The following is a 57,671-nucleotide window of genomic DNA, read 5'->3' as shown; positions in this document are numbered from 1 at the left end:
TTTGAGCTGATCAAACGTGAACGCGTATCGATTGTCGACTGGGTTCCAACCTACTGGCAAAGTTGCGTGGATTGGCTGAAGAGCCTACCGGAAACAACGCGTACCGGCTTGTTGGATAATGAGGTGCGACTTCTTCTTTCTGCCAGCGAGCCTCTGCCGGTTCAATTAGCTGTTGAGTGGCATGAAATCACCGGTGGTCTTTCATCGTTGATTAATATGTATGGTCAAACGGAAACTACAGGGATTGTCACGACTTATCCGTATCATGTTTCCGATCTGCCTGTAGGAAGCAGCCCGGTCGTACCGCTGGGAAAGCCCATTGCTAACACTCAGATTTATATTTGTGATCAAGCTGGTCACCCAACCTCTGTGGGAATGGTCGGCGAAGTGTATGTCGGCGGTCACGGTGTCGGACGGGGGTATCTGAACCGAACCGCTCTCACCGCAGAAACGTTTGTTCATTCTCCCGCATCCCTTGGTGAGCCAGGACGGCTCTATCGAACGGGAGATTTGGCTCGATATCGGAGTGATGGCACGATAGAGATTGTTGGGCGAATGGACCAACAGATTAAAGTGCGAGGATTTCGGGTGGAACCTGGCGAAATTGAGAGGGTGCTACAGTCCCATGAGTGCGTCAAGGAGAGTGCGGCTGTCTGCGTGAGGGACGCTCAGGTAGGGAATCGTCTCATCGCTGCAGTGGTGCCGGTTGAGGTGGCAACGCCTGAAAATTTGTCGGCGACTCTCGTGAGGTTTCTTCGCAGTCAATTGCCGGCCTATATGGTGCCAGACGAAATCAAAATTGTGCCCAAGTTGGCTAGATTGGGAAATGGGAAGCTTGATCGCAGGGAGATCGCCAGGCCGGTTGAGGGAGATGCGCGTCCCCCGATGTCGTTAGCCCAACCCGATAGGATCACCTCCGTTGGATCGATAAAAGTAGCTTTACTGAGAGTCTGGCGGGATGTGCTGCAAGTTGAAAATATCCGGGACGATGACAATTTCTTCGATTTAGGAGGTGATTCGATTCGCAGTGTGCAAATCGTTGCTCGCGCCAATCGATTGGGCTTACCCCTGACGTTAAAACTTCTTTTTGCCAATCAGTCGATCGGCGAACTCACTCGTGTTCTCGAACCATCTTTGGCGGCCAATCATTCAGTGACAGCCAAAAATAATGGCCTAAATGAATCGGAGGTACTCGTAACCTCTGAAAGCTTGAGGCAGTTTGGAATCGAAGCGTTTCGCGAAGCCGGCCTGGATGAAGAAGGAGCTCGTCGGGTTACTGAGATTCAACTGGAAGCCAACCTGCGTGGGCAGCCTACCCACAACATGGTTAGCATTCCACGTTACGCTCGACGTATTGCAGCAGGGGTTCTTAACGCCCGGCCAAATATCCGTGTTGAGAAGGAAACGCCGATGAGCGCGCTCCTGAACGGCGATAATGCGCCGGGGCAATGGGTGGCCGAAGTTGCGATGGAATTTGCGATACGCAAGGCGCAGCAGACTGGGATTGGAATCGTCTCTGCCAAGCATTCCAATCATTTTGGAGCGGCAGGCCATTATGTTTGGAAGGCAGCATGCGAGGGGATGATTGGGCTTTGCACTACGAATGGCCCCGTAATTCTCGCGCCCACGGGAGGGCGGACACCGACGCTTGGAAATAATCCGCTGGGCGTGGGGATTCCCGCCAATAAGTATTTCCCCGTCCTGTTAGATATTGCGATGAGTGTCGCTCCTCGCGGAAAAATTGCCTTGCAGGTGCGAGAAGGTAAATCACTCGAGAATGATTGGATTCTTGACCATCTGGGGCAGCCCTCCATGAAACTGGAGGATCTGGCCGCTGGACTGGGCGTGCCAATTGGTGGGCACAAGGGCTACGGTTTAGCGTTCGTGATGGAAATTCTTTCCGGAGTTTTAAGCGGAGCTGGTTTCGGCCTCGACCATCGTAAGCAGGATGGCAAGAAAACACCTCATGATTTTGGTCAATTCTTTCTCGCTTTTGACCCTGAATTGTTTATGCCGGCGGAGCAATTTCGGAGTCGAGTCGATGAAATGATCAAACAAGCGAAGTCAGCAAAAAAAATGGAGGGAGTCGATGAAATCTTGGTGCCCGGAGAACTCGAAATGACTGCACGTCAACGTAGCTTGCAAGAAGGGGTAAGACTTCGAGCTTCCACATACGACTCGCTCGTCAAATACGCGGATGAAATGGGGTTGGCTACGCGTATTCAAATCATTGCGGCAGGTGCAAACGCCTCGCCTGATTGATTTTGTCAGACAAGGACAGCAGCTGGACGTCTCACGCAGCGCCTACGGGTCGATCCACAAGAAAGAGGGGATGGACAAATGGTTTTGTGCCGTTATCCTCGGATGTCGAATCGGGGCGTTTGCAGCTGGCGTGAACTGCTGTGGATAGGACGCCTGCACCTGTTCTCCTTCTTTCTTTCACTACATCAAGACACTGCCCATCCGAATATGAAAAAGTTAATTCAATCGCTCGTCTTCGCTGTGATCACGGTAATGGTGATTCTTCCTGCTTCGGCATTGATGTCCGCAGAGTGGGTGGTACCGATGGCTGGGAATGGTTTTCGTACGGCACCGCGACCCGGTGGCAATGGGGTTCGCCGCGATGGAGCTGTGTCTTGGGCCAATCCGGAATCTGTATTTACGGTGTTCTTTCATGTGGATCGGCCTTGTGATTTACGACTCGCGTTGCGGGCGAAAATCGAAGACGGTCGTTCCATCTTGCGAATACGAGTGGCCGATGCTTCATTCGAAAGTACGTTGTCAGGCACACAATTGGAAACCGTGGGAATTGGTCGAATCAATGTTCCGAATCCAGGCTACGTGCAGGTCGAACTGCAGGGCCACGAGCGAACGGGCGGCGACTTTGGCGATCTGCGAGATCTGTTGGTTTCTTCGGAGACCGATGGTTTGAAGTTGGACTACGTCAAGACAAACGAGGGAAGCATGTTTTACTGGGGCCGCCGTGGCCCCTCGGTCCATCTGAGTTACCAGGTTCCCAAGGGGCGTCCGTTGCAATACGCTTACAGTGAAATTACGGTCCCGGTTGGGCAAGATCCGATCGGTTCGTATTTTATGGCGAACGGATTTGGTGAAGGTTACTTCGGGATTCAGGTTAACAGTCCCACTGAACGACGAGTCCTGTTTTCCGTTTGGAGTCCATTTAACACGGACAATCCCCGCGACATTCCAGAAGATCAGCGAATTCGCTGCTTGGAACGCGGCCCTGATGTTCACATTGGCGAATTTGGTAACGAGGGTTCCGGGGGCCAGAGTTATCTTGTTTATCCGTGGAAGGCAGGCGCGACTTACCGATTTCTCACGGAGGTCACGCCTGATGGAAAAGGAAATACGGTCTACACATCGTGGTTTGGCAACAAAGCGGTGGGCGAGTGGCGACTCATCGCCAGCTTTCGTCGGCCCCAGACGGATACCCATCTTCGTCGCTTTCACTCGTTTTTGGAAAGTTTCTCACCGGCGTTTGGACACATCGGGCGAAGCGCGTTTTACGGCAATGTTTGGGTGGCTGACACAAACGGTAAGTGGTTCGAATGCACAGATGCTAGGTTTTCGGTCGATGCGACAGGATCCGGTCGGCATCGACTTGACTTCACGGGCGGGAGTGATGCGGGGCGGTTCTACCTCAAGAATTGTGGATTTTTTGACGGATCGGGGCGCCCTGGTGAGCTCTTTTCACGCGATGCCAAGACCGCCGAACAGCCCAAAATCGATTTTGAATCACTGCCTCGCGGTTGAGTTTTGTTTGCTTCGGCAGTCGGAGACGGGGAACACGGTTCGGAAACGTTATCGAGCTGTTTAAAGGGTTACGTGCCCACTATCAATATCGATAAATCTCCGGTTCTTTTTAACGCTGCGTTCCCTGCCGATGTCGACGAATGCCTTTTCAAGGTAGCTGTGATCGAGCTGTCTTTTTCGGAGTCTTTGGTCATGAGAGTCAGGGCCGTGTCTGGGTGTTCTACGTGTGGATGGTGATAGGACCGCTTGGTAGCAGGTCGTCGTCGTCAAAAGCTGCATCGATTAAGTCGCTGAACGAATTGAATGCAGGCGGTGAGTTGATGGACCAGGTTGGCGGGGTAGGTGCCGATAGGATTGTTATCGGTTCGTTCGCTTCGTAGGCCCCTGAACCGAAGGCTAGTACCAAATCCGATGTCGTGAAATCGCCATCACGGTTGAAGTCACCTTCTTCCCAGGACGAATTCCCATCAACATGATCTTCGTATTCGGCCGCCTGCATCATCTGGACAAGGTCTGATGAGTTGAAGTGTCCGTCATGATTGGCATCCCCTAACTTCCACATCCGATCTTCGCTGTAATAATTGGAATGCCTGCTTCGGCCATCGAAAACATTGTAGGTGCCTACGATCAGATCGTTTCCGTCGAAACGCGTCGTAACGAAAGTAGTTTTGGAATCGAATTCGTAGTTGGCAATCGCATATTCAGGACTCTTATCAGAGATCGTGGAGCCGACTCCATGCATCGAAACCTCACCCCAATCGCAGTCCGTCGGTTCGCAGGAAGCATGTGCCTGGGTGATTAAATTTCCGAGGGAGGATTCGGTGACGGTCAGCATCGTCAAATTAGCTGAGTCTGGGTCTGAATTGACCCATTCGCCGGGGAGGACCTGAGCGAGTTCGCTATTCCCCTGGTCGTCGATCTCGTGCATCGATCCTTCGTTTGAAAGCCAGTAACGCTGATGCATGTTTTCACGGTTCGTGTTGTCGGTGTAGACGTTGTAGAAATCAACGATTTTGCCATGGGTTCCACGGAATGCGACGGTGATCGTCGCTTCTTTCCACCCAGGATTCCAGGACCCGACGGCATAGTCGACTGTTGGGCCATTCACAGAACTCCCCAGGAGATCTAAGTCGGTTCGTCCCCAATCACAATCTGCAGGTACGCAGGAGCCCCAGGCTTGAATGTGGTGTCCGTCGGGTCCTTGGCTGATTTGGATTTGAGTAATCCCACGGGTGCCATCGTCCACATTCGTCCACGTCCCAATTACACCGTCGGGGATGATGAAGATCTCGTCGATTGACGGCTCAGCACCGATTTCAAGGTCGGAGGTGCTGCTGTCGTCTTGAATGTGAACTGCAGGACGATCCTCCGTAGGAAAGGGCCCCATTTCATCGATCGGTCCGCTCATGAGATCGGCCGCCATCATTTGACGATCTTCCAGGCATTCAAGCATATCGAATCGACGTGATTTGTTGGGGGTGCGCATCCTTGGGAACTCCTGAATTCATTGTCGGGAAGAAACGATTGCGGTTGAATTTCTCGAGAAATTGGCAAGTTGCGGTGAGATCGAGTGATGCAAGCCGTTTTCTTCGATCGGTAAGAGCTCAACGACATCGGGTGCGTAAGCGGGCGTGAAATCTTTGCGAGTTTTTTGGGAAAAATCAAACAACCAAGGGCGGAAGTCTGGAGCAAGTTTGGAAATAGCGTATTGAGGTAGAAAAAATAGATTGGCTTGCGAATGGCTCCGTCACAGGCCAATCCATCAGTCACCTTCGATCAAGACCGACGTTGGAAGCAGCCAAGCAGGTTGCGTCGGGAGGTGGGGGCTGCTATCTGCATGAACCCTTGCCAAATCACAGCTTAGTGATCGCGAAGAGCAAGGTTTCTTCAATGATCGAATCCGACGGAGGTTAGATCAAAGGAGTCGCGATTAGTTGTCAGGAATTCCTGCCCTTGGGACGGCTGTTGGCGTTTTGAATTCAGCCGTGATCGAAACGGGCAATTGCAAAACGTCGCCTTTTTTGCTGGAAAAGTAAAGCCGCGACGTTGAGGCTTGGTGTCCGTATCCGTCTGCCCAGAACAAGTAGAAATCCGGTTGTGCAGCAACGGACCGTCGAACGTAAGTCTGGTTGTAATCGCTTTGTCCGGTCAACTGTTTTCCTTTCTCTCACGTTCTGCCGCTTTTTCACTGACCCAGTTCGCAACTTCTCCACCTGGGTTGTATCGCTGCGGCTCCGAGTCCGTGGGGTGATTAAACGAAACAGAGGATCGGATTCTAAATAAAGGGATCTTAGGTCGTAATTGCTATCGGAGGTCGTGATCGAGTGGATTTTCCAATCATCTCCCGTCCATCGTGCGATGCGCCACGTTCGTTGGTTATTCTTGGCTTCAGACTCAAATCCTTTTGAGGTGACGAAGAGAATAATGGGGGTCCTTTCGTATCGAATGTGGCGCCCTGCGTCGAAACGAGAAGTCCTTTGGCTTCGAAATCATGGACCAGGGCTGGGTTGTGGATTTCGTTGAAGGGTCACTTGAGAACGGTACCGTCAGCCGCCTGACACACTTTCCCTTCGTTCATCGTTTCCATGTAGTAAAGGTTAGTTCGCCAGTTTAAGTCCTTTGTCTTTGGATGATCATTGAAGCCTGTCGCGGCTTGGTCGGCCTAGGATCCGCTAATTTGATAATGGCCTTGGCCGATATTTGCCAATCGCTTCAAGGCAGGCCAGTTGGCACCTGCTAGGCTTTTCGCTTCCTATTCCTGCTCGCATGAGATCTGCTTGCTTGTGGTAATCGGCCGCAACGTCCCCGTAGCAAAAAAAGCTTTTTGGGCTTGGGGCGAATAAACAGCGAACGGTTTTTGCTTTGCACAATAGGTTCCGAGTCCCCCGCTGTATCTAAACTTGTACTCGTTCTTGAATGGTCGATTTTGGTACCAGATTCCGCGGTATTCGTCAGCCTTGTCCTTAATGGTCACTTCGGTGCCAAGCAGTAGGGAGGGCAGTCGCGTCCAGGCGATCCGCGTGGACTGCAGGTGACTAGGCATGGTTCTGCTCCTTTTCAGCAGACCGAAGTTAATTGGGACGCAGCTCTTCAGGAAAACTCATCCCGAGTTGGGTGGCACTGTGAGCAAATTGATTGAGTTTGATCGAGGGCAAAAATTCATGCTTAGGGTGATAACGCTTTGGTAATTGCCGCCTTTGTTTTGTGGCGGTCGCAGAGGCTCCGCAATTGTTTGCGTGTCAAGACTTGTCCTGCCGGTAATCGCAATTCAGAGAACTCGTCGACCGGAATAATGTAGTCTGTGTCACTAAGATAATAGGGCTCTACGTCCTGCCATTCCGCTTCTGGAGTTTCTCTCATTTTCGGTGCGCGTTCGAACCGTGCGTTCAATTTTACTAAGCGAACACCGAGTGTTGACCATAGCCGAGTCGAATTGTCGGTGACTACATTCATAATTGGAACGGATACCCTTGTATCAACAGCTAGGTCTTCGTGTTTGAAATTGGTTAACCAGTTCTCGGCCCGATAGTAGGCATCTGCAAGATTAGCTGTTTCGGCCTCGGTTAGGTTGGGAACCATGCCGATGTCTTCACAGGTAATCAAATAGAAGCCGTAGAAGAGATGTTTGATTTGGGCTAACTCGGTCTTTAGGTTGAGTTCGCGAGGGCCCTTCTCTCGCAAACCGTGTAACTGTTCGAGCGTTTCTCCGCGAACATGATCGAGTAGAAATGATTCGAGGAAGGCGTAGCTTCTCGCGGTACGCAGGTAGAATGTCGCATTGGGTTCAATCCGTAATCGAGGGCGTATGGCACCCTCGGTTGGCATGGCAACGGCGCTATCGCTAGCGAGCATCATTTGTCGAGCGTGTGTTTCTCGCCGTTTTGTGATGAGGGCCTGGAACGCTTGGAGTAGGCGACGCTTGTATTTGGCTGTATGCATGAGCTTCTGACTCTCGTCACCGCGTTCGGGGAGGATGAGTGGTTCCAAGGCATACACTTGACGGTCATACCAACCGCTGTCTCGGCGTGGCGCGAGGTCAACGGTGCCTGATCGAATCTGTTTCAAGATCGCAATCATGAAGTTCGTTTCTGAAGCGGATCTCGTCGCAAACAGACGGTCGAATAATTCGTTTTCCCGACTGCTGGAAGGAGGCAGGATACTCACGACCGATTGTTGTCGGTCAAGTTGTTTACGCAACGTTGTTAAGTTAGTCGACTCACCTTCCAGGTCGCTCAGGTTTAGGCAGAGGAAAGGGTTCGTGAGTCCCGCGTAAAAGCTCAGTAGCTGCTGATAGACTGTCTTCAGCGAGGGGTCGGACTCCAGAACGGCTGCAAGCGAGATTGGAATGGCTAAGTCTTCTTGCACAAACGTGTGTTGTAAGAAACGATAGAACTTCCAAACGCGGCGCAGGTCATCGTTCCAGGTGTAAAATGAGATCGGTTGAGAACGCGATTGATCTGCTGCAAATTCTTCAATCCAACGCTCGGAAGCCCGCTGATCAGAATCAGTGAGTTCCACGGACTGGTCCGCAAAATGCAAAGCGGCTGCGAGAAATGGACGTGCTCCACTCTCTCGTGGCAGGGCCGCAAATAGACTTTTAATAAAATCGACTGCAGATGGAGACTCGCCTGCGATTCCTTCAAAGTAGGCGAGGTCCAATGCTGCATATAGGCCGTCATCAAATTGTTTGGCGATGCCATCTAGCATGTTAGCGCTGGGGATCAGTTGGAAGTTTCGGCTTTGCGCTGCTTCGATTGCATCCGTATAGCTCGCGTAAAGGATGTCCATTTCCGGTTCGATGTCCGGTTGAATATCTGGGCAGTCCAATCGGATTACGGCGGCGCTTTTATTTAGCTGCCAGCCGTCGTAATCTTGGGGATCGACCAGTTGAGGGTCAAAGTTGGGATTTTTGTCTTCTAATCGATCGTCGATGATCCGGAGATTATCCGCAGGATTTGCGCTGGGTTGAACGTCCCTGCGTAACACACTGTAGTAGAAAGTGTTCCAGTAAATCAGGTAAGCGGTGGCGAATCCCAACGCCAGTAAGCCGACGCCGATCATTGTTTTCCTCATCGCGTGATCTCCGTCAAAGAGGGATGAACGTTCCATGCTTCTGACGCGGACGCGAAGGCAAAAGTTCCGCGGTTATTCTCGGATTGCAAGAATCGTTGTGGTGGATTGGCGTGGGATATTTAAGAATCGCGCAAATGTCTGCGGCTAGGCGGTTTGTGTTGATGATCGGGGTAGCGAATGGATACGAATCGGATGGACCGTTCCAATCGAGGGAGATTTTAAGGTGGAAATATCTGCGCCACGTAGCGTTTCTCTACCCGGTCGCGAAAATCTGATGGTTCGAGAGTGAGCTTGCGGTTGTGGTCGTTGATCGTCGCGACAGGAGAAAAATGTTTGGGTAGGGTTCGGTGGGGGGAAGATGCGGCGTGTCACCTTCGCCAAATTCACCACTTCAATCAAAACGGCTGCTCGTTCTGGGCCGAATCAACGCATCGCTCGAGGCCACAGTCGGGCAGTTCACGACTGGTAGTTCCAGGTCGGTGGCGACGGCTCGTGCCGCATCGAGTACGTTGCCGCCCCCAGACCCGACGATCACTCGTGATCTCTGCGATAGGGCGGATCGACGGATTCGATCAATTCCTGTGCGTGAACAGTCGCACCAAACTTGTGCACCTGGTATTTGATGCCGACTGAGCCGAAAGTCTCCTTCCAGGTATTGGATAAAAGCGCTCGTGCCGTTCAAAATACTCTTCTTGATCCTCGCCAGCCACAGCGATGTGTGGCAACGGACAAACAAGAGCCAGAACCCAACTCTTGCAGGCCGTTGATGCGATGTTACCGAAGGGCGTATCGTTCATGTCACCGTTAAAAGCAAACACCATCAATCGGTCTCATTCGACACGATCCTGACCGGGTCAGCGTCTCAGCAAAATTCACCTGACGTGAATCGGATTTCGCAGGTCCCCTATTCCACCCATTCTTGAGCTCCGTGCCACAATCGCCCAAAAAAACGGCTTCTCGATGATTCGAGAGGCCGTTTAAGTTTCATCCTCGAAGCGAAAGCGGAATTAGCAATGGCGACGGCGACTGATACCGAAGAGGCCAATCAAGCTGATAACAGCCAGAACGATGCCGGACGGCTCGGGCACAGTTGCAACCGCTGCCTTCGGACCAACTTCATAGCCACCATCCGCGAATGCGGCGACCAAGTCACCAGTCAAAAAGCTACCATCTCCATCCCAGTCGCCCTCTTCCCAACCTGCCGAAGCGTCCGTCTCGTACTTGCCAACGGCGAAGACAACTACCAGATCAGTGGTGTCGAACTGACCGCTGAGATCAGCATCGCCCATCCAAGTATTCAGGTGATCACCGACGAGGATCTTTCGGTCAGCAATGTCAACAACACCGTCGCTGTTTTCATCGTAAGTAGCAAGATCAGGAGCAGTATCTGCGATTGCCTCTGCTTGCAAATTGATGTCAGCAACATTAACGACGCCATCACTGTTGTAGTCACCAGAAGTTACAGCAGCAGCGAGTTCAATGGACATTCCAAAATTTGAGTAGTCACAACTAGACAACCACCATTGCCTTTCGTCAATATCACGGCCGTTCGGTTTAACTTTGGATCCGAAACCCGACAAAGCAAGATCAACGAAGTCACCCTCTGCAAGCGATACCGAGACGGAATCGTCGACGCCGGTGCGATCGTAAGAAGTGATCGTGTTCGACCCGAGTACAGTACCATTGTGGTAAAGGATCACCGTTGAACCGTTACCGCACTCCGTTTGAATTTTGGAGTGATTGTACGTGATCGTAGCATTACCGCTCACGTCGGATTCCCAACGACGTATTGCATACTGCAATTTGTGCTCGGGTTCGGATTGACCGTTTGACCAACTGGGAAACTGCGGGTGGCCACCATGCTTCGTGACAAAGGTTTGGGGAGGATGTGGATTCCGCTCACTCTTGTGCCCCCAGACACCGGAAACCACAGTAATTTGTTCATTAGCAGCATGAGTATACACGGTGTCTCCCCAACGCCCTTCGACAAAGGCCTGAAAATCATCAGGATGGTAAACCGCATCAGGGTGAGGAATCTCCGCTCTGATGGTTTTCGTTGGTGGTTCGTAATAACCGTAAGTCCAACCGTTTTCACCTTGGGTGCCTGTTTCCGTCCAATCGGCAACGGAATCAGCAACGACGTTAGCCAAAACGGATGGTGCGAAACACAAAAAAATGCAAAAAACAAGAACTTTGAAATGTGAACCTACGTGCACGCTATTCACGGTGGCTTTCCTTTCCTGATTTTTTGTTAAAATTGTTTTACGTTTCATGGGACCGTCTCACAGAAACCGCCCAAATCCCCCTCGCCTAATGCGACAAACGCATTGATATTGCCCGATGCAAAGCGGAGGATTTCCACAGGAACGGAAGAAACAGGGTAGAGCGCCAAAAAAACGGCCAACCCCAGCTGGGATTGACCGGTTTCCAATCGTTTTCAATCGGACTACTTCTGGCGTCGACGGAATCCGAAGAATGCCATCAGCCCCATGCCGACCAGGACCAGGCTGGTGGGCTCGGGAACGAGGACGGTCGAAACTTCGATGCCGTTAATCCGAGCACGAGGAGGATCGCCCGTGGTCGGCTGACCGCATCGCGTGAAGCTTTCACCACTGATACCGGTGAACACAAGGACTTCGCCTTCGCTACCGAAGACGAAGTCTCTGTTAAACGCGGAAACGTCGACGTGGCTGACCGTCTTGTCGCCGATCGTGTAGTACCACCGCCTCCATTCACCGATCAGAGTTGGCAGGCAGGGTCCCGCATTTTCCCAATAGCGAATCGATTAGTTGCGGTTGCTCAGCTGGTGCGATTGCCACCCTGGGCTTTGCACAGCAAAAAGACATATTGAACCGCGCTTGCGCTGGCAGGCTGACGGTGGGAATTACGGGCTTTAGCTGGGGGCGGTAAAAAAACGGTGAACAGTTGTGCGCCGGACTTCGAGGGGGCCGCCAAAAAATGGAGTGATTTCGCTTTGTTTCGATGGCACACGGTAGTCGGACAGTTGTATACTGTTCGATCGTCTCGTTATTTTAACGCGATAAGCAGCCGATGGCATGCATGCGGTGAATTGAAAAGTTAGTTAGCGAGAGCATTGGGTTAGATGCAAATGGCGCAACGCCGACGTATCGAGAATCATCGAGAGTTGCCATGATTAGAACAATTGAAGCTCCGGACCCGGAGAATCGCAATGCAGACTGTGGTGTAAGTTTTGCCCGGATCGACGACGCATCCAAAGCAGAAGACATTTTGCCTCTCGTTTACGGTCAATTGCGAAAATTAGCCGAGAAAAAACTGGCTCGAGAGTCAGTCGGTCAAACTCTGCAAGCGACCGCGCTCGTTCACGAGGCCTATCTACGACTCACACAAAAGGATCCTGACGCGGATTGGAATGGCTTACCGCATTTCTTTGGGGCAGCGGCCATGGCCATGAGACGCATTTTGGTGGAACGGGCTCGGCAAAAAAAAACTCTCCGACGCGGTGGCCGCTACAAGGCTATGCATGGGATGGACATCGATCAAATTGGCGGTCAGGACGTCAATCAATCGTTTGATGTTCTCGGCCTTAATGAAGCACTGGATCGGCTTGCGGTTGAGCATCCTCGCAAGGTAAAGCTAGTTGAATTGCGATTCTTTCTTGGCTTGACGAATCAAGAAGCCTCCCATTTCCTGGGGATTTCTACATCCACCGCTGATTTGGATTGGAAATACGCGCGTTCCTGGCTGAAACTTGAAATGGATAAATCCGCCAAATGAAGTGAGTTCGGTTTTAAAATCTTTTCTGTTGTTTTTCAAATCAGACTGGGATTTTACGACCGCTTATCGCATTCTTCGGGTCCGTTCTGACCTCTGGTTTTAAAAAGGGTAATTCATGTCTTCGTCGCACAGGTTAAGTGAGGAAGAGATCTTTCGCTGCGCTGTGATGATTGAATCAACAGACGAGCGCAAGGCATATCTCAAGCAGGTGTGCCAAGGTGATAATTCGCTGTACGACCGAGTTATGTCCTTACTCAATGTGCAAGCAGACTGTGACGGTTTTCTGGAAAATCAAGATGATTTGTGGGGGGAACGGCCTAACGCGGTAGAGTTGTTGCAAAATTTGAGAACGAGAGAAGAGCCACCCTTGGAAGAGGTGGGGCCTTACCGAATTGTGAGGAAAATCGGTGAGGGTGGGATGGGGGTTGTGTACCTGGTTAATCAAAATCATCCGATCAAACGTTCTGCGGCGCTCAAGCTTCTCCGTTATGACAAAACTAATCCCGGCACCGTTGCGAGATTTAAGGATGAACAGAAAACTCTGGCGCGAATGGATCATCCCAACATTGCCAAAGTACTGGATGCAGGGACAGCGAAAAATGGCCAGCCTTATTTTGTGATGGATTTGGTTCGCGGTATTCCAATCACCCAGTATTGCGATGACCGACAGTTAACGATATCTGAGCGATTGGAGTTGTTTGTACAAGTTTGCCAAGGGTGCCAACACGCACATTATAAGGGAATTATTCACCGGGATCTGAAGCCGTCAAACATTTTGGTTGCTGACTGTGATCATGAGGCCGTACCGAAAATCATTGACTTTGGAATTGCGAAAAAGACCTGGGATGATTTAAACGATGAAAAGACGGAAACGGATGTTACGGCCCTTTCTATGTTTGGAACATTGGCTTACATGAGTCCTGAGCAGGTTATGCTTGCATCGGATGACTTGGATACTCGGAGTGATATTTATTCTTTAGGCGTGGTGCTCTACGAGCTGCTCTGTGGAAAGCGCCCCTTTTCGAAAGAACTCGAGAAGTCGAAAAGCTTGCAAGAAGTGCTTGAGGTAATCTGCGAGCAGGAACCGCGGAAACCTAGCCAGATGGTTTCGACCGGAAATGACTGTTTGGAACGGGCCGCGGCGCGCGGGGAAAGTATTGCGTTGTTGTCCGGTCGTATACGCCGAGACCTTGATTGGATCACTCTGAAGGTCCTGTCGAAAGATCCAGCCGATCGTTATCAAACGACCTCCGATTTATGTAAGGACATTCAGTTGCATCTTGCGGACCGCCCGATTTTGGCGCGACGACCTTCGCTAAGGGTGAAGGTAAACCGATTTTGTCGACGCAATCGGTCAATCGTCGCGGTCGGGGGTGTTGCAACCTGTTTTTTGCTAGGCTTTCTGTACATGGGCGTTCTGACACGATCGGCGCTCGAGAGTCGCGATCAAGTATCGGCAGCCCAGGCGGCTTTGGATGACCTGCGCGTTCGAGCGGATCGGCAAGAGGTCGCGAGGCGTGTTGTTCAGCCCCAAATCCGATCGCTACGACAAAAACGTTTGCCGGTTCGTGCTTTTCGAGAAGCACGACGGGTCCAGGGCTTACTTGGAACCGATATGGGGTTCCAAGAGCAATGGGCGTCGCTCACCACGACGGTCTCTTGCACCCGTTTGCCACAAGGGACCACCGTCTGGGCACGTGATGCACTCGCCCGCGATGACGAATGGGAGTTTTTGGGAGTTGCTCCGTTCGTGAATTTGGAGGTTCCGATTGGTGACGTTCGACTCCGATTCGAGCACGAAAGTTATGTGCCCAAGGAAACCCAAATGAAGTTTCCCGTCGGGTTGCGTAACTTCTCTACGCGAGACTGGCAATCACTGAGTGAGAGCGTCCCAGGAATGGTGCGGATTACGAGGTCGATAACGAGTGGGGGCGACGCTCACCCAATTCGTAACGATTTTCTCATTGATCAATATGAAGTTACGAATTCGCAGTATCAAGAATTTGTCGATGCTGGTGGTTATGAAAAAGCCGAATACTGGTCGGACATCTCCTATGATCTGGTGGGTGTTGAGATTACTTGGAAGTCAGCCTGTCAGCAGTTTGTTGATACGACGGGCGTGCATGGTCCAGCAACTTGGAAGCATGGTCGCTTTCCTACCGGAAAGGAAAGTTATCCGGTGGAGGGAGTGAGTTGGTACGAAGCGAATGCTTACGCAAAATTTCGTGGCAAGAGTTTACCTACATTTGCCCACTGGAGGCGAGCTTCCTTTTGCGATCAACCCGGTATCGCTGCGAAGTTGTCGAACTATGGCGGAAATGGGACTGCTGAGGTTGGACAGTATAAGGGGATCGGGTGCTTTGACGCGTACGACATGTACGGTAACGTGAGAGAATGGTGTTGGAACGGCGATGCCGAAGGAAATCATGCCTTGCTAGGTGGATCCTACAGTGATCCGGACTACAACTTTTACACGCCAAGAATTGCTTCACCTTGGCAACGCGACGAGGGAGACGGATTTCGATGCGCGATCTACCTTGAAAAACTCGAACGGGATGATTTATCCCGATTGTTGGTTCCCAAGGTCGCGAAAGTTTTAGATCGTGTAGAGCGGATGCCGTTCTCGGATCTGAAGGAATGGTATAACTACGATCGCGAACAACCGCTCAATGTCGTGATCCACGATACGGAAAGCTCCGATGGTGCGAATGACAAATATCGTCACGAAATCGTTGAAGTTGATGGGCCCTTTGGCGAAGAGCGGTTGCCACTTCATCTTCTGGTACCACGCGATTTGAAAACTCCTGGCGAAGTAGTCATTGGGGTGCCGGGAATCGGGTGTTGGAATTCGGGTGGCGCTTTTCAAATGGGAAGGAAACTGCTGTTTAACTATTCCCATGAATTTGCCTCCGCAGGACGGATTGTATGTTTTCCCGTTTATCGAGGTACCTTTGAACGATGGTCGAATGAGATGCTTGCCAGGGCATTTCGTAACTCGCCGATCTCCGCTCGGAATGATTGGATCTATGTGGCTCAAGAAATATCGCGAACCGTTGATTATCTGCTGACTCGCGATGATGTTCACCCACATAAAATTTCGCTATTCGGACTGAGCGCTGGCGCCTTGAGATCGGTTGCTGTCCTTGCGGTTGATCAGCGAGTGGCTACAGGGATATTGCTTGGCGGTGGTTATTCGAAATGGCACGAGAAGCGTCCCGAAATCCACGAGTATCAGTTTGCCCCTCATGTCAAACAACCGGTCCTGATGATCAACGGTTTGCATGACGAAATTTTTTCACATGCGACATCCCAACTGCCTCTTTTTAAAGATCTTGGCAGTAAAGTTAAGCAGCATGAGGTCTTTCCGGCTTATCACCTGCCTGAAAAGGAAAGCGTCGTCAAGTTATTTGATGAATGGTTGGACGATATTTTCGGCTCTTCGAAAAACTGACAGCTGTTTAGATTGAGCCAATGTGGCGGTCGCCAGGTGCAAAGGGAAATGTCTGCGAATCTGCTCTTCATCGCTTGAAGGCTGGTCGGCCGAAGCTGCGGGAAATTGTTGTGTGAAGCTTTTTTCGTTTGCGATCCTGGCGTCGCCATTCGAGTTGAACGCTCTGTTAGGATTTCAGGGAACGATCGCTGGAGCGATCTTTTGCTTCGCGCCAATTCCATTTTTGGGTCTCACCGTATTCCCGCCGGATCTTTCGTGATTTTTCCTGAGAACGGTTTTACGTTTTTTAGAGGGGAAGACGGGAGCGAAGGCGCCTCGAAGCTCCAACGCACGTCAGCGGTTGGGGCGCTTGAGTCACGTTTCAAGGATCTCTTCTTGGGCCTGACCAGATCGAGCAATTGTTCACGAATTTAGCGCGCATTCGCTCGCCTGACAGGGTCACGTCAAAAGGATTGCCACTAGCCAATCTGAGGGAAAGAGGTTCTTGAGTAAAAGTTTCTTGCTGACTCTCAAAATAATCGGATCTTACCACTTGGCTCCTCTGCGAAAGTGAATCATCCTATGATTCTAGCAACATGGTGAGCACGAATACGCTTTTGCCCCGGGTATCCCTAAAGGAACAGTTTCTGATGGCGCGGTTGAATCCTTGGTTTCCACTGATTGTAGTTTTTATCATCGAAGGGTTGTTGGGGAATGCGCAAGCCATGTCACCACTGGCGACAGAGGTGACGATTCATCGCGACGAGTGGGGAGTGCCTCATATTCATGGAAAAACGAATGCTGCCATGACGTACGGGATGGGCTACGCGCAGGCGGAGGACTATTTCTGGCAGGTGGAAGATAACTGTATTCGTGCAGTGGGGCGATACGCTGAAATTGTAGGTGAGTCGGGACTAAGCAATGATGTACTCAACCGTAGTTTCGAGGTTGTCCGGCGGTCGAAAGAAGATCTGAAGCAGTTCCCGCCAGAAATGAAGGCGAATCTGGTCGCGTATGCGGCTGGGATCAATGATTATTTGTCGCAACACCCTGAGGAAAAATCGAGATTAATTCATCGGTTCGAGCCTTGGCATGTGTTGGCGATGGATCGCCATGTGTTGCTGAGCTTTGTCTATGGACGTTCCCATGTCGGTCGCCCCAAGGCGGATACGTTTGCCGAAGCGGCCCATGCTGCCATTGGTTCTAACCAATGGGCAATCGGACCAACGAAGACAGCCAATGGTCAGGCAATGTTGTTAATCAATCCACACCAGCCGTGGTACGGCTGGGGACAGTACTACGAAGCTCATATTTATAGCGATGAAGGGGTGAATTTCTCTGGCGCTGGTTTCTTTGGCAGTCCGATCCCCAACAAGGGGCACAACGGTAGATTGGGTTGGACCTACACAGTCAACGAACCGGATATTGCCGATTCTTATCGAGTGACGTTTCCGGACCCGAAACGCCCGCTGCAGTATGCGTATGGCGATGGAACCCGTGATGCGATTGCCTGGACGGATACCGTGCGAGTTCGGAAAACGGATGGAACGTTTGAGGAGCGTACGTTGCATTTGAGAAAGACCCATCAGGGCCCGCTCGTACGTCGCGAAAATGATTCGACTTGGTTAGCGGTGCGTATCGCGGGACTTTTCGATGTTCGGCGACCATCTCAAGCGTTTGAGATGATCCGGGCGAGGAACTTTGCCGAATGGCGCGAGGCAGCGAGTATTTGTGCGATTCCAATGTTCAACATCGCGTATGCCGATCAGGCCGGTAACATTTTCTACGTTTACAACGGCTCGATTCCGATCCGCGATCCCAGTTTTGATTGGACCCAGCCTGTGGACGGCAGTGATCCACGTACGGAATGGCAGGGGATTCATCGTTTTGATGATCTGCCCCAAGTTTTTAATCCGTCAACCGGATACGTTCAAAATTGTAATTCAACGCCTTACACAACCACCGACGACGGGAATCCTCAACGAGGAGATTTTCCGGATTACATGATGGAGGATGACAATCACGATACGCGTCGTGCCAAGATGTCTCGGTATCTGTTGCGTCAAACCGATAATCTCTCTTTTAAGCGATTGCAGGAATTGGCGTTCGATACCACGATGTATTGGCCGATGACCGAATTGCCAAAATTTCAACGAGATTTGGAGCGGTTGCAAAAAGTTGATCGGCAGCGAGCTGAGCGAGTTCGTCCCTTTTTAAAGCATTTGCTCGATTGGGATTGTCGTTCTGAAGATGACTCGACTGCTACCACTCTATGCGTGGCTTGGTACATGCAACTTTATGGGGAGGGGTATCCTGCAGAAACACTCAAAAAAGAGTATCGGCAGAATCGTTTGAGTCGATTGGACGCCTTAGTTTCAGCAGCGGAAGAATTGAAAAAGATTCATGGCGATTGGCGCGTTCCTTGGGGGGATGTGCACCGAATACAACGAATGACGAAACGGCATGATGTGGTTGGCGCGGCGGCGGGCTTCAATCGTTTCCTGCCCAGCCTGCCATGTAGCGGGGCTCCAGGCCCCTTGGGAATTATTTACACCGTCTACTCAACGCCCAGTATTCGATTTTTGCGGCCACGGCGTTACGCGGTCGTCGGCACCTCTTATGTGGGTGCCGTCACGTTCGGTGAGCGCGTCGAAGCCGTTACGGCAACCCAGTTTGGTCAGAGTTCCGATCGAAAGTCTCCCCACTTTTTCGATCAGGCGAAACTTTTCTCAGAACGGAAAATGAAGCCGGCTTGGTTCTATCCAGAGGATGTGAAGGCTCACGCTGTCCGCAGCTATCAGCCGGGTGAATGAGCGCGTTCTGATTCGTTCCCCAACGAAAAGAAAAGTTGGCTGATCGTTTGGATTGGTGCCACTGGTGGATCCATCGCCAGACATCGAATGCGGCGCATCAAGCTTTCTTTGTGTCGTCTGGAACTTCCGTGGGTTGTCTCGGCGAGGGTTCGAGGAAATCGGTCAACAAGCATCATTGGGCATTTCTGCCTTACGGAAGGCGACAATTCGGACTGGTGACAACGTTCGTGATTGATCTGCCTCATTCGTTTCCAGCTGCCAAGGCAGCTGTCAGTTGGCATCATCAGGCGGAGCGGATTGAACGAGGGACCGTTTTTAGTCGCCAGCATAGCGGCTGGCACCAAATTGGTTTACTCCGCTTAACGCTGCTCTATTTCTCCCAATCCATTCGGTCGCCCCGGGAAATAAAAAAATCCGATTTCTCCGCCCGCCTGTCGGACAGATGTCGTTGATGGTCTGTTCGGCAGCCTCCAAATCGCCGTGGCCGCCATCAATCGCGAGCTAATTATCGGGAGACAAAGCCATGCGTCACGAGAAAAAAAAGAAACGTTCGAAGGCAGGATTAACTGGAATTCAGCGTCGAGGCGCAAGGATCGAGTCTCTTGAAAGTCGTCAAATGATGTTTGGTGCCGATGCTCTGGGCGCAGCAATTGGGCCCGAGTTACCGCTCGGTCCTGGAATTGGTACGGGGATTGACCTGGATCTGCCGGGTGTGTTTCGCCCAGCTGATTGCATCGATTTTGAAGACATGCCCGCAGTCGGCAATTATGTGGTCGGTGACATCTTTATCGCGGATAACACGGGACTCCAGGCGAAGTTTACGGGGCAACCGTTTACCTGGGGCGGCGGGGGAGTAACGGCGGGAGGTTATACGTCGGTGGAACATGCCAACCACGCCGGACATCTTGGCCAAGACATGATGGTCAACAATATCTTGGTCGATATCGATTTTGGCGCCACCGTCAGTGGAGTGACTCTTCAGTTTGGTGAATACGGTGGAAATTTAAATCTCGAAATCAATGGTGATTTTCGCAATTTTGGCAACTTCCGTGACGTTGATGGTCTGAATATTGGCGGCGTTAACGTGAGTATTGGCGGGGGTGGGTATGGAAATGATGTGGGCCAGCTCGTCTTAAATGGCTCGATCAACTCGCTCAAGCTGGGTGGCCAAGAGTTGTGGATTGATCATGTCTGTACGACGGAGGATTATCGTTTTGACTGGGGGGATGCACCGGATCAACCGTATCCCACCTTGGCTGCCAACGGAGGTGCCCATCACCTGATCGATCCCGATGTGTTCCTGGGTAGCAGCGTGGAAGGCGAAGCGGATGGCCAACCTACCTTCGCCTCGGATGGTGACGATATGAACGTCGGCGCCAATATTGACGACGAAGATGGTGTTCGTTTCCTCACTCCCTTGGTTCCAGGCAACATGGCAACGGTCGAAGTGGTTGCTTCAACCCGTGGATGGTTGAATAGTTGGATTGATTTTGATCGGAACGGATCGTGGGATTCGGGAACTGCAGAGCAGATTTTCGCTGCGGAACCGCTTAGCGCAGGAGTGAACATCCTGTCCTTTATGGTGCCTGCTGGCACGACCCCTGGTCCAAACGAACCGACCTACTCACGTTGGCGTTTTAGCAATACCAACCGAATCCTGAAGCCTGAACAAAGTCCGAATCAACCGGCTCCCAATGGAGAGGTGGAAGACCATTTGGTCTTCATCGATACGCCTGAGCAGGATTTCCGATTCGACTTTGGTGATGCACCGGACGAGCCTTATCCGACTCTGTTGGCCTCCAATGGAGCCCAGCATCGAATCAATAAGAAAGTCTACTTGGGGCGACGGGTCGAGGGAGAAGCCGATGGTCAACCTTCCATCAACTCAGATGGTGACGACCAGGTCGTTGGCACTAACGTTGACGACGAAGACGGTGTCCGTTTCCTTACCCCACTCGTTCCGGGCAATTTGGCAACTGTAGAAGTGATCGCCTCCACCCGGGGATGGCTGAACAGTTGGATCGATTTTGATCGGAACGGAAACTGGGACATGGGAGCTCCGGAGCAGATCTTTAGCGCTGAGCCTCTCGCTGCTGGCGTCAATATCTTGACGTTTATGGTTCCCAATACCGCGCAGCCCGGTCCGAATGAACCCACTTATTCACGATGGCGTTTCAGCACGACGGATCCATTGCTCAAGCCTGACCAGGATCCTGCCGCCAGTATTCCGAATGGAGAAGTTGAGGATCATTTGGTGTTCATCAGTGAGCGTGACCAACCGGGTGGCAGGTTCGACTTTGGTGATGCGCCGGATCAGCCGTACCCAACGCTACTGGCTTCAAATGGTGCGCGGCATTTGATTAACCCGAAAGTCTATCTTGGAAATAAGATTGATGCGGATCCAAATGGACAGCCAACAATCAATGCAAAAGGTGATGACATCGCCGATGGATCCGACGATGAGGATGGCGTACATTTTGTGACGGGAATGCACCCAGGGGATTTCGCACTCGTCGATGTCGAAGCATCGGTGGATGGTTTTCTAGACGCATGGGTGGATTTCAATCAGGATGGCACCTGGGACTCGACGGAGCAGATCGCTACCAGTGCGGCGCTCATTCCGGGTGTGAACACGATTGATTTCTTTGTGCCGGGTGATGCGTTTCCCATGCCCTCACGACCTGTCTACTCGCGTTTTCGTTTTAGCACGCACGGTGGTTTGGCACCGCACGGGATTGCAAAGGATGGAGAAGTTGAAGACTATGCCCATCTGCATGGTGATGTTAACGCAGACGGCTCGGTTGGAATTGTCGACATCGATCTACTCGGGTCCCAAATTCGAGCGAACGACAATCTGGGAGACCTGAATGGTGATGGCCAGGTCAATGACGGAGATATGGATTACCTGATCCACGATGTGATGGGGTCAACTTACGGTGATGCCAATCTGGACGGTCGCTTTGACTCGAAGGATGTTGTTCAGGTCTTCGCTTCTGGGGAATACGAAGATGGTATTCAAGGCAACTCGGGTTGGGCCGAAGGGGATTGGAACCACGATGGCGATTTTACAACGGCTGACCTGGTGACAGCGATGCAAGACGGTGGCTACGCATTAGGCGCGACTGCGGCTGTGAGCAACCCGCAAGTTGTGGTGGAGTCTTGGGGGGGAAATCGCCAAAACGATCAGCAAACTGCTGGCGATAATGATTCGGATAAAATGGATCTCAAGCAATTGGCGTCCACACCGAATCAAGTGCCTGATGTTCAAATGGTCGACTCGATTTTTGCTGATGACGATCATTCCACGGCGGATGACGAGGATGATGAGTTGATGCATTTTCTCGCCGAAGAACTGTCGCTCGTTTAAGTCGAAATGCACAATTCGTGCAGTTGATGGAAGGGGCAAGCGCCGAGTTATCCCGTTGGGATGACTCGGCGTTCTTGCATTCGAGAGGAGGATTTGATTGGTAGGTATCTTGCGTTGGTTCGGTGGAATAGGCCGTCTCCGCTGCCTGCTGGGGAAGCTCGAGTCAGCTTTCTGGAACTTCTTTTCCCTTGAATTTAAACTCGTTGCCAAACGCTCTACCATCACTGCTCGCCACTCGGGGAATTCAATGAAACAATGGTCCGTTTGGGTTGGGGCTTGTCGCCCGCGTTCTCGCCGGGGGGCGCCGTCCGGGGATTCCCCGTCCCGACGATCCTCGGTGGGTGGGCTGAGTGGGTGTCCAAACAAGTCAACCTCTGGAGCTGTTGTCAGCTGAAAAGCTAAGCGAAAGTCCGACCTAAGCAATTAGCGCGAAAAAAAGCGCGACCGTTTCCGCGGAAGATGTCGTTTGAGTCTTTGGAAAGGGGAAAAGCGTCGCAAACAGCTTTAGTCGCAGTTAAACTCAAACGAAGCGAGAGAGTATGAGGGAAAGTATGATTGATCCAAACCGACAACGGGAGTTAACACAGAAAGCCATTGCGGGAGATCGTCCCGCACTGGAAGAACTGCTGCTGGCGCACTGTGATGCGGTGGCCGATCATATCCGGCCGAAGTTGGCTGGCCCCTTGCAAAGTCTAATTAGCGTGGAAGACATTTTGCAGGAAACGTTTTTTCGCGCCTTTCAGCAAATAAGTCGTTTCGAACCCAAGTCTGATCGTTCATTTCTGGCTTGGTTAAAGACGATTGCGGAAAGCCGAATTATCGATGCCATCAAGCACCAGAAACGGAAGAAACGTGGCGGCGATATGCGGCGCGTGGATGCCGTTCAAGATATTTATAAGACCTCTGTTGCAGACCTCATGGGAATCCTTGCGGAAGACGATGGGGGAACGCCGAGTCAGAACGTTGCTAATGATGAAGCCGTACAGGCAATGCAAGTGGCAATTGCTTCGCTTCCGGATGAACAAAGGCAGGCCGTGTTGCTGCGGTTCTTTCGACAAAAGACGCTTGAAGAAGCGGGGAATCAAATGGATCGCTCACCGGAAGCCGTTCGTGGTTTGCTCCGGCGCGCAAAATACGCTCTGCGGGAGCGAATGCAGCGTACTAGCATGTGGATCAGTAAACGTTAACCCAACAAACCTGAGGATTTGGACGATGATTGCTTCCCTGAAACGCACCTTCGCTCCGCCACGTCAATGGTTTTGCGTCGCCGGCCTTGCGATTGGTTTCGGACTTGTAGCAGCTCACGGCGTTGGATTTGCATCCTCGTACGGTTACAGTCTGAATCTCAATTTAGCCGGGGGCGATGCTCCCATTCGTGTTCCGGCCGGCTTATTTGGCGAGACCGTTTGGAACAATCTGCCGAACGAGACCGGGGGAGAAAATTTTCCGCTTATCTCGGACACTTTCGGCGACTTCAATCAATCGGCTGCGAGTGTGTCGTGGAATGCAGCGCGAATCGGAAAAAACGATGATATTCAAGTTGAAAATCCTGGTGATGCGCGGCTGATGGAATCCTTCTTTCGTTCTCCATCGGTGATTAAGCTTGATGCTTTGGAATTCGTTCCTCCGCGGCACAGAGGACCACTGAACTACACCGTGCTAATTTACAGTTATGGTGGCCAAGAGGGTGCAAAAGGAGAATTTGTTGTAAACGGGGTGCGACAACCACACATTGATTCGGGTGAATTCGACGGTACGTTTCGCACTGGGGTGCGCGGTAACGTGCTGATTTTTCCGGACTTCAAACAGAATCAGGTAGAAATTTTCAGTGAAGGCGAGACGACGATCAATGCGATCTCATTGATGTATTGTCGACCCGGTGATTTTAATGGGGATGGGCTGGTCGATGTGACCGATTTGGACGCTTTGAGTAAAGCATCCAAAGACGGGTCCGAAGACTGGCAGTACGACATTAACATCGACGGCGAAGTGAATAATAACGATGTACTCGCTTGGATCAAATGGAGCAAAGGGACTTGCATCGGCGACGTTAATCTTGATGGAGTTTTCGATAGTTCTGATCTGGTTCAGTTGTTTCAAGTTGGCATTTACGAGAATGGTGATGAGGCAACCTGGACCACCGGCGATTGGAACGGCGACTGCGTCTTCGACAGTTCCGATTTGATTCTCGCATTTCAGGAAGGGTGTTATGAGTCAGATGACGCGAGGGCCGCGCCGGCTGAATCCGTACCCGAACCGACCAGCGGAATGCTGTTTGGCCTCGGAATCGTGGGCTGGATATTGCGTAATCGGCGAGTTCTAGACAAGCCACGGCAAAAGTGGGGTGAGAGGTAGTCCTTCTGGCGATCTGACCCTTTGGATGAGATGATCCTTAAATTCCTGTCGGATTAAATCGATCGTCCGTTGGCGTTTACGCCCTGTTTGGTTCACAATGAGGTTAGGGTTTACGAACATCTATTCTCTCTTGTGCCGAGGCAATGGGCGATGACGCAGCATCGTGACGACGCAGATTTGCGACGCTCCCAGATTCTTGACGTCGTTTCTGACTATGCCCAACGTCAGGCGAAGGGAGAAAAATTATCTCGAGACACGATTGTCTCGAAGCACGGCGATCTGATGCCGGAGTTAGAAGAAGAGCTTCGGAAGCAAAGATTGGTCGAAAATGCTCGAGATGTGTTCGAACAGGGGGATAATCGTTCCGGGCGCTCTCGGACGACCGAAGGGGCGGAAACGTCAGATACAGCAAAACTGATCGTGCGGTGTCCGCATTGCGCGTCGCCAGTGGAGATCCTGGCCGACCTTCCTTGGTCCGATATTACGTGTATCGCTTGCGGAGAGGCGTTTAGCCTGGTCTCCGACGCGATGGCGACCAAAGAGGCACCGACTCTCAAGCAGATCGCCCATTTTGAGCTGATTGAGCGAATTGGCGTCGGTGGATTTGGCACAGTGTGGAAGGCACGAGATACTGTGCTAGATCGGACGGTGGCCTTGAAGTTGCCGCGACGTGGGCAACTTTCTGAACAAGAAATCGACAAATTTCTGCGCGAAGCGCGTGCTGCTGCTCAACTCAAACATCCCAATATCGTCTCAGTGCACGAAGTAGGGCGCACCGACGAAACCGTCTATATCGTCAGCGATCTGGTCCGCGGGGTGTCGCTCTATGATTGGATGGGGATTCGGTCGCCAAATCCCAATGAAGTTGCAAAGCTTTGTTACCAAATTTCGGAGGCCCTCAATCATGCCCACCGAGTCGGGGTCGTTCATCGCGATTTGAAACCGGGCAACATCATGATGGATGGAGATGACCAGCCTCATATCATGGACTTCGGATTAGCAAAACGGGAAGCGGACGAAGTGACGATGACGGTGGAAGGGCAAGTGCTGGGGACGCCTGCCTACATGTCACCTGAGCAAGCGATGGGACAAGCTCATGACAGTAGCCCTCGCACCGATGTTTATTCGCTGGGGGTGGTGATGTTCGAACTGCTGACCGGAGAGTTGCCGTTCCGCGGGAATACGAGCATGTTGTTGCACCAAGTCATTAACGAAGAGCCACCATCACCTCGCCACCTTAATAATTACGTGCCGATTGATCTGGAGACGATCTGTCTTCGCTGTCTCGAAAAAGATCCTCAGCAACGATTTGCTACAGCCGGGGAATTGGCAGACGAACTGCAACGTTTCCTAAACACCGAACCCATTCTGTCACGTCCGGTCGGACGTATCGCAAGAGCCTATCGCTGGTGTAAAAGGCATACGACGGTGGCGGGCTTGGTGGTTGGGTTCGTCGTGGCTCTGGTCATTGGTTCGTCTGTATCAACCTATTTTGCACTCTCGGCGTCAGGGTTCCAGCGACAAGCCGAAGGCCTGCGGCGTGAATCCAAAATTAAGGATGCTGCACTGCAGGCCAAGGATACGCAGATTGAGGATACACGACGGATTTCAGGAGAAGTCGCAGCGGAGGTCTCTTCATTCCTTGCTTCGGGTACCGATGCAATGCTGCGGGATCCGTACGACCGACAGTTGCAAACGGTGGCTGGAGTCTTTCAGCAAGATCCGCGAAAAGCGCTGGAGTTGTTGGAAGACGAACAGCGATGTCCGAGCAAAATACGTGAACTCGTATGGCGATTTTTGCATGGTCATTGTCTTCGTCCCGAACAGGTGCTTCACGTACCCCACCTATCGGAAACGGGGCAGTATATCTTGCAGTTGACGCCAGACGGAACATCGATCGCCCTATTTGACACGGTGACTTCTCATTTTTGGCGATGGAATGTAAACGCTGCAGGCTATTGGATGGAAGCTGCGAATGGTCTGATTCCCGTTCCGTTTGCCGAAGGTGAAACGGACGAACTCCTAACCGAGTCCTGGGTGCTTCGCCCGCACGACCTGGGGTTGATCGTGGCACGAGGGCGTCAGCTCTGGCGGGTAGATCCCCTGACTGGAAAGTCCAGTTCGTGGTTCGACCCGTTGGTGTTGCCGGGCGACGTAGAAAGCCTGACGCTGTCGCCCACTGGGAATGCCATGGTGATTTCTTGTCAAACAACTGACGATCAGGAAACGGATAGCGAGGAAGGGCTGAATCGCGAATTGAGCCGGACAGTGATCTTGGTTGTCGATCCACAAAGTGGCGAAATCAAAAAACAAATGGATTCGCCGGACGCCAGTGGGGTCGAATCGCGTGTTCTCGAACTGGATTTTCAATCGGCTTTTTCCCATCCAGCTCAGGATTGGCAACTGAGAATAAAAACCGCTCGCAATCAGTGGTGGAAATGGGATGATGGCCAGGAACAATGGGCGATTGATCCAGAACAGGGAACCCGATTAACCCGTCAGAATGGGCAAGCCGAAGTCAGTGTCGGATCCTTGGATCTTTGGGTGCAACAGGAAGGGGATTTGACTCGCCTGCCGCCGACTCACGGTCGCTGGTTGGAGGTGGCACTGGCGGCAAATTCACCTCGGATGGCCGCCGTTTCAGCAAGAGGTGCGCTTTGTATCTGGAGTCTGCGAAAGAACCTTTATGAATGGCGTCTACCCGATCTCGGCGTGGTGGCGTTCGAGTTCTCACCGTCTGGGAAACAAATTGCGGTTGCTGCAGAACCCGGGATTCACTTGATTCAAACGAGAACCGGACAAGTCGAGCCACCGATTGTTACGAATGGGACGATCGTCGATTTGGCGTGGGCACCCGACGGCGAGCGACTTGCTTATGTCCTCGATGATGGGGCCGTCGGTGTGATGGATCTGCGCGGTGAACGCCGGCAGCAATTTTTAATTTCCGAGGAAAAACATTACCAAACGCTTTGTTTTAAAACGGAACAGGAAATTATTATCGGGGATCGAGATGGTGGCGTTGCCATCTGGAATACGTTTACGCAGAAGGCCTCCCCTCTCATTAAGTGTCCAGAGGGTGTGGTCCAAGTGGCGTATGCCGCGGAGGCTGGGCTTCAACACGTTGCCGTCGCTTCCGGAAACACAATTACCCTGGTGGACCCGGATGGCAGTCAGCTTCTCCTGGAAGGCCATACTTCCCCGGTCGCTCATGTTCGGTTTTCACGCAGTGGTCAAATTTTATTTAGCGCGAGTGAAGCGGGTGAAGTCATTCGATGGCAACCTGATTGGCCTCGCAACACTGCCCGACGGTATCAATTTCCTTGTCGAGGAATCGAACCTGGGACTTGTGAGATTTCGCCTGACAATCATACGTTGCTTACGCTGTCAAATAACCAGGTTCAATTTTGGGGCGGCCGTCGTGGACGTTACCGCGGTTCGATTCAAGCGGCGGGGCCGGTTGCACTCGCCCGGATTGCTCCGTTTCCATTTGAGGGGACCTATCAATTTGCCATCGCCGGGCAGGATGGAGCACTTGAACTTTGGCAAGGAGAAATGTGGCAAGGGCCTCGCCAACGTTGGAGAGACACTCTTTACGTTGGGGGAGTGGTGAGAGACATGGCGTGGACCGACGTGAGTAAGCGGCTTGTCTTGGTGGGCGATTTTTCGCATGTCGTCGTGTTGGATCCCGGGAAGAGGGATGATCGCCAATTGGTCGCTAACGCCTTTCCGGCCAGGACCGCGATCGTGACTTCGAAACCTGATACGAGAATTCGCGTGTTGGGATGGCAAGGCCAGGACGCGACCTTTCAAGAAGTCGATGGTGCGCTTGACTATCGCCGAGTTCCCCAGCTCTCCGAAACAAACAACGGAAATCAATCGACGGCTGAGATTCAACAGCAAACGTTCCAATTGAATCAAGGAGCCCATTGGGTTAGGTATCTCGATTCGGGTCGGTTTGTGGAGGCCCCCACCGTACGAGGGCCTTGGACGGAAATCTCCCAAGGGCCGCACGCAACGGCTGTCGAGATACACGCCTTGAAAAATAAGTTGCTCGTTGCAACCGCGGACAAAAAAATAAGAATATGGGAGCGGGGCGATGAGTCCTGGAAACTGATTAACGAATTCGACAACCAGGGCGCTTCTATTCGAGCGGCCAAGATTCTCGATGATCACCGATTTGTCACCCTGGTGGAGGACGGAACGTTGAGCCTTTACTCCCAGGCTGAAGCAGAACCACTTCATCAAATAAAGCTTGTTGATGCTCATCTGCTGGAATGCAGTCAGGATGGGAGTTATCTGGCGGCGGCCACTGGGAGTACAGTGCATGTGTGGAAAGCCAAAGATCAGCGATTTCACCAAGTTGGACAACCGCTGACGGATCACTCAGCTGGGATTACTGCGATCACATTCTCCCCTGGCAACGAAGCGATCATTTCTGCGTCGGAAGATCGGTCGGTCATGTTTTCGCCCTTGCTGCCACGAATGGGCGAAACGAAAAAAACGGTCACTCCTCCCGTGCCTAGCAAAGCCGCCAAATCGGTGATTCCACCGAGTGTGCGGGCTCTCTTTGAAGGTCAAAAAAAACCATAGGACGGGGAATTGCGGTTGTTTTGACTTGGGAGCAGATGGCGTTTCCGATTCACGTTTCTCCCTCTGTCCGGCGCACGGGCGTTCTTTTTCCAAGGAAGGGTGACGGTGTTGCCTGCCTAAAAGGCTTGTGCGGCTCGATCAACGCGACTTAGGAAATGGCGAATTCGAGTACGCGGCAAATCCCATCGTCAAGGAGATCGTGAATCGCCGGGTTTTCTGCGCGAGTGTAAAACTTACGAAGCTTTGGTTTTTCTTAGATAGGTTCGCCTGGTGTGCGAAAGAAACGGAAAAAGCTTTCAATTGCACGGGCGATTTGGCATAAACATAGGCTTGGGTTTGTTCAGAGACTTTCTTGATACGCGGTTGGAGAATTATCATGTTGCGCTGCACGCTGTTGACCTTCGGGTTGTTCTGGATCGCCTGTGGGCATCTGCACGGTGAGTTGGTGAATTATAACGAGTCGATTGATGATGATTTGTCCGACAATCATCTTGGCCCCACGAAGCTACCCGAATCGCTTCAAAACCTTTCGGTTGGGACTCATACGATCACCGGTAAGCTCGTAAACGATCTGGGCCCGAACTCCGAGATTGATTTTTGGACAATTTCGATCGGTCCCGATACGGCACTCACATCGATTACGATCGATCGCTACGACACCACTTACTCGCCGCCTGGAAATGGTGGGTTTTTTGGAGTTCAAACGGGAGCAGAAATCAGTTCGAAAACGGATGCGTCGGCACTTTTGGGAGCCGCCCTGGTTGGCATTAATCCGGGAAGTGGTGTCAATGACGATGTGCTCGATGATTTAGGCGCGCTTTTTGAATTCCCGGTTCCAGGCGCCAATGTGGTCTCGGGTTTTGAGGGTTCGCTTGGCGAAGGCATTTACAGTTTTTGGTTTCAGGAAGGTGACTTCACACCTGACACCGATCCCGTGGGGACGGCCAGTCCAAATGACGAGGTGGAATACCAACTTTCTTTCGAGGTTTCCGTTGTTCCTGAGCCTTCCACGAGTGTCATGATGTTAGGGGCAATCGGTTTGGTGGGGTGGCTGAGGCGTTCCCGATCTCTGAAAGCTTAGAGGCGATCGGCCCCTCGATCCTGGCGGAACGGATTGAGCGGATCGTATCTGCGATTAGCACCGGTTATTGTTGTTGAATTGATGAAGCGTGTCACGCGGGTCCAACCTTGATGCTCTGTGCCACGCGGGTTGCCTTTGTCGGATTGGGAGTGTCGGACTCGCGAAGCAACGCATGGCAGGTGAAGGCGAATCGGTTGTTGCCGACGGTCGGCTTGAAATACAATCAGCTTCAGAGTTCATGTTCATGGATCGGGCGATCTGTGCTTCTAAGGGTAGGTTCCAAGGAAGGTCCGGCAATGGATTTGCAAGTATGGTTCGCCGCTCTCGCGAAGCAATTCGGTTGGGGTGGACCTGGGGTTGGTGATGCTGTCTTGAGCCACGCTTTCAAGATGACTGATACCAGGGCGGTAAGTCCGCGATCGGTCAAGCATCCCGGAGCGTTGCTGCCTTTCGGTTTGTCGCCCTTCTAGGTTTCAATCCAAATCGCGTCGGGATTGGAGTTTTCAGAATTTGATGATGAAAAAAAGGTGCGGCGGGTGCTACCAGCGGTTCGGGAATTTATTCGATTGCGGGAAGATTGTTTTGTAAAGGCTTCGGTTCGGGTCATTTGGGGGCCAATGAAAAGGGCCAATGAAAATTGACTGTGATTCGCGAAAGGTTCGTTAGGGGGGGCAATTTGCACGAGCGGTTGGGTGAAAGAGTTGACAGTAGGGTTGCTGACGCCTTCTCACGCGGGGCCACGGATAGCCAGGCCTTTGCCGTTGTCTCCCGCCGTGCGCGAAACGCCGGAATTTGGAAAAAGAACTCCTCTTCAATCATCTGCGGAATGCAATTCAGAGTGTATATTGATCATTACCGGAAGTCGGACGGGCGGCGACCGGCGATTAGTTTTTCAACGATTAGCAAGTTACGGTTTTCTGCAAGGATTCAATGAAGCATGAATTGTCGCGACTTAATCATTCTGGCGTCCATCGTTGCAAACCTGGGTGTTTTCCGAGCAGAGGTCGTGGGTCAAGCGATTGCCGAGCCCGATTTCCTCCGAGAGGAAATGTTGCAAACGCCGACGCCTGAATGGGTGAGGATGCAAGATCAGGTGGGAAATAATCAGAATGCTGATCAACGCTTGAAAGGTCTACGCACGCCGGCCGGTGTCACCGTCGAGATCGTTGCAGAAGAACCAACCGTTGTCGATCCGGTTGCAATGACCTTTGGAGATGATGGGGCACTTTTCGTTTTGGAATGGCGTGAGGCAACAGAACAGATAGACACCACCTATGATGTGATCTATCAGGATGGTTCAAAGGCGACCGTCAATCGCAAGACGAAGAATGTCAATGATCAGCTCAAACGGTTGGTCGATGCGGATGGTGATGGCACTTACGAGACGGCCCAGTTATTGATGGACGATTTAGAAATGCCTTCGAGCATTCTTTTGCACAAAGAGTGGATGTATTTTCCCTCGGTCGGGCATGTGATTCGTCGTAGGCAAACGCAGGATGGGGTGTGGGAGGAACAAGAGATCTTAAGGGGAATGTGTGGTTATCATCATCATCAAGTTTCCGGGTTGACCATCAGCCACGACAATTGGATGTATACAACAAGCGGTGACGATGACAATATTGCCGAGGGTAGTGACGGATCTCGGGCAACCGTGCTGCGAACCGGAGCCATTTTTCGCTCACGTCCCGATGGGTCGAGACTTACTGAATTTGCGCGAGGTTTTCGCAATCCCTACCGCAATGTTGTCTTCGACGAACTGTACAACATGTTTCACGTTGATAATGACCAGGAGGATGGGTCGAAATTTCAAGGGGTTCGGCTGATGCATTTGCTCGAGGGAGCAGATTACGGTTGGCGATTAGAGATGGGTGCGAAGTGTTGCCGCACGGATTTCGCACGGGGTGCTGTCTTTGGCGAAAGGCCAGGAAAGATGCCCTCAATGCTAAAAACAGGGCGTGGCGCACCAGCGGGCCTTTTGATCTATCAGGGTACACGTTTTCCTGAAGAATTTCGCGGCTTGCTCATTTATCCCGACGTGTACCGAATGAAAGTACGCGCCTACCAAATTGAACGAGCCGGTAGCACCTTCAAGGTGGTCAGCCAATTTACGCTGATGGAATCGGATGATGGCATGTTTCGGCCTGTGCAGGCTCTGGTGGGCCCTGACGGTGCCATTTACGTGCTCGATTGGAGAACGAATAGTGGGGGCGCAGGGCGGTCATGGGGTGACGGAACGCACGGGCGCATTTATCGCCTTCGTTGGACCGGAACAGATGGTCTTCCGGGTATTGCGCTCGGGAAAATGAACGCCTGGAATCTACTTCGCTATAGAACAATGGAGCACCTGTTCGAGATTCTCACCACGACGCTTGATTTCGAACTTCGTGAAAGAGTTCGAAAAGAAGTGGTGCGGCGTGGAGTAGAGCATCGGGAGATCCCCACCGAGATAATTAGTGGGAAATGCTTGGAGATTGCGAGAAATGCATCACTGTCCCTGCCGGCTCGAGTCGCGGCTTTTGGAGCGGCTTGCCAGCTTGATTGGAATGCAGCGTCGCCATGTGCGGAGGAACTGTTAACGGATTCGAGTTTTGAGATGCGACGGACTGCGGCGGAGGCGATTGGCCATCAAATGTCGGCAGACCAAGCCACACTGTCGCGTGCTCAACCGTTGTTGAACCTGGTTGCGAAGGATGTTCATCCGGCCGTGCAGCGAGCGGCTGCGTTGGCTGCCGGTGCTGTTGGTTCTTTGGCGGCCCAGCATGAAGTCAAAGAAACGATTGCCTCAGGATTGCTTGCGCAATTAGTGAATGTGGATCGAAACGATCAGTATCTGTTTGATGGGATTTTGAGGGGGGTTGAACGATGTGGTATTCCGGGTGTCAGAAAGATCAGTCAAATGGCAATCTCCAATGACTCCCAGCAAAGCGAGTTGGCGACCGAATTGTTTCTCGCTTTGCGAACCCATGGGGCTGCCGACGAGTTAGATCGACTTCTGCGCGGCGAAACCAATGGCTTCACCGAGGATCAGCTCGAACGGTTGTTGACGGCTCATCGCCATATCGTGGTGCGCCCTCCCATTCAGGCGACCGGAGTGATTGACTGGCTTAAACAAAATCCTGACAGTTCTGCCCGCCTGCAGATCACGGCCTTGGAAACTTTGGGGCTTGTGGGAGGTGGCAAGTCTCCGAGTGTTGCCGCGCTGACTGTGAAGTTACTGAAGTCATCCGATGCTGAAATTCGTCAGTCGGCGATTCAGTTGGCGGGTGAGCTGCGTGTTATCTCTGCCAGTCGCCCGCTATTTGAAATCCTTTGTGATAAAGGCCGATCATTGAGCGAGAGGCAGGCAGTTATTCAGGCCTTGGCTCTCTTGAAAGCGGAGCAATGGCCATTCTCGGATCGCGGGGATCCAGGGGTAGAGTTGCTGCTTGATGAGTGGGTTCAGCAGATGAAGAGCTGGAAAGAAGCCGAGTTAATTGCAGACTCCCTTTGGCTTCTTGGCGAGGTTGACGAAGAGAAGGCAACTTCTGTTACACGCTCCATGCTGGATATCCAGGATGCGGTGATTGTGAATGCGGCGATCGATGTGCTAGGGGCTGATATGGATCATGCTGTAGAACTTGGGCAGCGCTATGTATCGGGGAACTTACCAGTTGCTACCAAGTCTTCTGTGGCAGCAGCGCTCCAACGTCACGTGGCTTCCGACGCAACGGGAAAGGCACACGATCTGCTTAAGCAAATCTACCAAGACGGTCTTTCCCTTTCCTTGGACTCGACGAGTATCGCCAGGATCAAAAAGTTGGTTGCTGAAACGGGTGATAGTCGGCGAGGGAGGGATGTCTTCTTAAATGCGGAAAAGAGCCAATGCATTAATTGTCATCGTATCGAAGGGGTGGGAGGCAGTATTGGCCCCGATTTAAACAAGATTTGGCAGACTCATACGATTGAGAAAATTGTTGAGTCGATTGTAGATCCTTCCTTGGAAATCAAAGAAGGGTTCGAAACCTGGAGTGTGGTGACCAAGTCCGGTAACGTCTATGGTGGACTCAAGCTTAGTGACGGTCCGCCTCAGGTCGTCTTGCGTGGGCCCAATGGTCGCGATTACCGAATTAATGTCAATGAGATTGACGAGAAGGTGAACAATAAACGCAGCCTCATGCCGGATGCAACGGTTTCTCAGTTGTCACTCACCGAATTTGTGGATTTGGTGGCGTTTCTGAAAGATGGGGACGCGCAAACTGAGTTACCAAAGGCGGCACTTCAAGAAAATACAGGCAAATAGCCCAATGTTTTGTTACAGGAAAAGTGAGGGTAGCCTCGTCAAATTGTGGCGAGTGAGAACTCATTGACGCCGAAAACTGGCCTGCCTATCTGCAGCTGATTGCAAAGTGGCGAGCTGTGAGAGGAGATGACCTGCGATGCGTTATTCATTGTTTGCGGTTTGCGTATTGTGTTTGCCGGCGTTGAGTGTTGCCCAGTCGGGGCAAACGCCTCCGGAGAATGCTGCAATCAACAAGGCAATGCAGGGGTTTGTTGATGCGGATGCCATTGCTGGTGCTGTTACCCTCGTTGGGCATCGAGGCAAGATTGTCCACCTTAGTGCGGTCGGTTGGGCCGATGTCGAGAAGCAACGACCAATGAAAAAAGGGAGTCTGTTTGCGATCGCATCGATGACGAAGCCGATTGTGTCAACGGCCGTTATGATTCTGCAAGACGAGGGGAAACTGTCTGTCGATGATAAGGTCAGTAAATATCTTCCAGCGTTTGCTGAAGTGAAGTTGCAGGGGGGTGAAACGCCCTCACGTGAAATGACGATTCGTGATTGTGTTACACATACGGCAGGGCTTTCCGGTAAACAATCGTTCGATGGTTCATTGGAAGAAGCTGTTGACGCCCTCGCGCAAAGGCCTGTTGCCTTTTCACCCGGCGAACGCTGGCTTTACAGTCCCGGGCTCAATGTGGCTGGGCGGATTGTGGAGATTGTATCCCAACAACCGCTAGACCAATTTCTTAAGACAAAAGTGTTTGATCCCCTGAGAATGAACCGGGCTACTTTCTTTTTGGATGAGAAGCAATTAAGACGCGTCGCCACACTTTATAAGTGGAACCCTGCGGAGAAAACGCTCGTTCCCTCGAAGGGGTTTCTCGGTGATTACAGCCAGTTGACGGCACCGAATCCGTCTGGTGGGCTTTTCGCCACGGCACGCGATATGTTTCGGTTCTATCAAATGGTGTTGAACGGTGGGATGTTGCGTGGGCAGCGAATTGTTTCGAAAGGTGGTGTCGAGGCGATGATCTCACCGCAGTCAGGCGACTTGAAAACGGGGTTTACCCCAGGGAATTGTTGGGGGCTGGGATGGTGCCTCGTGCGTGAGCCTCAAGGTACGACAGGGATGTTTTCAAAGGGGACGTTCGGTCATGGTGGCGCATTTGGGACGCAGGGGTGGGTGGATCCCGAGACAGACACGATTTACGTGATGATGATTCAACGCGATGGTCTGATCAACAGTGACAACTCGAAAATGCGAAGAGTCTTTCAACAGACGGCGGCCAACCAGTTGAAGGAAGGCGAATTTGAAAACAAGTAAGAACGCGGTTACCAAATAAACGGAATCAGACGGTAGGGCACTCGGCGCTTGTAGCCCACGTAACCGGGTAGCGAATTCGACAAGGTGGCCTCTTCGATCTTGATGCGAAGTAGGAATATCTGGGCCAAGACGAGGGTTGCGAGAGATCCTGCTGTACTTTCAAGCCAAAGGCCCAGGCCGATTAGCCACAAGAGCATCCCGAGATACATGGGATGGCGGACGATGCCGTAAATGCCCGTATCGACTAAAGTGTGCCCACGATCCGATTGGTCTTTTACAATCGGAGCAACAAAAGCATTTCGATAAATCGATGCCAGACATAATCCGAAACCCGCGATTGAGACGACGGCTCCCAATGCCGATAGCGAGCGTGAAGGCGGCGGCAATAGGTGGAAGTGGAAGACATCAATTGGAATGAAGATAAACCAAGCGAGGAAGAGTAAGACCATAAAACAAGTGACAATCCGATCCCTCTTCGGCTGACTAGCCGACGCCGGAGCGGAAAGTCGAGCCTCGAGACCGTGCGGGGCGATGCGAGCCAGGATAAAGACCGCGATCGTTGTTGCGATGCCGTAAACGATCAAAAACTGAAGGGCTCGAGGCCAGTCCCAGGTTGGGGCTGGCAGGAGCAGTAACGCTGCGAATAACGTCAGCTGGAATGCGACACCGACGAGGCTCTTGATCACAAGCATGGAGGTTCTTTTTCCTTGGTTCGTCGCGTTGGTTTATCAAGGATCGTCCTGCTTCGAATGAAGCCCAACTCTCAGAAGGGCGATTTCGCAATGAGTGCGGTGGTTCGAACTTTAACGGTTCGCTCCGCTTTCAATCCATTCCACATTCATGACGCAGTGTCGAATGCAGCGACCTTCCGTGGAACTGTAACTATAGGTCAGGTGAATCAAGCCGTCCTGTGACTGAATGACGGAAGGATAGTCGAACGTTTTTCCTTCTGTATCACTTGGTTCGATCACTCGTTGATGCTTCCAGCTCTGACCCTCGTCAGTTGACAGCAGCACTGACAGTCGATGGCGACCTTGGTCGGTGTCATTACAAATCAGAATCCACTTTCCATCGTTCAGCGCGATCGCTTCTAAGCTCGAACCGGGGTTGGGAAGAGTACTGTCAGTGGCTGGAGACCAGGTTTCACCGTCATCCTGAGAACGGGCAACAAGAACCCGTGGCGGTGGATGGCCAGAGTCTCGGCAAAAAGCCACCAATTCGCCGTTCCGTTTTCTCACGACAGATGGTTGAATCGGCCCCAGGCCTACGATGGGAGAGCTTGCCCGCCAAGTTTGACCCTGATCATCGGAGATGCCCATCAACGATGTGTTGTAGCCGTCTGAATACAGGGGAAGTAGGATGCGTCCACGGGGAAGCGTGATGGGATGAGTGCGAGTCATCCAGCCCATTTGGCGTTTGGACGGATCTTGGGCTGCCTCCAACAGCAGTCGGCGGTAGGGTTTTGCGTATTCGGCCCACATGCCGTCTTTTACGCCCAGTTGGTCGAAACGTTCTCGCATGACCTCTGCAAATGCTTGCCCCGGCTTTAATTGGATCGTATCCTGCCAGGACCAATCTGGCGCTCCCTGTCCATGGGCTTGATCCGCCCGGCGATACTTCAGCTGGCTGCATTCCCAACGTTCCGCCAGGACTGAAATCCAAAACATCCAAAGTCGATCATGGCTGTCGATAAACAAAACTGGATTACAATCTGGAAACTTAGGCGTGTCTGCCATTAAGAAGACAGGGCTCCAGTGATGTGCTCCTTTTGCCAAGCGTGCTCCCTGAACCACGACATCCGCTGCTGTGCGTTCACCACTCCCGAAAAACCAACACGCGATCAGACTGCCGTCGGGACATTCCACAATGCTGCTTGAATGGGCGTGCTTATTCGTGGGAGCGAAAATATTCTGAGAGGTAAATGTGGGATCGGCGAAACAGTTTGCTGGCAGGAAAAAAGCAAATAGGATCAAGTAAATGCGATTCATCGGCACTTCTTTCCTCTGCAAGATAACGAGGCTGCTGCCTCAGGATTTCCTGATTATTGATCGGATACCATTGTACGCTCTGCTATCATATTATGCCGGTGCAAAATGCCATGGGTGACTATCGCGCAAAAAACAAAATCTATTCATCGGAGGGTAGCCTGACCGTGAGACGACTGCTAGGTACGGGGTGGGTGGTTTTGGTGTTCACTGGAGCGCTTCAAGCAGATCGGTCTGAAATGCCGAGCCGCGTGGGGCCATTTCCACAGGAAAAACGAACCTTTTACACCACCCAGCAGGGATTTCCGAGCAATGATGTGCGGTCGGTCGCAGTGGAAAAGGATGGTGCGGTCTACGTGCACACTGCCAAGGGGGACTTCACGTTGAGGAATGGTGAATGGGTGCCCAGCAACGATGCAGCCGCTATTCTTCGTCGGAAGCACCAGGTGCCTTCGGATATTGGTGAGCTACCCAAACAGGCTGGTAAGGTTTTGGCCGTCGCTCATGCACCCGAAGGAAAAGTTGCAATCGGTACTGAGTGGGCATTACTTCTAACAGGCCCTGGTGGAACGCAGGCAGTATTTCCGCAGGAAGGAAACCGTCGTTGGGCTCCTAGCAATGTCTTCGTCGATTATGACGGTTTAGAACGATTGTGGTTTGGAAGTGCTCAAGGTGCAGGCTGTTATCAGGACGGAAAATGGCGTCTTTATTCCGGTGTTGATGGTTTGCCCTATGACGACATAACCAGTGTGGCCGGTGGGGGAAATGGAACAGTTTGGTTCGGGACGAAAAGAGGCGTAATTCGTTTCGACGGAAAAGCTTGGGCGTATCGTCAAGGAAAGCGATGGTTGCCGGGTGATGAAGTTCGAGACGTGGCGCTTGATGCCGAGGGCAACGCCTGGGTTGCTACGGATGGTGGTCTTTCGTTCATCTATTTTGTGGCGATGACCTTGGCGGAAAAGGCCCGATTCTATGAGGATCAAATTGATCAGGTTCATCGTCGCACTCGCTTTGGCTATGTCATCGAAGCACAGACCGAAGTGGCCGGGGAGAAAGTGAACATCCGCCTAGATGCCAGTGACAACGACGGTTTGTGGACGAGCATGTATGGGGCAGGTGAATGTTTTGCCTATGGGGCTACCCAAGATCCAATGGCGAAACGACGCGCGTCAGATGTGTTGGAGGCGCTTCAGCTCTTGAGTCAGGCTCCCCGGGGTGCGGAATACGCTCCGCCCCAAGGATTTATCGCTCGGACCGTGCTGGAAGTCGCCTCGAACCGTGATCCCAATAAGCATGCTTACTCACTCGAACAGCAGATGCGGACCCAGCAAAGGGATAGGTATTGGCGGGTCTATCAGCCTCGCTGGCCGAAATCCGCTGATGGCAAATACTATTGGAAGAGTGATACGAGTTCCGATGAGCTCGATGGGCACTACTTCTTCTATGCACTTTATTACGATTTGGTCGCCGAGGACGAACAGCAGAAGTCAGTTGTGCGTGAATTGGTCCGCGACAATATTGATCACCTGATCAAACATGATTTCAGTTTGCACGACCACGCGGGGCGCACACGCTGGGCTGTGTATGGGCCGCGGGAGCTAAATCAGAATCCGGAATGGCATGTCGAACGTGGTTTGAATTCAATCAGCATGCTTTCGTATCTCAATGTGGCGTACCACATCACTGGGGATGTGAAATATCGGGAAGTGGGTCGGCAGTTACGGGAGAAGCATTCATACCACATCAATGCGCTCACACCAAAATATCAACGTGGTATCGGGTCTGGGAATCACTCGGATGACGAAATGGCCTTCATGGCATTCTACAATTTAATAAAATATGAGCCTGATCCTGAATTGAAAAAACTCTATCTCGTTCCCTTTGCTAATTCGTGGCGGCAGGAAGAACCCGAGATGAACCCGTTCTTTAATTTCTGTTATGCAGCGGTGGGGGCAAAGGTAAAGGTCTCAAATATCTATGGCGAACATGATTTGTCACCCTGGCCAAATTGGCTTGATGATTCAATCGATACCCTGAAGCGGTTTCCCCTGGATCGATTTGACTGGCGTCATACGAATCATCACCGCAAAGACCTCCTGTTATTGTCAAAACATTGGGCCGACGCTTATCAGGAGGAGGTGCGAGGGAAAGGATATCGGAATAACGGAAAGGTGATACCCGTTGACGAACGTTATTTTAACCATTGGAATTCAGATCCTTGGGAACTGGATACGGGGGGAGGCGGACGAGTGATTGGGACAGGGACGGTTTTCACGTTGCCCTATTACATGGGGCTGTACCATGGTTTTATCGCCGTTGATTGATAGATTGGAACTGCTGAAGACTGCCTGTTTCAACCCTTGTTAAAGCTTGGGTGGAATCCGATCAGGATATTTGAAGTTGGCTCTCTGGGGACACCGTGAATGAGTCGGAGGAATTCCTAGAGAAGTTGGAATCATTGAACGTCATCGAATACAGGACCCAAACATGACTCTGATGCTTAATTTATGTGTGTGCTTGTTGTTCGGTCTGGAGGCGACTGGGACCCGCCAAAATGATCAGCGGACCGCGGTGATTGGAGGTCGGGTGCTGGCGTCTAAGCATGGTGCCGATCAGCGTCACTTGCCCATGGGTAAGCCGGTCTCCGCCAGGGATCTCCCATGCCGAAGCGTGTTGCACAACTCCTTTGATCAGCGGCTGTTGGCTCAGGCATCCGTTCCCGCGATGCCGCGGCGACAGGACTTTGTCGTGGCGGGACATAAGGTGTTTGTGATTGAACCTCCACCGGAGTCGCGACGAAAAGGCCGCTTGCCGTGGGTTTGGTATGCCCCAACCTTCATCGGCAGATACCCGAATGAACAAGAGCAGTGGATGTTCGATCGATTCCACGCCGCGGGGATTGGCGTGGCGGGAGTGGATGTGGGTGAATCGCATGGGAGTCCCCAAGGACGCGACATCTATCAATCGCTCTACGAGGAATTAACGCAGAAGCGTGGTTATGCTGAAAAACCGATCTTGCTCGGGCGTAGTCGCGGTGGATTGATGCTGTACAGTTGGGCGGCCGAACACCCGTCTTGTGTGGGAGGCATCGCAGGGATCTATCCGGTCTGTAACGTTAAGACCTATCCCGGCTTGGAGCGAGCTGCTGCTGAATATGGAATCACTGCGGAGCAGCTGGAAGAAAGAATAGCCGACTATAATCCCATTGATCGATTGAGCGGTTTGGCGAAAGCGAAAGTTCCGATCTTTCATCTTCAAGGTGATCAGGATGACGTGGTACCTCTGGAAATGAATTCCGCCATTGTGGAAAAACGTTATCGAGCACTGGGCGGCACGGTAACGGTTGAGGTGATGAAAGGGCAGGGGCACAATCTTTGGAAAGGCTGGTTCCAGTCACCCCGTTTGACAGAGTTCATTATTTCACAAGCTTGGAAGTCAAACGAATCGGCGTCGAAGCTGGACTCTGCAAAAGCAGCAAGAGACTGACGCTGTGGAGAGTTGGTTTTGATCGGAAAGCGAGGGGAGGCAGGCTTTCGCTCGCTTCGTTGCGTTGAGCTGGCCGTGTTGTGGCGGGGATTCGGGGGGGCTATCGTCTGGTGCCGGCATCGTGCTCAGAGATGTGTCCGCCAGCGATCCACTTTTACGTGTTGAAGCGGAAACCTTGCCGTTAGTCTTTGATTGCGTTTAGCATTTCCAATTGTTGATCAAGTGGCTGTTGGAGGAGGGCAGTGAATTTCTCGTAAAACACGCCCTTGTCCTTCATGTTTACATGGTCAGCGAACGCCGCTTCCCATCCCCGCTTGGCGATCTGGGGGTAGAGTGACTTGGTGACGTCGCTAACACGTTGTGATTTGGATTGATGGATCATGAAGGCAAAGGCCCAGGCTCCCGCGTCATACGCAAGGTGGCGGTAATACTTGCGGATTTCCGGAGAAGCCTTGTCAATGTCCTCCATGTCCCGGATGCCAAGGGCTGGGTCGGGGATGCGTTTGACATTCTGTAGGTAGTGAATCATGTCGTGGCGAAAGTTTGCCCAGCCTCGTTTGTCACCGAGGTAGGAGGCATAGAATTCGGCGCCGCCCTCCATCATCCAGGTTGGAGTGCGGGGGAATGAGCGTTGGAACACATGGGTGTATTCGTGAATTCCGCGCGTGTAGAGATAGGGGGCGTGGAATTCGTGGGGATTGATGAAGACCAGTTCAGCGATCGGTGGGTCGGTATCTTGAACCATTGATAGATAGGCATCGCCACGTCCGCTCATGGCTTTCTTAATGATTTCGCTGGCGCTACCCTTGAGGCAGGCGTTGAATTCATCTTCGTTGGATGGGTGGCGATGTCGACAGTATTCAGCAGTAAGTCGGCGGTGAAACGCTTTGCTGTTAAGTTCACTGTTCTGATGACCTGCAATGTAGACAAACACTGGGCCATAGTTGCCAAAGTGGGCCCGCGCTTCATTAATGCCTGCTTTGATCATATTGGGCCATTGAGAGAGATCTTTGGTGTTGCGCACGAAGACAGGTGGAGTATCGACCGGAGACAGTAGGCGAGGGGTAGGGAGTGCGTCTTCGGTTTGGCCAAAGACAATTCCATTGATTGGCAGAGTAAGGAACAGCCAAAAGAAGCGATGGCAAAGAGTTTTCAGGAAACGATGTTCGGACCGACGATTCATGCGGCGGAGCTGATGGTCAGAATTCCTGCGGGAGTGACGCGTGTTCGCACACCTGAGTTCTGCCCTGACTTGGGCACCGCTCTGGGGAAGTTCCGGAGCGGTGGTTCTTGGGCCCATCATGATCTACAGCTGATCGGCGTCGAGCGATTCAAAAAGCTGTTCCAGTACTTTATTATCCAGATCTGCACGTGCCGATTTTCTTTGGGAAGGTAATTCGGCGAAGATTCGATCGTGGATGACCGGTGCCAGTTGTTGTTGCTCAAGCAAGTTTCCGGCCCGCGTGTCACTTGGTTGGGCCGAATGCTCTTGGAACAGACGGTCGACTTGCGTCGCGTCTGTGTGATGGTTCAGTCCATCGGCGAGGCTGGCTGCAATCAAGCTCATCTCAGCCAGATTGCTGATCGGGCTGGCAGCAAACAGGTAGCTTCCGGCTTGGAACGATGCCACGAGATCACTTGTCGTGAACTGTCCATCGCAATTCCAGTCGCCACTAGCCCAAGTTGCTGAGGCGTCAGTCTGCTCGTAGAGGCCGGCAGTAAATACCAGGACTAAGTCACGGGAGTCGAAGTTTCCGTCAAGGTTGGCATCGCCTGCGGTCGTATTGAGAACTTCTTCCACGAGGTAGTTTTGGTCAGCAAGGTTGACGAGCCCGTTGCTGTCGAGGTCGTACTGAGCTTCATTGCTGCCGCTTTGGATAGCACCGCACAATGCGTCAACGTCCTCAACATCCACGAGCTGATCGCCATTCAAATCGCCAACGAGGCCAACAAAGGTGACGGCTCCCGGTGAAGCGGCGGCGGCAGTCCAGGAGCTACCCAGGTTTCCGTAGCTGATCGCATCACGTCGGGTGAGCGTCATGCCGGTTCCATCCGCGTTGCTGGGCCAGGTGCCTCCGTTGTCGTAAATAATCTCGTCCTGCACAACTAAGGGCAACACAACCGGTTGGTTAGCCAATGTAATGTCGCGACTGAGTAAGGTGACACGTTCGCCGGTTCCACTGAGGCCACCTTGGAACCCTCCAATCAGTCGAACATTGTCGCTGATTCCGTAGTGGGCACGGAAGGCGGACGTGCGGTCGGCGTTGTCTGATCGATCGGGGTTAAACGAAACGATCACGGCCGTTTCCTGCGGGGCAAGCTCGGCGTCGAGATCGAAGTCCATGTCGACACCGCCGCGGAGACGCCAGTCGGTAAGCTTGATCGGTTGGTCGCTTGAGTTGTGGAGCTCAATGAATTCTAGATCGGATGAGGTAATGTCGGCAAAAGCGGCGACTGCGGCTTCCGACGGTGCGTCTGCGTCATATTGGACTTCCGACAGGATGACCGGGCCAACACGAGGATAGCTGTTCGTCGTTCCAAGTGAGGGCGCCGTGGGAGCCAATGGCCCAGTGCCGTTCGGATAACGCGAGTGAGATTCGCCGGAAAGTGATGCACGGAAGTCGACGTAATCGACGATCCATTCGGGTTCGCCGCTATCGTTGGCTGTGGAAATCCAGAGTCGGTCTCCATCCGTGCCGCTAAAGGCAAATCCGTTAGGTCCGGCGTTGAAGGCGTCTTCTCGTAAGACAAGCATGGCGCCCGCTGCGATTGAGGTGTCGGCAGGAATTTGATACTTCTGCAAGTCGTTGAGCGAGTCGCTCAAGTACCAGCCGCCCAAATCGATCTGAGCAGAGGACCTGTTGTACAACTCGATAGCGTCAGTTTCATTTGCCGGATCGGTGCGAGAAAGTACCTCGTTGATCGAGATACCAAAAAGATTGCTGTCGAGCGTGCCTGGAGTGCCCCCAAAGCGACTACTCTGATTCCAGGAATCAGGTTTTCCATACAAGGATTTCGGTGTTTCAGCGGGATCGACGAGTTGCAATGATCCACCGTTTCCATCTGCAACGATCGGCCAGGGATTGTTGTCGCTGTAAGCGAATTCGACCAATTCGCCACCGAACGCATCACTGAGCGAAATCGTCTCACCGTTGTTCGCTAGGTTGCCGGTGTATTGTCCAAGAACGTTGATGTCCGTGCCGTATCGAAGCTGGAACGCATCGCGATTATTCACAACCACGCCAATCGCATCTGCATTCAGCGTGATGTCGTCGAATTGATATTGAATTCCCTGGTCGAACACCGTGTTCAGGAGATTGGTATCATTGCCGATGTTTTGGATCTCGATAAATTCAAAATCATCTGCAGTGAGTTCAGGGATTTCCACGAGTTCTGCAGTCGTTGGAGGGGCCGGATTGTAGTGTACTTCGGTGATGGTCAGTTCGGAGACTTCTGTAAGGTAGCTGTCGCGGAAGCCTCGAACCCATTGGTTAGAACTCTTGTCAAACGCGCGAACAAAGAGTTCTGTGTTGTTCTCGATAATCAACGGCGTGGTGTATTTCGACATTTCCAGATTGGGTTCTTCATGGCGACCGGTAAAGGTGAGCCTCGCGTCGAAGAAGAAGTCGTTGTCATTGGGGTCGCTGTTGACCGCTTGAATCACCAGGTAGTTATTTTCGTCGGGTAGAAGTTCCACGCGATGCATGTCGATGGGGAAGGATTCAAAACGGGTAGAATCGCGGCTCTCAGTCGAGATTGCGTTAAAGGGTACTGTTTCGATGGGATGGTCGTCGATCTCACCGGGAACATTCGATCGTGCCACCTCGGTGACGGACCCATTGTTTCGCCACAGATAAGCAACAAACCCATCGTCGTATTGAACGTCCAAACTGACGTCTGTTACCGTGATGTTCTCATTGAATGTGAATGGAATTCTCAGGTAAGCGACCGAGTTTACGCCCTTGAGTTCTGACTCGAGGTTTGTGCTGACCAGATCTTGGAATTTTCCACCCCCGGCGTCAAAGCCGATCCCCAGAGTACCCGTCGACCAGGATTCTCCATTCGTACCGGCAACGTAGCTTGGATTCACAAAGCAAGTTTCTGGATTGCTGAGACGGCGCCCCATGCACTGCTCAAGTAAATCTTGGCTGGTGGGTACTAGGTATTCGACCGGATTGTTTTCACCGATGACGTCGAAGGACGCGTTGATCGGGTCGGTTCCATCGGTAGTGTAATACAGGTCGAAATTGTCAGGTGCCGTGAATTCTACTGCTGTACCTGCAGACACGAGTCCCGGCTCGGGGGATACGGACAAGGGGTTTTGGAATTGCTCGTCAATCCACTGGGATCGCAAATCAACGAACCTTTTCATTAAAAAGATGTGGTCAGCATAGGTCTCAGGTTCTCGGCCACCTGGTAAGGGCGATTCCTTCGGGCAGTCTCCGTTGTTGCCCACGAAATAGCAATTTGGCCAGTGATACTTGTCGGTGCCGTAAGTTCGATTTGTCCAACGCTGGTAGTTGCGCGAGATCGGGTTGGAGGGCTCGCCCTCAGCTGGTTTGTCCAGGTTAGGATTCCCATTCGACAAACGATTGACCGCTTCATCAATATCGGCCAAGACTTTGTCCGTCTTCAAGACGGATTCACGGAGCTCAAACCACCGATTGGCAACGGCTAATTCAAAGGCTGGATCCTCGAAAAGTCGTGTCCAATAGGGATAACCATCGGCGCCGATGCTTTTTCCGTACCAGCCGTCTGGATGTCCGCCGCGGAGATAGTTGGCATTTCCAAAGGCCAGGTTGTAATCCCAAGCTGGCCCCTGTTTGATTTTTCCGTTTTGGTCTTTGTGATAATAGGTGCTAAGCCGGAAACCATCGATGTTCTTGGAGTATTCGACGAGTAGCCAGGTATCGATCCAGGAGCCCACATCAATGTATTTTGCGTAGCCTTCATTGGGGTCGGTGAAATCAGGTCCGTAAAGAGCCGCTTCGAATTCAGAAATGTGCGCTTGCAGCCAATCGACCTGTTCGTCAGAGATTTCACCGGTCAAGCAAGCATTCCTGCGATCGCCATCGCGTCCTACATCGGAACATCCTGGCTCAACGATCCGGACTTGTTGCCCGTTATCGGTTGTGATGTTTAAGTCTTCTGCTCCCGTCTTATCCTTTTTCCAAATGTATCCGCCGCTGATCTCGTTTTCGGAATTGTCGCTGGGAGAGAGTCGATTGATGTCAACACGATTTCTATCCGCCTTGATCTTTTCTACCAGCATGTAGGTGCCACGGTAATCGTCCTCGAAGTCCAACATCGCTTGTTCTTCATCGGACGCTTGACCGTTAATGAACACTTCAACGAGGCGTGTGCGAGGCGCGTACTGACCCATTTCTCGGGACAATTTGAAGGTGAGGTAGTTGTTTAATTGGGTTTTGTCTGCGTACGGCCCACTTAAAACCCAATCGGATTCAGCAGGTAAACCGAATACCGACACGGCGAGGTCTTTGGTGAATTGAGACTTTAATGCTTCGGAATCGTCGGAATCGCCTTGGATAAATTCGATGGCATATTGACGCTTGGCCCAGCCCTGGGAACTTTGACCACGGATCCTCGCTCCGACACGACCTGCGTATTCGGGTTCGTCAAAAAGATTGGCGTTGCCGTCTTCGCCGGTACCGATGAAGAGACCAACCGACGGAACGAGCTTAACGGAGTCTCGATCGACGGCCCGATTGCCGAACGAATCAATGATGACGACGGGTAAATTGGATTCGAAGGCACCGCCGCCCTCAAAATTAACGAGCTCCGGGGAGGCTTGAACATAGCCGGCCGTGCTAGTGGGACCGGGGCTGAAATCTGCCTCGAAGGCGCGAGCACGCAATCTTGTGGTTGCCGAAATGGTGAGGGGCTCCGAATACAATTCGGACTCTTCACTGGGGAGCGTGCCATCAAGTGTGTAGCGGATTGTTGCGCCGGCTGTCTCGGACGAAATCCCAACCGTGAACGCTTCGCTGAACACCTTGGTGGGTTCTGAGATGGTGACACCGCCCGAGGGTGGGGCGCTTGATTCACCATTAATGTCACCAGGTGTCGGAGTGACAAAGAACCCTTGAGTGGCGTCCGTGCTTACTTCAGTTCCGGATAATTTGGGAATCAGTAAAAAATCTTCATCATCGGAGGTCACGTTAAGACCGTGAAACGCTAACACATTGGATCCGCTTTGAAGCTTGTCGACGTGCTCTCGCAGGCTTACTTGAATTGGCTCGATGCCAACCTCCCCGATGCCTGTGTTGATGTCGAACGCAGTCACGTCGTGGCCGTTGAATGCCGCCGTGGTGCTGGCCGTCCAGCCGGCATACAGTTCGGGCGTCCCGGCAAATAATTCGTTTAGGTCGACGGTCGTAGAAAGTCTTGGTGCCGCTGGCTTTTGATCGTTGCTTGCGTAGTAGACATCCAGTTGGTTGCTGCTGCCGACATAGTCCAACCACACATGAAGAAAGTTGCTTCCCGGACCGGGATCACCGGGGAAAAAACCATTTCCATTAAATCGTCCCAAGGCGGTCCGAGCCAAGCTTCCGTCGGCACTCGTGTTGATACCCAGGTGACTCGGTAGCGTATCGTCCGGGTCAAACGCACCGTCGGCGCCCGAATCTAATTCAATGGCGAGAAAGGTTGAGCCTGTATTTTCCAGACCGAGGCTCGAGCCTCCAGAACCTAGCACGTTGTTGTCGTTGGACTGCAGCACGAAGGTCACGCCCTCGCCGCCGATTCCGTCTGAGTCGCCGTCCGCAAATCCACCGCCCGGACTATGGATATCGAAGACCATCGAAGCGCTGAACGTGTAATCACTGCCGAATTGAACTGGCTCGGTTCGCCAAACGGCACCGTTCATGTTAGCGGCTGATGGTGTGATAGTTAGCTTGGAGCCTTGGTAGGATGAGTCACCATTAAAAGTGAACTCTGACTCGTCTTGGCTGAAATCAGGGAAATCAAGGTCTTCGGCGATTCCACCATTACTTTGTGTGGCCACGGAGTCCCAGGATAAGGCCTCGGGGGCATTCATTCGCACAACCTCATGGCCGTTCAAATAACCTACGAAGCCATCGTCGAACTGAATCTCCAGCTGCAAATCCTCAAAGGTCGGCGACTCGCCAGCAATCTCAAATTCGGTGCGAATGTAAGCGGATGACGCGGATCCACGCATGCTGAGTTCGCCGTTTTCATTAATGTAAGGTCCGAATTCGCCGTCGGTTGTGTCATCGTCGAAGCCAAGGCCGGTCGTGCGAGCTGTCCACGTGCTGTCGTCGTACTCAGCTGCCGTCCAGCTTGCGGCGGGCAGGTCATTTGCTTCCGACGTAGGAAGGTAGACAGTGGCAGGATGATCGCTGCTGATGAATTCACGATCTACCAGCGTTTGACCCACACCGTAGGAAACATCGGTGTATTGCTCGGGCAACTCATTGAACTCGAACGCTGGGGTGCGTCCGTCCGGTTCGTAAAGCCCCAGATATTCCCCGCCCCGAGAAATGCTGAAATTGGTGTGGAGAGGCTTGTCAGCGTCCCGTCTGTCGTTTCCAGACGCGTAAACCAGTAGGGCGTTCCCGGGAGCAAGGGAGACAGATGGAAAAGTCCAACGGGTGCGATTGTCCACGTCATCGGTCAGGTGCCAGCCATCGAGGTCCACTGCCGAATTACCGGAGTTGAAAAGTTCAATGTAGTCGGATGAGGCGCCGTCGTCGTCTTGGTGAGCCAAGTCGTTAGAAGCCATTACTTCCGAAATAATGAGGTCGGCCGCCAGCAGGTGGCGTGGCTCGAGGGCCTCGAGTAGCGTTTTGCGGGAACCGAGATTGACACGAGAGCGGATCTGACTAGCGGATCGTCTGCGACGAAGTTTGAACCCCATTTGAGTCTCGCTTTATATACAGAATGTCCGGGCATTGTTTATTGATTTGATCAGCGCTCAATCGAGCCTGAACGAGTTCGTCCTAGACTGGACGAATCCTGCCGCTTCCACCTTGTTCCGTCGATCGGGAACAGGCTAGTTCTAAACTCAGTAGTTGCTAGTTGCAAGTTTTCTCGGCTGATTCTGCTGGAAAAATGTGTCTTGCCCCGAGTTGTCCGGCAAATTAAGCGGTTGCTCAAGTCTTCTCTCCCAAGAACTGAACGGTGAGATGTCGAGGTTCGAGAATGGAAACCTGCGAGCAAATTCAAGGCCCGCTTTTCCAAGATCGATGGTTGGGGCCATCGGAACTCGTAGGGTGCAGAATCGTTTCAGTCAGATTCATAGGCGAAGACAAAAGCGTGAAACGAGGGCTGGCCAGATGGCCCTGCGTCTTCGGGGCGGAAAAGCGTAAAGACCGTGTTACGCTGATTTTGGGTATCCGCCATGCGAGCATAAATGAGACGAAAGGGACAACGCCCGACGACGAGTGCGACGATACAGGGCAGTTGCGTGCTTTATTCCAGGATCTCCGGCAGGATCGCTCCGCTGGAGCCCGATGGGGGTTGGGTGCCTGCCTTCGCAGCGAGAGTACGAGCTACATCCACGGTAAAAACCTTGCGGGTCACTTGCTGTGGTTTGAGCCCCGCGCCAGCAAAGATGATTGGCACGTAGGTGTCATATCGCCAAGGAGAACCATGAGTTGCCGCCACTTGGATGCTGTCAAAATCATTAATGAAATGGTTGGGTTGGAAAACAACAAACACATCCCCCGATCGTTGAGGATGATGGTTTTTTAGGATTGCTTGGGTGATTGGGGTATCGGCAACACGCCCCTGTTCGAGTGCGGTACTCGAAACCGCTAAAGCGATGCCATCGAACTTCATCATCTCCTTTGCCACTGCGGCCTCGACCTCAGCTTGTTGTAATCCTTGCTTGGTAATTTCTTTTCGATTGAGATAAACATAGGGCGGGAAAAACTTTGTGATCAGTTCGTTTCCGATGCCGAATTGTTCTTTCAGGCGTAGCAGCCCGGCCTGTTTGTCCCAGCTTGTTGTGTCCACGTAGCCCGCTTCGAACCCCAGTTGTGAAAGTCGGGCCGGTATTTCGGGTCCGCCGTGATCGGCCGACAAAACAATCAGCGTGTTCTCAAGGCCGATTCGTTTGTCGATGTAGGCGAAGAAATTGGCCAGTGTACGATCGAGACGTAGTAGGTTGTCTTCTGCCTCAAGACTTGAAGGGCCGAAGAAGTGACCCACGTAATCCGTTGACGAGAAGCTGATCGCTAGGTAGTCCGTGATCGGATCCTCGCCGAGGCCTTCGTTTTCAATAAGGGTTTTGGCGAACGCAAGCGTTAACTCATCGCCCGCAGGGCTGACCGTTAAAAGTGTGTTGAAATACTTTCCGTCTCTGGTGCCGTAGGCGTGAGGAAAGATGCGCCCAAATTGGCCAATAGAAACTTCCCATGGCATGTCGTCTAAATCGGCAAAATGGTAATTGTTGCGGGTTTGCAATAAGTTCCACTCGGTGTTCTCGTAGCGGAGAGGGAGTTGCGCCTTGTTGAACTGCGTGACCCAAGTTGGGTAGCGATCATAGTAAAAACGACTTGTGACAAATTCGCCTGCCGACTTAGAAAACCAAAATGCTTTTCCCGTATGGCCGGCCATGGAAACGGCACCGCGATCCTTTACCGATACGGCAAATACCTTGGCAGCGCCAACCGTGTGAAGGGTGAGTTCATCGGAAAAGGTGGAGACGAGTATCGACGCCGGCGATCGACCGTCGGTGCGGGCTACTCGCTGAGTTGGATCAATTTCTGTGGCTTGGTCAACATCCGCGTCCGCGGTGAGGAGCGGATAGCGGTTGTCCTCAATATTGTAGGTCATTTGCCCTGTGTCGCGATCTAACCAGATGTTTCCTATCAGCCCGTGGGCGGATGGATAAGCACCGGTTGCGAGCGTTGCGTGACCGACGATCGTTTCCGTGTTTGCGTGAGCATGGTGAGCATCGACAAAAGTAATTCCGTCTTCCAATAGATAGCGAAAGCCGCCGGGACCCATCTTGCTTAGGTAACGCCGTGGTAAATCACCTCGGAGCTGATCAACCGTTATTTGAAGAATTAGCTTTGGGGAAGTGGAGTGAGACTTCTCCTGGGCATGGACTCCAAGTTCTGGCAAAGTCAAGCAGGCGAGTAAGAAGCATGGAAGTAACAAGCAGCGGAAAATGATCTTCATCGTATTTTAAGGCCGTTTGGATTCGAGTTTGGCAGGATGACGAGGATGCGAACGTCGACGATTCGGCGCCGAGACAGGAGTAATCCGTTTGATTTTGCAGCGAGGTGCCGTCTCGTGCTTGTGTCGACCTATTTTAACGAGGTTAGCGGTTGGCAGGTAGGAGCGACTTGTCTTGTCTGAACGTTCTTCCGTTGCACAGGGAAAGCAGCCAGACCGCGATTCAGGGGGCAGCGTGCCGAGCAGATCGAGCCAGAGTTTGTTGATGTTTTGCAACACTTGGCGTCTGATTGCGAACTCGGCGTCGGAAGTCGTCCTTGACGCCGCTTCCTGAAAGCCAAAGATGGGAAAAGCCCGCCAATATTTCGGCAAAAATAGAGCGGACCGGGAAGTGACAAATTCGCCTCCCAAGATTTTCCTCAAAAGATTATAGATTAGGAAAAAATTTTACCAAGACAACGCAAGGGTGCGGCAACCATCGGGGCAGTAAGTCTGACAAACGAGGATAAATAACTATGACAACTACTCAGCAAGCCATTCATCAGTTGACCGAAAAGATCCAAGACGCGAGCGAGCCGTTTCGCTTGATCGTCAACGAAGTGAATCAGGTACTAGTCGGTCAGGAACAGTTAGTGAATCGGATGCTCATCGGCCTTCTCACCGGTGGTCATCTTCTCATTGAGGGCGTCCCGGGGCTGGCCAAAACGACGGCCGTTGCCAGCTTGGCTCGTGCCATCAATACGGGATTCCAGAGAATTCAATTCACGCCGGATCTTCTGCCGGCCGACCTGATCGGCACACAGGTCTATCGACCACAGGACCAGACCTTTGTTGTTCAGAAAGGTCCAATCTTTTCCAATCTAGTACTTGCAGACGAGATCAATCGTGCGCCTGCCAAGGTGCAAAGTGCTTTGCTTGAGGCGATGCAGGAGGGACAAGTTACAATTGGTGGCGAGACCTTCAAGCTGGACGATCCGTTTCTCGTGATGGCAACACAGAATCCGGTCGAGCAGGAAGGTACCTATCCCTTGCCTGAAGCTCAGACTGATCGCTTCATGTTAAAAGTGATTGTCGACTATCCGAATCGAGACGAAGAGCTCAAAATTCTCCGGCGAATGAGCAAGACATCCACCTCGTTCAAGGTCTGTCCCGTGGTGGGACCGGAGGATATCAGAGCTGTACGTCAACTGATCGACGCAATTCACGTTGACGAAAAGGTGGAAGGCTACATCGTCGATTTGGTGATGTCCACTCGATCGCCCCAGTCTTACGGAATGAATCTAGACCAGTTGATTCAGTACGGCGGATCGCCGAGAGCCACGATCAATCTGACATTGGCCGGCAAGGCAAACGCATTTCTGGCTGGTCGCGGTTATGTTACGCCGTCAGATATTCGTGAAATCGCGCTCGACGTTTTGCGACATCGTGTCGTTGTCACTTACGAGGCAGAAGCGGAAGATCGAACATCCGAGTCCATTGTGACCGAGATCCTCAATCACATTCCGATGCCGTAAGTTTGTCGTCGGCATCCGCTGGATGTCCTTGTTCACTTTCCACATAACAACTTAAACGGCACAACGGATTGTGCCCAAGCTTATTATTATGATCCCGAAAGAAGTCTTTCAGAAAATCCGGCGAATTCAAATTCGCAGCTCGCATAAAGTGGACGAGTTGCTGGTTGGTTCATGGCATTCCGCCTTCAAAGGGCGGGGCATCGAATTTGAAGAAGTTCGGCCATACCAAGTTGGCGATGATATCCGTGCGATTGACTGGAATGTGACGGCTCGCAGCGACCAGCCCTACGTGAAGCTTTTTCGCGAAGAGCGAGAAATGTCGGTAAGGTTGCTTGTTGACCTGAGCCCATCGCTCGATTTTGGAAGCCAACAGCAAACGAAACGCGAGTTGGTTGCTGAATTGGGCGCCACGCTTGCCATGTCCGCGATCAAGAATAACGACCGGGTTGGTATGACGCTCTTCACCGATGACGTGGAGAAGAGCATTCCACCACGCAAAGGTTCCCGACACATCTTGAGGATTATTCGCGAATTGCTCTATTGCCAGCCTGTTGGAACCGGCACGAATGTGCGAGCTGCGATCGAGCATTTGAACCGTACCAGTTGTCGTCGTTCGGTGGTGTTTTTGATCAGTGATTTTCAAGATCGAGGATACGAATCGCTTTTGAAAGTAGCCCGTCGTAAGCATGACATTATTCCGGTTGTCGTCAGCGATCCTCGTGAAGGGCAGATTCCTAATGTTGGTTTGATCCATCTCCGTGACGCAGAGACCGGGGAAACCGTTGTCTTGGACACCGCGAGTCGACGAAACCGCGAATGGTATCGCGAAATGTTCATCGAACAAAATGAAAAACGGAACGGGATGTTTCGCCGTTTGCAGATGGAGCCGATTGAATTGACCACTGATCAAGATATTGTTGAGCCCCTGAGACGTTACTTTCGAAGACGGGAGGCACGTTGATGAGATTCGCAAGCTGTGTTGTTGCATGGGTGTTAATCCTAGTCAGTGCGCTCACCTCTCGAGCTGATGAGGCTGCGGGCTCGGCCTTGAGTCGAGTCACGGGATCTAAGTTTCAAGTCGCTGAGCCGTTTGAATTTCAAGTTTGGACCGAAGTGCCCCGCGGCAGCGTGGTGCATTTTCCAACGATTGGCGATCGATTGGGCGAATTCGAAGTCCTTGGGCTGACTGATCAAGAGGATGTCCCGCATGCAGATCGTGACGATCTGCGAACTTGGACGCGTACGATTCGTTTGGAGACTTTGTCGACCGGTTCGTTTGAGCTGCCCGCTCTGGAGATCTTGGTGGTTGGACCCGATCGGAAAAGCGAGCCGTTGCGGACCACGCCGCACCTGGTGAAAGTGATGAGCGTGTTGGAAGATCGGGCGGATCCGACCGTATTTCGAGATATTCGGGACGTGGTTGACGTGACGTTTGATTCACCCAAGTCGTACGCTTGGGTCGGCTGGACTGTGGTTGCGGGTAGTGTCCTGGCTTGTCTCGCTGGGCTGGCGATCGTCAGGGCTCGTCGCAAGCGTTGGATGACTCCAGCAGAATGGGCCGAGCTCGAAATAATGGAGCTGCAATCTGATATGGATAACGATTGTCCAGCTCGCGAGCTATTAGCTCGGCTTGACGGTGTCGTGCGAGTCTATCTCGAAAATGAGTTTTTATTTCCTGCTACGAGCTACACCGGGAATCAAATGATTGACGAGCTGAAAGGGTGGGGTGCAACCGTATCGATGTGCAAAAAAATGAGAGCATTGTTTCAGATCGCTGAGGAAGCGAAGTTTGCTGATTTGAATCTGAGTCGAACCGAGGTTGCTGCCAGAATTCAAGACACTCACTTGATTATCGACGAACTGCAGGCATTGTCGTGTGCCGAAAAGGAGGCAGCGTGATGTTGAATTCCCCTTGGTATTTGTTGTTGTTGCTCGTCCTGCCATGGATCGCTTACCGTCTGTTCGCAAAAAGACGACAGATGGCTATTCGGTTTACAAGTGTCGCAATTGCGAAACAAATGACACGAACGGTGCGCCAGCGATTGTTGTGGCTTCCGAAAGTTTTGGCGATTTTGTCGCTGGCATTTCTCGTTCTCGGACTTGCCAGGCCGAGAGAGGGACGGGAGCGAACAATCGTAGATAGCGATGGCATCGCCATCGAAATGGTGGTTGATCGTAGCGGCAGTATGCGTGCTTTAGATTTTCAGATTGAGGGCGAAAATGTTGATCGGCTGACAGCCATTAAGAACGTCGCTGGGAAATTCGTCAAGGGTGAAGATGATTTGGATGGACGCTACAGTGATCTGGTGGGATTGATTACCTTCGCCGGCTTTGCGGATGGGGTGACGCCGCCAACGCTCGATCACACTTTTCTCGTGGCCAATCTCAATAAAACACAAATCGTTTCCGAAGGTAGCGAGGACGGTACCGCCATCGGCGATGCGATCGCGCTGGCGGTCGAGAAATTAAATGCCTTGGATGATCGTCAAAAAGAAAAAGTCAAAAGTAAAGTGATTATCTTACTTACTGACGGCGAGAATACGGCCGGTGAATTAGACCCGCTTGCTGCCGCAGAGTTAGCACAAGCAATGGGTATCAAGGTTTACACCATCGGTGTTGGGACAAAAGGGCAAGCACCCATTCCGGTGCGAGACCGTTTTAGCGGTCGGAAAGTAGTGCGCTGGATGCCCGTGAATATTGATGAAGCGACACTCAAGAAAGTGGCTGAAGCAACGGACGGTAAATATTTTCGGGCTACCGATACGGAATCGTTGACCAAGATTTACGAAGAAATTGATGCACTGGAAAAGACAAAAGTCGAAGCGGATAACTTCGTCGACTATCGGGAACTGGCCGTGCAACCGTATCGCGCGGGCTTTCTCGCCGTTCCTCCCATTTTGTTAATTGCGTTTTTGCTAATGTTGGCGCGTGTTGTTTTACAAAACACGTGGTTGAAAGAGGTCGTATAAGCATGGAAATTGGAAACCCAACTTACTCCTGGTTGATCCTGTTCAGTTTGCTGGCAGTAGGGCTGATGATTTGGAATGGTTGGTCGAAGCAGCAGTCCATCCGGAAGTTTGCTGCCTCCAGTCAACTCAAGGGAGTTCTCCCGACCAGCTCCGGCCGGATCGCGGTTCTCTCAACCTTATTGCTGGCGAGTGGTCTTGTACTGCTGGTCGTCGCGCTCTTGGACATCCGCTGGGGGAAAACCACCCATGATGTCCCTCAAAAAGGAATTGAGGTGGTTTTTGCGTTGGATGTGTCGCGAAGCATGCTGGCCGAAGATGCCAGTCCGAGTCGGTTGGAACGCGCCAAGCAGCAAATCAAGGATATGCTCGAAGAGATGGCTGGCGATCGGGTTGGGTTGGTAGTGTTTGCTGGTGACGCGAATCAAGCAGTGCCGCTTACAAGTCATTACGGTGATTTTCGGCAAGTCCTTGACTCAGTGGGTCCGCATTCCGTTTCAAGAGGTGGGTCGCAACTAGGCGTAGCCATTCAAGCCGCGTCGAAAGCTTTTCTCGGTAAAACGGATGATCACAAGACCATCGTGATCTTTACCGATGGTGAAGATCAGGAAAGTCGTCCTGTCGAATTGGCCAAGGCGTTGCATCAAGAAAATGGAACTCGGATTTTTACCGTTGGACTCGGAGATATGGATCAAGGTGCGAGAATACCTGATCAAAAATCTCAAGGAGCTCAGTTTGTTGAGCATCAAGGAGAGCAAGTCTGGTCCAAATTGAACGGGCGTGTTCTCAGAGATATCGCCACGGAGACGAAGGCCGCTTACATTCCCGCCGGTACCAAGCGGGTTAACATGGCGGATGTCTATCACGGTTATGTTGCTCAAGTTGAACAAACAGAGTTTGAATCGAGTCAGGTCAACGCCTACATTCCTCGATTTCAATGGTTCGCGGCTCTCGCTCTAATTTGTTTCCTGAGTGAAATCATGGTCACGACCCGGAGTCGAAACGCAGCGACGGTTGGGGTCGTTGATGAGGAAGCGAGAAACGCTGAACCCGCTAGGCCGAGGAAAAAGGATCGCGCTGCGGGGAACCCTGTGGCGAAAGCTGCCACCGCGGCAGCGATCTTATTAGTCGCTGTCTTTGCGAAAACCTCAACGGCCCAAGAGATTGACGTGATAAACCAGATTAATGCCGGGAACGATCTTGTTCGCCAACAGAAACCGATGGAAGCAATTGAAGTTCTCACGGCGATCGACGATATCGATTTGTCGATCGAGCCGAAATTCAATTACAACCTGGCCGTCGCTCATTATCGAAATTCCGACTACCCGTCAGCGATGACCTTGTTCGGTGAGTCTGCCAAGTCAGATGACTCCCAGATTGCTGCTGACAGTCGATATAACCTCGGGAACTGTCATTACGCTCAGGCGATTGAGCAAATGGAACAGGATCCGGCGGTGGCAGTCGAACAGTTGTTGCAAGCAATTGAGCAATATCGAAGTGCCCTGCGACTTGATTCGGAAAATGGTGATGCTCGAGCCAACATAGAGTTGGCGAGCGAGTTAATCAAACAATTGAATGACCAGCAGGATCAGCAGCAGCAGGATCAACAGCAGCAGGATCAACAGCAGCAGGATCAACAGCAGCAGGATCAACAGCAGCAGGATCAACAGCAGCAGGATCAACAGCAGCAGGATCAACAGCAGCAGGATCAACAGCAGCAGGATCAACAGCA

General features: G+C 52.1%; 30 protein-coding genes and 1 pseudogene (1 of these 31 running past the window's edge). 21 read left to right on the top strand and 10 right to left on the bottom strand.

Features of this window, described 5'->3' with window-relative positions:
- The 3 genes and pseudogenes from P8N76_11855 to P8N76_11845 all read left to right on the top strand — a co-directional run.
- Positions 1-822: pseudogene (locus P8N76_11855) on the top strand (amino acid adenylation domain-containing protein); it begins 2,079 nt to the left of the window's first position.
- Between the two features lie 63 nt (positions 823-885).
- Entirely contained in the window at positions 886-2,262 is a 1,377-nt protein-coding gene (locus P8N76_11850; protein ID MDG2382357.1) for an Ldh family oxidoreductase, read from the top strand.
- 78 nt (positions 2,263-2,340) lie between these two features.
- Complete coding sequence (locus P8N76_11845) at positions 2,341-3,774, top strand: DUF3472 domain-containing protein (protein ID MDG2382356.1); 1,434 nt, start codon at positions 2,341-2,343, stop codon at positions 3,772-3,774.
- Positions 3,775-3,994: 220 nt separating this feature from the next.
- Here the strand turns inward: P8N76_11845 and P8N76_11840 are convergent, their stop codons facing one another.
- The 5 genes from P8N76_11840 to P8N76_11820 all read right to left on the bottom strand — a co-directional run bounded on the left by P8N76_11840 (position 3,995) and on the right by P8N76_11820 (position 11,072).
- Complete coding sequence (locus P8N76_11840) at positions 3,995-5,260, bottom strand: hypothetical protein (protein ID MDG2382355.1); 1,266 nt, start codon at positions 5,258-5,260, stop codon at positions 3,995-3,997.
- A 444-nt stretch (positions 5,261-5,704) separates the two neighbouring features.
- Complete coding sequence (locus P8N76_11835) at positions 5,705-5,926, bottom strand: hypothetical protein (GenBank protein ID MDG2382354.1); 222 nt, start codon at positions 5,924-5,926, stop codon at positions 5,705-5,707.
- 600 nt (positions 5,927-6,526) lie between these two features.
- Positions 6,527-6,817 (bottom strand): hypothetical protein, encoded by a 291-nt coding sequence (locus P8N76_11830; GenBank protein ID MDG2382353.1) that lies wholly within the window; start codon positions 6,815-6,817, stop codon positions 6,527-6,529.
- A gap of 122 nt (positions 6,818-6,939) precedes the next feature.
- Positions 6,940-8,847, bottom strand: coding sequence for a hypothetical protein (locus P8N76_11825; GenBank protein MDG2382352.1), 1,908 nt, complete (start codon positions 8,845-8,847; stop codon positions 6,940-6,942).
- Positions 8,848-9,854: 1,007 nt separating this feature from the next.
- Positions 9,855-11,072, bottom strand: a complete 1,218-nt coding sequence (locus tag P8N76_11820) for a dockerin type I repeat-containing protein (protein MDG2382351.1) — start codon at positions 11,070-11,072, stop codon at positions 9,855-9,857.
- 925 nt (positions 11,073-11,997) lie between these two features.
- On the opposite strand from P8N76_11820, the gene P8N76_11815 reads away from it, so the two are divergent.
- The 11 genes from P8N76_11815 (at position 11,998) to P8N76_11765 (ending at position 35,824) form a co-directional block, all read left to right on the top strand.
- The gene (locus tag P8N76_11815; protein MDG2382350.1) at positions 11,998-12,603 is read left to right on the top strand and encodes an ECF-type sigma factor; all 606 of its coding nucleotides are present in this window, start codon (positions 11,998-12,000) and stop codon (positions 12,601-12,603) included.
- 166 nt (positions 12,604-12,769) lie between these two features.
- Positions 12,770-16,054: a bifunctional serine/threonine-protein kinase/formylglycine-generating enzyme family protein gene (locus tag P8N76_11810; GenBank protein ID MDG2382349.1), complete on the top strand. Its 3,285-nt coding sequence runs from the start codon at positions 12,770-12,772 to the stop codon at positions 16,052-16,054.
- A gap of 629 nt (positions 16,055-16,683) precedes the next feature.
- Entirely contained in the window at positions 16,684-18,846 is a 2,163-nt protein-coding gene (locus tag P8N76_11805; protein ID MDG2382348.1) for a penicillin acylase family protein, read from the top strand.
- 35 nt (positions 18,847-18,881) lie between these two features.
- Positions 18,882-19,298 (top strand): hypothetical protein, encoded by a 417-nt coding sequence (locus tag P8N76_11800; GenBank protein MDG2382347.1) that lies wholly within the window; start codon positions 18,882-18,884, stop codon positions 19,296-19,298.
- A gap of 71 nt (positions 19,299-19,369) precedes the next feature.
- On the top strand, positions 19,370-22,213 hold the full coding sequence (locus P8N76_11795; GenBank protein MDG2382346.1) for a GEVED domain-containing protein: 2,844 nt from the start codon (positions 19,370-19,372) through the stop codon (positions 22,211-22,213).
- A gap of 551 nt (positions 22,214-22,764) precedes the next feature.
- On the top strand, positions 22,765-23,400 hold the full coding sequence (locus P8N76_11790; GenBank protein ID MDG2382345.1) for a sigma-70 family RNA polymerase sigma factor: 636 nt from the start codon (positions 22,765-22,767) through the stop codon (positions 23,398-23,400).
- 25 nt (positions 23,401-23,425) lie between these two features.
- On the top strand, positions 23,426-24,568 hold the full coding sequence (locus P8N76_11785) for a PEP-CTERM sorting domain-containing protein (GenBank protein ID MDG2382344.1): 1,143 nt from the start codon (positions 23,426-23,428) through the stop codon (positions 24,566-24,568).
- A gap of 150 nt (positions 24,569-24,718) precedes the next feature.
- Positions 24,719-29,158, top strand: coding sequence for a WD40 repeat domain-containing serine/threonine-protein kinase (locus tag P8N76_11780; GenBank protein ID MDG2382343.1), 4,440 nt, complete (start codon positions 24,719-24,721; stop codon positions 29,156-29,158).
- A 376-nt stretch (positions 29,159-29,534) separates the two neighbouring features.
- A complete protein-coding gene (locus P8N76_11775) occupies positions 29,535-30,239 on the top strand; it encodes a PEP-CTERM sorting domain-containing protein (protein ID MDG2382342.1) in 705 nt (234 codons plus the stop codon).
- A gap of 937 nt (positions 30,240-31,176) precedes the next feature.
- Positions 31,177-34,518, top strand: coding sequence for a HEAT repeat domain-containing protein (locus tag P8N76_11770; GenBank protein ID MDG2382341.1), 3,342 nt, complete (start codon positions 31,177-31,179; stop codon positions 34,516-34,518).
- A gap of 136 nt (positions 34,519-34,654) precedes the next feature.
- Entirely contained in the window at positions 34,655-35,824 is a 1,170-nt protein-coding gene (locus P8N76_11765; GenBank protein MDG2382340.1) for a serine hydrolase, read from the top strand.
- An 8-nt stretch (positions 35,825-35,832) separates the two neighbouring features.
- Here the strand turns inward: P8N76_11765 and P8N76_11760 are convergent, their stop codons facing one another.
- A complete protein-coding gene (locus P8N76_11760; protein MDG2382339.1) occupies positions 35,833-36,516 on the bottom strand; it encodes an isoprenylcysteine carboxylmethyltransferase family protein in 684 nt (227 codons plus the stop codon).
- A gap of 111 nt (positions 36,517-36,627) precedes the next feature.
- A complete protein-coding gene (locus P8N76_11755) occupies positions 36,628-37,812 on the bottom strand; it encodes an exo-alpha-sialidase (GenBank protein ID MDG2382338.1) in 1,185 nt (394 codons plus the stop codon).
- A gap of 110 nt (positions 37,813-37,922) precedes the next feature.
- Here P8N76_11755 and P8N76_11750 point away from each other — a divergent pair, with 110 nt between their 5' ends.
- Entirely contained in the window at positions 37,923-40,133 is a 2,211-nt protein-coding gene (locus tag P8N76_11750) for a hypothetical protein (protein ID MDG2382337.1), read from the top strand.
- A gap of 163 nt (positions 40,134-40,296) precedes the next feature.
- Positions 40,297-41,295 carry a prolyl oligopeptidase family serine peptidase gene (locus P8N76_11745; GenBank protein ID MDG2382336.1) on the top strand — a complete coding sequence of 333 codons (999 nt, stop codon included), beginning with the start codon at positions 40,297-40,299 and terminating at the stop codon, positions 41,293-41,295.
- Between the two features lie 181 nt (positions 41,296-41,476).
- Here the strand turns inward: P8N76_11745 and P8N76_11740 are convergent, their stop codons facing one another.
- The 3 genes from P8N76_11740 to P8N76_11730 all read right to left on the bottom strand — a co-directional run bounded on the left by P8N76_11740 (position 41,477) and on the right by P8N76_11730 (position 51,462).
- Positions 41,477-42,478 (bottom strand): hypothetical protein, encoded by a 1,002-nt coding sequence (locus P8N76_11740; GenBank protein ID MDG2382335.1) that lies wholly within the window; start codon positions 42,476-42,478, stop codon positions 41,477-41,479.
- Between the two features lie 123 nt (positions 42,479-42,601).
- Positions 42,602-49,192: a lamin tail domain-containing protein gene (locus P8N76_11735; protein ID MDG2382334.1), complete on the bottom strand. Its 6,591-nt coding sequence runs from the start codon at positions 49,190-49,192 to the stop codon at positions 42,602-42,604.
- A 554-nt stretch (positions 49,193-49,746) separates the two neighbouring features.
- The gene (locus tag P8N76_11730; GenBank protein ID MDG2382333.1) at positions 49,747-51,462 is read right to left on the bottom strand and encodes an alkaline phosphatase family protein; all 1,716 of its coding nucleotides are present in this window, start codon (positions 51,460-51,462) and stop codon (positions 49,747-49,749) included.
- Positions 51,463-51,974: 512 nt separating this feature from the next.
- On the opposite strand from P8N76_11730, the gene P8N76_11725 reads away from it, so the two are divergent.
- The 5 genes from P8N76_11725 to P8N76_11705 form a co-directional block, all read left to right on the top strand.
- Positions 51,975-52,973, top strand: coding sequence for a MoxR family ATPase (locus P8N76_11725; GenBank protein ID MDG2382332.1), 999 nt, complete (start codon positions 51,975-51,977; stop codon positions 52,971-52,973).
- 70 nt (positions 52,974-53,043) lie between these two features.
- Positions 53,044-53,934, top strand: a complete 891-nt coding sequence (locus tag P8N76_11720) for a DUF58 domain-containing protein (GenBank protein ID MDG2382331.1) — start codon at positions 53,044-53,046, stop codon at positions 53,932-53,934.
- Positions 53,934-54,872, top strand: a complete 939-nt coding sequence (locus P8N76_11715; GenBank protein MDG2382330.1) for a hypothetical protein — start codon at positions 53,934-53,936, stop codon at positions 54,870-54,872. The genes P8N76_11720 and P8N76_11715 overlap by 1 nt, the downstream gene beginning before the upstream one ends.
- On the top strand, positions 54,872-55,942 hold the full coding sequence (locus tag P8N76_11710; GenBank protein ID MDG2382329.1) for a VWA domain-containing protein: 1,071 nt from the start codon (positions 54,872-54,874) through the stop codon (positions 55,940-55,942). Before P8N76_11715 ends, P8N76_11710 begins: the two co-directional genes overlap by 1 nt.
- 2 nt (positions 55,943-55,944) lie before the next feature.
- A partial coding sequence (locus P8N76_11705; protein MDG2382328.1) for a VWA domain-containing protein occupies positions 55,945-57,671 on the top strand: 1,727 nt, incomplete at its 3' end.

The sequence above is a fragment of the Pirellulaceae bacterium genome (genome assembly GCA_029243025.1).
In the GTDB taxonomy this organism is placed as follows: domain Bacteria; phylum Planctomycetota; class Planctomycetia; order Pirellulales; family Pirellulaceae.
The sequence above is the reverse complement of the archived record's forward strand: the minus strand, read 5'-3'. Positions and strand labels throughout refer to the sequence as shown.

What these genes read in the sequence shown, in the direction of transcription:
- P8N76_11850 (MDG2382357.1), top strand. Translation starts at nt 886, where the DNA reads ATGTCGTTAGCCCAACCCGATAGGATCACCTCCGTTGGATCGATAAAA.
- P8N76_11845 (MDG2382356.1), top strand. Translation starts at nt 2,341, where the DNA reads ATGGTTTTGTGCCGTTATCCTCGGATGTCGAATCGGGGCGTTTGCAGC.
- P8N76_11840 (MDG2382355.1), bottom strand. Translation starts at nt 5,260, where the DNA reads ATGCGCACCCCCAACAAATCACGTCGATTCGATATGCTTGAATGCCTG.
- P8N76_11830 (MDG2382353.1), bottom strand. Translation starts at nt 6,817, where the DNA reads ATGCCTAGTCACCTGCAGTCCACGCGGATCGCCTGGACGCGACTGCCC.
- P8N76_11825 (MDG2382352.1), bottom strand. Translation starts at nt 8,847, where the DNA reads ATGAGGAAAACAATGATCGGCGTCGGCTTACTGGCGTTGGGATTCGCC.
- P8N76_11815 (MDG2382350.1), top strand. Translation starts at nt 11,998, where the DNA reads ATGATTAGAACAATTGAAGCTCCGGACCCGGAGAATCGCAATGCAGAC.
- P8N76_11810 (MDG2382349.1), top strand. Translation starts at nt 12,770, where the DNA reads ATGATTGAATCAACAGACGAGCGCAAGGCATATCTCAAGCAGGTGTGC.
- P8N76_11805 (MDG2382348.1), top strand. Translation starts at nt 16,684, where the DNA reads ATGGCGCGGTTGAATCCTTGGTTTCCACTGATTGTAGTTTTTATCATC.
- P8N76_11795 (MDG2382346.1), top strand. Translation starts at nt 19,370, where the DNA reads ATGCGTCACGAGAAAAAAAAGAAACGTTCGAAGGCAGGATTAACTGGA.
- P8N76_11790 (MDG2382345.1), top strand. Translation starts at nt 22,765, where the DNA reads ATGATTGATCCAAACCGACAACGGGAGTTAACACAGAAAGCCATTGCG.
- P8N76_11785 (MDG2382344.1), top strand. Translation starts at nt 23,426, where the DNA reads ATGATTGCTTCCCTGAAACGCACCTTCGCTCCGCCACGTCAATGGTTT.
- P8N76_11780 (MDG2382343.1), top strand. Translation starts at nt 24,719, where the DNA reads ATGACGCAGCATCGTGACGACGCAGATTTGCGACGCTCCCAGATTCTT.
- P8N76_11775 (MDG2382342.1), top strand. Translation starts at nt 29,535, where the DNA reads ATGTTGCGCTGCACGCTGTTGACCTTCGGGTTGTTCTGGATCGCCTGT.
- P8N76_11770 (MDG2382341.1), top strand. Translation starts at nt 31,177, where the DNA reads ATGAATTGTCGCGACTTAATCATTCTGGCGTCCATCGTTGCAAACCTG.
- P8N76_11765 (MDG2382340.1), top strand. Translation starts at nt 34,655, where the DNA reads ATGCGTTATTCATTGTTTGCGGTTTGCGTATTGTGTTTGCCGGCGTTG.
- P8N76_11760 (MDG2382339.1), bottom strand. Translation starts at nt 36,516, where the DNA reads ATGCTTGTGATCAAGAGCCTCGTCGGTGTCGCATTCCAGCTGACGTTA.
- P8N76_11755 (MDG2382338.1), bottom strand. Translation starts at nt 37,812, where the DNA reads ATGAATCGCATTTACTTGATCCTATTTGCTTTTTTCCTGCCAGCAAAC.
- P8N76_11750 (MDG2382337.1), top strand. Translation starts at nt 37,923, where the DNA reads ATGGGTGACTATCGCGCAAAAAACAAAATCTATTCATCGGAGGGTAGC.
- P8N76_11745 (MDG2382336.1), top strand. Translation starts at nt 40,297, where the DNA reads ATGACTCTGATGCTTAATTTATGTGTGTGCTTGTTGTTCGGTCTGGAG.
- P8N76_11740 (MDG2382335.1), bottom strand. Translation starts at nt 42,478, where the DNA reads ATGAATCGTCGGTCCGAACATCGTTTCCTGAAAACTCTTTGCCATCGC.
- P8N76_11735 (MDG2382334.1), bottom strand. Translation starts at nt 49,192, where the DNA reads ATGGGGTTCAAACTTCGTCGCAGACGATCCGCTAGTCAGATCCGCTCT.
- P8N76_11730 (MDG2382333.1), bottom strand. Translation starts at nt 51,462, where the DNA reads ATGAAGATCATTTTCCGCTGCTTGTTACTTCCATGCTTCTTACTCGCC.
- P8N76_11725 (MDG2382332.1), top strand. Translation starts at nt 51,975, where the DNA reads ATGACAACTACTCAGCAAGCCATTCATCAGTTGACCGAAAAGATCCAA.
- P8N76_11715 (MDG2382330.1), top strand. Translation starts at nt 53,934, where the DNA reads ATGAGATTCGCAAGCTGTGTTGTTGCATGGGTGTTAATCCTAGTCAGT.
- P8N76_11710 (MDG2382329.1), top strand. Translation starts at nt 54,872, where the DNA reads ATGTTGAATTCCCCTTGGTATTTGTTGTTGTTGCTCGTCCTGCCATGG.